This is a genomic window from Paractinoplanes aksuensis (assembly GCF_024137025.1).
GTDB classification, from domain to species: Bacteria; Actinomycetota; Actinomycetes; order Mycobacteriales; family Micromonosporaceae; genus Actinoplanes; species Actinoplanes aksuensis.
The window spans coordinates 1-54,526 of sequence record NZ_JAMYJR010000046.1 but is presented as its reverse complement, the minus strand read 5'-3'; the positions used below and the strand labels follow the sequence as shown (position 1 = coordinate 54,526).

Below are 54,526 nucleotides of genomic sequence, written 5' to 3'. Positions count from 1 at the left end.
AACCCGGTGACGAGCAGCCGCGGCAGGTTTAGGGCGAGCAGCAGGTGCCCCAAACCCGCGCCGAGCAGCAACCGGTCATGGATGAGCAGCTGGTGCCTCCAACCCGAAGCGAGCAGCAGCCGATCACGCACGAGCAGCCTTCGCCTCTGGTCACGCACGAGCAGCCTTCCGCGGCCCCGCAGCCTTCCGCGGCCCCGCAGCTGCCCGCGGCTTCGGAGCCCGGCGCCGAAGAATCAGTCGTGGTTCAGCCGCCGACGTCTTTGCCCTCCCGCCCGCCTTCTCAGGGCCAGCTCCCATCCTCGGATCAGACCTGAGGGGTAAGCCGGCGGTCATCCTGAGGTGGCACAAGCGGTCGCCCCATTGCGTTCGTAGTCGAACGGGCAGTTGTCCTAGATCCACTCGGCAATCACTACTGGTGGCCGAGGGGGATAGGGCGGGGCGACCAAGGACGAGGAACTCTCGATCCTCTCGGCAATAGCTATCGACGGCCGAGGGGGCTGGGTGGGGCGATCTTCGCGAGCCACTCTCGATCCGCTCGTCGCTACCGGCGGACGAAGGGGGCTGGGTGGGGAGATCCGCACGAGCCACTCTCGATCCGCTCGGCGGCCGCTACCGGCGGTCGAGGGGTATCCGCACGAGCACCCTCGCCTTATCCCGTCCGACTGAACCACTTCGCCCGCGGCCGGTTTTCAGCCCATCAGGGGTCGGCCTCAGAATCCGCGTGAGTCGTGAACTTGGTTCGCCCTAGACCTGGGCCCTCCCATCGTTGCCTGCGGCGCCCGGAGGCTCGTTCGCCTGCCGTTGTGGCATACGCCCGGGCCGCCGCCGACTTCATCCTCATTGGCCATCAGCGAATCTTTCCCCTGACCAGAGGGGCCCTCGGCGGCGCCGTTGTGTGGCCGGAGGGGGCCCTCGGCGGCGCCGTTGTGTGGCCGGAGGGGTGCCCTCAGCGGCGCCGTTGTGTGGCCGGAGGGGTGCCCTCAGCGGCCCCGTTCCGTGGCCAGAAGGAACCCTCAGCGGTCCCGTTCTGCGGCCGGAGGGAGGGACCTCACCGGCTCCGCTCGGGGCAGAGGTGCGTGGAGACCTCGTCCGCTAACAGAGATCGTTCGGGAACCGCATTGGGTAGCCGGCAGGTGCTCAACAACCGCGCCTGGTGCGAATGGCGCTCAGGAACCGTGCCTGTTAGTGAAAGGCGCTCAGAAACTGCGGCTGTCTGGTGGAGGGCGGTGAGGGCCCGCTTGGTCTTGGAGGGCGCTGAGGGCCCCGCTTGGTCGTGGAGGGCGTCGACGGCCCCGTTTGGTCGTCGAGGGCGCCGAAGGCCCAACTTGGTCGTGAAGAGCGCTGAGGGGCCCTGGGTCATGGAGGGCGCCCGGAAACCTCAGCCGGGAAGGGGCTCGGGAACTCTCGTGTGCCGGGGGTGCGCGACCACATTCGCAGAACGAGGGCTCGCGGGCCGCACGGGGTTCTCGGGTGTGGATAACGGGCCAGTGTGGACAACGGTGGGTGGGGACCCGGATGCGGACGGCTGAACGTCGCGGCGGATGATGAGTTCCGGACAGGGCACCGTCGGGTTGTTACCGACCAGTTACCCCCTCATATTGATGGAGTGACCCCTCATATTGATGGGTATGGGTCACCCGAACGGGTAAGTTTGTCCTCCGGCTTCGTCCCTCAATCGGCTGTCCGGATAGCGCGCCACCGCCGGTCGGAGGGTGTTTTTCGCTGGATGGGTAAACGTCCCATGGCGCGATTCACAGGAGCTTCTCAGCCCCTCGACCGGGTGATCTGTCGGCCGCCCGGGCTGTGACCCGCGGCATAGGAGCTTTGAGCTGCATCGATGTTCCTGGCAACGGGCGAAAGGGACTGCCGGATCTGTAAGGTTTCTTTTTAGATCGACCCAATCGTGTGCGTCAATAGTTACGTTGCGCACTGCCAGGGCGAAAGGTTCCAGTTTCGTTCCAGCAAGTACGCTCGATGCATGCAAGCACGGCACGACCTGCGTAAATTCATCACTGAATTGCCCGTCGCGCAGCGTGGCGCCGTGCTTTCATCGGGTCGTGAACTTCCGGTACCGGGCCGCCCGGTCCGCGGGGTTCGCGCGGAGTGGCGAGATGACGTCGCCGGGGGCGGGTGCGGGCCTCGGGCGAAACGGATCAGCGCCATGAAGGGCATCACGAAGGGCAAATGGATCGACGAATTGACAATGTGGGGCGTCTCACTCCCGGGGCGGGGATCGAGACCTCCACACAGATGGGCAACGTCCTGATGGCGGCTGAGGCGTTGCAGGAGGCAGAGACCGAAGTCGGTACGGCGGTATGGGTTGCATCGGAGGGTCGGGTTGCCGGCCACTCCCGATCGACCGTCCCGGTGATCGACGTCGGCCTTACGGCCTGAAAGTTAGCCGGTTCGTTCCTGCGCACATGCAGGAGAATCGATGCAGTTGGTGGAAGGATGGAGATCGTGGGAACTGCGTTGGCGGAAATGACAATGCCTCAGATCTCGCCGCTTGCCGGCGAGCCTATTGAACGTGCCGACGCCGAGCGGCTTGCGGGAGTGCTGAAGGCACTTGCCGACCCGGCCCGGCTTCGGTTGCTCAGCCTCATTCAGTCCGCAACGGACGGTGAAGCCTGTGTCTGCGACCTGACCGCTCCGCTGGGTCTCTCGCAGCCGACGGTGAGTCACCACCTGCGGATCCTGACGGAGGCCGGTCTGCTCGAGCGCGAGAAGCGGGGAGTGTGGGCCTACTACCGTCTCGTGCCGACCGCCATCGCGACGATCGCCGACCTGTTGACCCCGCCGCGGAAGCGGGCCACCAAGAAGGCGCGCTGACCGCGTCGCAGGGAATCGCCTGGCGTCACCGGCATCACGCAGGGCGTGACGCCAGGCAGCAGACCTCTCCTCCTCCAGTCCACCCCCCAGGACCTTCAGGAGTAACGGGTGAACTACGTCCACGGCGATCTGCGTGACCAGCTCGCGTTCGTGGGTTTCGACGTGGTCCAGGCCGGCCTCGTCGCCGGGTCGGGTGGGAACCTCTCCGCCCGGATTCCCGACGAGGACGCCATCTGGGTCACCGGCAGCGGTTCGTGGCTGGGCCGGCTGAGCCGGACCACGTTCGCGGCCGTACGGGTCTCGGACGGCGCGCCCGCGATGGTGGGCAACGTGCCACCGCCCGCGATCGAGCCCACGAGCGAACTGGCGCTGCACCTGGCGCTGTATCGGGCCCGCCCCGACGTCAACGCCGTCATCCATTTGCATCCGCAGACCGCACTCCTGCTCGATGCGCTGGGTGAGCACATCCGGATCGTCACCACCGACCACGCGTACTACCTGCGTCGTGTCTCGACGGTGCCGTTCCGGCTTCCCGGCACGACCGAGCTCGCCGCCCTGACCGCCGCGATGGCCGCTGACGGCACCGATTGCCTGGTGCTCAGTCAGCACGGCTGCGTGGTGCTCGGCGACACGATCGAACTGGCGCACAAACGCGCCCACAACCTCGAGGAAGCAGCGGAACTCACTTACCGGGCGCTGTCCGCCGGACGCCTGGAAAACCTCCGCGACTGCCCCGAGGAGTTCCTGGACCGCTTGTACGGCTCCACTGCCGTCACGGTCTGACCGCACCACCGGTCGAACCGCCCGGCGCCCGCCCCCAACGGCGCAGAGCGGATCGGCACAGCCGGGACGTCGTCCCGTTCCGGCCCACCGAACCATCCCCACCGACTAGTGCAAAAGCAACGCCCGGCACGGCTCCCCGAGAGGTCCCGTGCCGGGCGTTGCTGTGTTCAAATGCCGGCGACGCAAGGGTTGGCCCCGGACGGTGTGCGGTCAGGGCCGGCGACGCGACGGACGGCGCCGGACGGTGTCAGGTCAGCGGCCTGCGGTGCGAAGGTAGGCGCCGGGCGGTGTGAGGGTCAGTGGCGGCGGTGCGAGCGCGGCTGCTGCGGGTCCTCGTCGTCCTCGTGACGGGCCGCCTCAACCAGGCCGGCGATGCTGGCCGCGGCCACGACGCCGATGGCGGCGGCCGGCTCGGGCGGGGCCGTGGGGCCGGCGTTCTTCTTGTGGCGGCGCTCGCGCAGGATCTCGATCAGGATGGGCAGGACCGAGATCAGGACGATCAGCGCCACGACCGGCAGGATGTAGCGGTCGATGTGGTCGCCGATGGCGTCGTAGATCTGCTGGGCCAGCGTGTGCCCGACGATGATGATGCCGTCGGTCCACAGGATCGCGCCGACGACGTTCCACAGCAGGAACTTGCGGGCGGGCATGCCCAGCGTGCCGGCCACGGGGTTGAGGAACGTGCGCACGATCGGGATGAAGCGGGCCAGCACCACGGCCTTGGCCGGGCCGAACTTCTCGAAGTAGTACTCGGCCTTCTCGACGTACTCCTTCTTGAAGAGTTTCGAGTCGGGCTTGTCGAACATGCGGGTGCCGTAGCGCGCGCCCAGGAAGTGGCCGAGCTGAGCGCCGATGATGGCACAGATCGGGGCACCGATCAGCAGCGCGACGTACGACAGCCGCGCCCCCTCGCCGAAGATCGAGTCGGCCACCGGGGAGGCGGCCACGCCGGCCAGGAAGAGCAGCGAGTCGCCGGGGAAGAAGAACCCGACCAGCAGACCGGTCTCGGCGAACATGATCGCCAAGACCCCGGGAACGCCGAAGCTGTGCAGCAGATCCTTCGGATCCAGGGGGTTGAGGGCGAGGGTTTCGCCGAGCGCGCGGATCGTCACGAGGAGCCAGGGTACGCCCAGATACCTATGTCTTTTGTTTCCGCTCGCTGTGCGGCACCTTTCCCGTCCGAGAAGGGATGGCGGCCCCGGCGGAAGGTCCGGGGCCATCCATCTATTCGTGTGTAGTACCAACCCGAACGGCTCTGGACGACGGGCCGCGTAGCAGGTCAGAGGCGGGGGTCGACAGGTTCCGATTCGATGGCGAGGATCGCGAAGACCAGCTCGTGACGGCGCCACAGCGGCGCTCCCTCGGCCAGCCGGTCGAGGGCGGCCAGCCCCAACCCGTGCTCGCGCAGCGCCATGTTGCGCTTGCGCCCGAGGTTGCGCCGGCGCAGGCGGGCGAGCTGTTCCGGCCGGGTGTATTCGGGGCCGTAGATGATCCGCAGGTATTCGCGGCCACGACACTTCACCCCGGGCTGGATCAGCCGGCCCTTCTTGTCGACGGCCTTCAGGCCGGCCCACGGCTTGACCACCATGCCCTCGCCGCCGGACGCGGTCAGCTCGAGCCACCACTGCGTGGCCGCCGCCTCGGCCGCCGGGTCGGCGAGGTCGACGATCATGCGGCGGGTCGGGGTGAACAGGGCCGGGTCGGCAGCCACCAGCTTGTCGACCAGGGCGAGGTGCCAGCCGTGGTCGCGGTCGGCGTACGAGACGCCGGCCCCGGCCAGCACGGCGAACGGCGCCAGCGTGACCCCGTCGAGCCCGTCGGTCGGCTGCACGTACGCCCGGTACGCCGCCGAGTAGCCGTCGATCTCGTCCGAGCGCAGCGCCAACTGCTCCCGCAGCCCGCCCACGTCGAGCCCCCGCGCGGCCGCCCGGTCGACCACGTCGAGCGCGGCGGGCAGCGCCGCCCGCCCGGCCGCACCGACCCCGGCGTACCGCTCGCGGATCAGCCCCGCCGCCTTGGCCGACCACGGCAGCAGTTCGGCGTCGAGCAGCAGCCAGTCGCTCGCCAGCTCGTCGAAGAGCCCACCGGCGGCCGCGCGCACGCGGGTCAGCAGCTGCTCGTCGAGCTCGGAGCCGAAGAACGGCCGGCCCGTCCGCGTCCAGATGGCGTCGCCCGCACCGGAGCGCGAGACCCGCACGATGGCCCGCGAGCCCATGTGCTTCTCCTCACACACGACCCGCTCGGCGCCGGCCTGGCGCAGGTCGTCGAGCGCGGTGGCCGGGTGTTCGAGATAGCCGTCGAGGGTCGACGTCGAGCACGGCGCCATGGTCGGCGGCAACCAAGACAGAGTGGCCGGGTCGAGCGCGAACCGGCTCATCACCTCGAGCGCGGCCGCCGCGTTCTCGGCGGCCACGGTTACCCGGCCGTACCCGTAGTCGAGGTGCCGACGGCCGGTGACGTCGGCGATGTCGAGGCCGTCGTCGGGTCGCTCGGCCGGCGCCAGCGGGCGTACGGGCTCGTAGTACTCCCGCGCTGCCGACACCGACACCAGCTCGCGTGAGGGCCAGCGCAGCGCGGTCAGCGCCCCGCCGAAAACGCAGCCGGTGTCGAGGCAGATCGTGTTGTTGATCCACTCCGGCTTCGGGGTCGGGGTGTGGCCGTAGACGACCGCGGCCGAGCCCCGGTAGTCGCGGGCCCACGGGTAGCGCACCGGCAGCCCGTATTCGTCGGTCTCGCCGGTGGTCTCGCCGTAGAGCGCGAAGCTGCGCACCCGGCCCGAGGCCCGCCCCTGGTAGGCCTCCTTGAGACCCGCGTGGGCGACCACCAGCTTGCCTTCGTCGAGCACATAGTGGCTGACCAGGCCCTCGATGAACGAGCGGGCCGAGGCCACGAACGAATCCGGCTCGGCCGCCAGCTGCTCCAGCGTCTCGGGCAGGCCGTGGGTGAGCTGCACGTTGCGGCCGTTGAGCTTGCGCGCCAGCTTCTGCTCGTGGTTGCCCGGCACACACAGCGCGTGCCCGGCGGCGACCATGCCCATCACCAGGCGCAGCACGCCCGGCGAGTCGGGGCCGCGGTCGACCAGGTCGCCGACGAAGACCGCCGTGTGCCCGGCGGGCGGCATGGCGTCGACCGGACGTCCGGACTCGTCGCGGACCAGGGCGTAGCCGAGCCGTTCGAGCAGCGTCTCGAGCTCGGCCCGGCAGCCGTGGACGTCGCCGATGATGTCGAACGGCCCGGTGAGCTCGCGCTTGTCGTTGAACAGCTTCTCGTAGCGGATCGTGGTGGCCGCGATCTCGTCGGGCCCGCGCAGCACGTGCACCTTGCGGAAGCCCTCGCGGGCCAGTGCGCCCAGAGATCGGCGCAGGTCGCGGTGCATGCGGGTGAGAACCGGGCGGCCGAAGTCGCGGTCGGCCCGGGCCTCGGTGCGCTCCCAGGCCAGCGCCTCGGGCACGTCGAGGACGATGGCCACCGGCAGCACGTCGTGCTCGCGGGCCAGGCGGACCAGCGCGGCCCGGCCGTGCGGCTGCAGGTTGGTCGCGTCGACCACGGTCAGCCGGCCGGCGGTGAGCCGCTTGCCCGCGACGTAGTGCAGCGCGTCGAACGCCTCGGCCGAGGCCGACTGGTCGTTCTCGTCGTCGGCGACCAGGCCGCGGAAGTAGTCGGAGGACAGCACCTGGGTCGGCTTGAAGTGGGTGCGGGCGAAGGTCGACTTGCCCGAGCCGGAGATGCCGACCAGCGCCACGAGCGCGAGTTCCGGAATGTCGATCATGCGGGCACCTCCGTCGGGGAAGCCGTGAACAGGGCGAGCTGGGTGGGGGAGCCGGTGGCCTCGTCGGCCTCGCCGACCCCACGCAGCGAGACCGAGTAGCCGTGAGCGGCGGCGACAGCATGCGCCCAGGCCGCGAACTCGGCCCGGGTCCATTCGAAGCGATGGTCGGAATGCCGCAGGCCGGTCAGCCCCGGGTAGTTGACGTTGTATTCGACGTTGGGGGTCGTGACGATCACCGCGGTCGGACGAGCGTGGCCGAAGACGCTCGCCTCGAGTGCGGGCAGCCGCGGCGGGTCGAGGTGCTCGATGACCTCCATGAGCACGGCGGCGTCGTAGCCGCGCAGCCGGTCGTCGCGGTAGGTGAGCGCGGACTGCCACAGCTTCAGCCGATCGCGCTGCCGCTCGGGCATCCGGTCGAGGCGCAGCTTGCGGGCCGCGATCTCGAGCGCCCGGGCCGACACGTCGGTGCCGACGACCTCGGTGTAGCGCCGGTCCTTGAGCAGGGCCGTGAGCAGCGCGCCGCCGCCGCAGCCCAGGTCGAGCACGCGGGACGCGCCGACCTCGGCCAGCGTGGCGAGCACGGCGTCGCGGCGCTGCCCGGCCAGCGACTGCCGCCGGGGCACGGGCAGTTCGGCGTCTTCCTCGGCCGGCGGCTCCTCGGCCTCCTCACCCTCGAGCAGCTGCAGGGCCGTGGTGGTCAGGGCGCGCTTGTGCACGAGGTAGCGCCGGGCGATCAGCACCTTGTCGGGGTGGCCGGCCAGCCAGCCCGCGCCCGACCGCAGCAGCTTGTCGATCTCGTCGGGGGCCACCCAGTAGTGCTTGGCGTCGTCGAGGACGGGCAGCAGAACGTACAGGTGGTTGAGGGCCTCGGTCAGCGTGAGCTCACCGCTCAGCTCGAGATCGACGTAGCGGCTGTCGCCGCCGAGGGCCGGCTCGAGCGGGATCGGGATGGCCGTGACCGACCAGCCGAGCGGCTCGAACAGCCGGGTCGCGAGCTCGGTGGTGCCGCGCAGCACCGGCACCCGGACCGTCAGCGGGATCGGGGTGGCGACCAGCTCGGGACGGTCTTTAGAGGCGCCGCGCAACGCGCTGCGGAAGACCTTGGCCAGGGCGCTGGCCAGCAGGCTGGAGGCCGCGTAGGGCCGGTCGTTGACGAACTGGCCCAGCGCGAACGCGTCGTGCTGGGCGCGTAGCCGCTGGGGATCGACGTCGAGCAGCAACGCCGCGGTGCACCGCTCGTCGGTGGCCTCGGGGTAGAGGACATAGGCCGTGCCGGTCGGCACATCGAACCGGTGGACCCGGTCGGGATGCTTGACCAACAGGTAACCGAGATCGGTGGCGGGCCGGTGGGTGGTCGTCAACGTGAGAAGCACGCCACCGATGATGGGCCGTCAGCGCGATCTTGGGCGAGCTATTTGTGGGCCTGTGGAAAACTCCGGTGCCGCCGGCGGACGAGGATCAGACCGGCCCCGATCAGCCCGACCGCGGCCAGGGCGGTCCACCCGGCGGCGGGTCCGGTGATCGGCAGCGCGACGGCGGTGCAGGTGGCCCCAGCGACGTTCACCAAGAGCGGGACGACCTTCTTGCCGCGGCCCACGATCCCGTCGCTGTCCGGCACGACCTGGACCTGGCCGGGCGGCCCGCACTCGTCGGTCACCAGGACGCGGAACGGGAAGCTGGCCCGCTGGGCCGGCCCGAGATCCTGGGTCAACCGGCAGCTCCACTCACCCCCGGTCGCGGGCTGGGAAGCGGGGCTCGACGGCTCCAAGGAATCCTCGTCGTCCTCCCGGCCGGAGCAGTCGGTGTCGCCGGCCGCGGCGACATTGCCCGGCAGCCGGACGGTCACGGCGAGGCCGTTGTTCGGGAAAAGTTCGGGACGCAGGGTCCCCGGCCCGAAGTTCATGACGCCCGTCGTCAGCACCCGGTGCTCGCCGGTTGCCGCGGTGACCCGGGACCCGACCGCGGCCAGGCTCGGCTTCCGCTGTCCGGTGACGGTGAACACGATCCGTCCCGCGTTGTTGTCCGGGTCCACGTCCACCTGCGGGTCGGCGTCCTGCGCGGTGGCCATCGGCTTGAGCCTGAGCGGAGCGCCCGTCCCCGGCGTGCCGTACTCCTCACCGTCCAGGCTGTCGGCCATCTCGGTCGGCGTCAGCCATGCGACGTAGACCGGCGCGACGCTGCCGGGCACGGTGTCGCCCGGCGATGTCAGGGCGAGCGGCGAGGCCAGCCCGTAGCGGTGGCCGGGTTCGAGCTCGGTGTCGAACGTGCAGAGCATGAAGACCGAATAGCGGCAGTTCTGATACGAGGTCGCCCCCAGCAGCCGAGGGTGGGCCACGACGATCAGGGCGACGCCGTCGATGACCGTCGCGCCGTTGTTGCCCACGGCCGGGGTGGTCCTGACCGTCCGGCCCGGTGCCGCCTTGACGGTCTGTTCCTCGTCGGTCACGAGGTCGACGGCCTCGCCGATCCGGATCACCGAGGTCGCGGTGGTGACGGCTCCGTCGCCGATCCGGGCGGTCATCGTCAGGTCGGCCCGGTCACCGACCTTGGCCGTCGGGCGGGGCGTGACGGAGAGCTCGGCCGGAAACTGGTTGATCTCGTCGGACCAGGGGGTGACGGTCCACGAGCACGTGATCTTCTCGTCGGCCCGGACGCAATGCGTGTCGTCGTCGACCTCGACCGTGGCGAACGTGGTCGCACCGCCCAGATCGATCGTCACTTCCAGGCGTACGGGAAGGCCTGGCTCGGCATTTTCCGACGTGACCCAGAGGGGGCTGAAAGCGGTGGGGCTCTGCGGGGCCATTGTGACCGGGGTGAGGTGGGGTTGCAGGGTGGCCGTCGTGGGTGCCGCGGCGGCGGGCTGCATCGGCAGCAGGAGCAACAGCAGCGACACCGCGAACGCCCGCGAGAACAATGGCATGGACGGAGCGTAAGTTGCCCCCTATGTCCGATGAGCCGGTTTCCGCTGGACAGTTACGGGGTCATTTCCCAACGCCGAAGCGGCTACGGAATACTTGGCCGCTGGAGGACAGTGCGGTCCTGCCCTCTGTCTGTCGTTATGCAAAGAGCTAGGAGCGCACCGATGCCCATCGCTTCTCCCGAGGTCTACGCCGAGATGCTGGACCGCGCCAAGGCCGGCGCGTTCGCCTACCCGGCGATCAACGTGACGTCCTCGCAGACTCTCAACGCGGCCCTGCAGGGCTTCGCCGAGGCCGGCAGCGACGGCATCGTCCAGATCTCGACCGGCGGCGCCGAGTACGCGTCCGGCCCGACGATCAAGAACATGATCACCGGCGCCGTCGCGCTCGCCGAGTACGCGACCGAGGTCGCCAAGAACTACCCGGTCAACATCGCGCTGCACACCGACCACTGCCCGAAGAACAAGCTCGACGCGTACGTGCGTCCGCTGCTCGCGATCAGCAAGGAGCGCGTCGACAACGGCCGCGCGCCGCTGTTCCAGTCGCACATGTGGGACGGCTCGGCCGTGCCGGTCGACGAGAACCTGCAGATCGCCGAGGAGCTGCTGGCCCTGTCCGCGGCCGCCCACATCATCCTCGAGATCGAGGTCGGCGTGGTCGGTGGCGAGGAGGACGGCGTCTCGGCCGCGATCGACGACAAGCTGTACTCGACCGTGGAAGACGGTCTGGCCACCGCGGCCGCCCTGGGCCTGGGCGAGAAGGGCCGCTACATGACGGCCCTGACCTTCGGCAACGTGCACGGCGTCTACAAGCCGGGCAACGTCAAGCTGCGCCCCGAGATCCTCAAGGAGATCCAGGAGGCGGTCGGCGCCAAGTACGGCAAGGAGAAGCCGTTCGACCTGGTGTTCCACGGTGGTTCGGGCTCGCTGCTGTCCGAGATCCACGGCGCCCTGGACTACGGCGTGGTCAAGATGAACATCGACACCGACACGCAGTACGCGTTCACCCGCCCGGTCGTCGACCACATCATGAAGAACTACGACGGCGTTCTGAAGATCGACGGCGAGGTCGGCAACAAGAAGGCGTACGACCCGCGGGCCTGGGGCAAACTGGCCGAGAACGGCCTCGCGAAGCGCGTCGTCGAGGCGTGCGAGCACCTGCGCTCCTCGGGCACCACCCTTTCGAAGTAGTCAATAAGTAGTCGAACGGTGACGGGCGGTCCCCCTCCTGGGGAACCGCCCGTCTCTCGTGTTGTCGAGTTACTGAGAGGTATGTATACGATCGATCCTCCCTTGAGAGGAGGACCAAGATCGTGCTCGGCATCGAGGGCTACGAACCTGAATGGCACTATGACGCCGAAGCTCTGGCCGCGGTCCACCGCACGAGGTTCGTACGGCTCATCGGGCGCAAGCTCCGGTCGAGCTGGCTGATGTGGGACATCGCCGAGCGCGGCTGGTTCGCCGACGGCCCGGTGATCCTGGACTTCGGCACCACGCACGTCGAAATCACCCACCGTAAGTTCGACGAGTGCGCAATCACCTGGGACCAGATCGACCTGAACGTGCCGATCGACTGGTACGAGCACTTCGACTGGCGTCCCGACCCGCACGCGGCCCTGCGCAGCGCCCGCGGCAGCGTCCTGCGCGCGGTCAACATCATCGAGCTTGTCACGGTGGCCGAGTGGCGGCCCCGCGTCCTGCACGCGGTCGAGTTCCTGTTCGACGGGGCGCGGCTGGCCGTGTTCAACGCGATGGACGAGAACGGCATCACCGACGTGCCCGAGACCGAGCTACCCGTGACCAACTGGCGGCGCGTGCATGTCGCCTGAAGCGGCGGCCAGCGCGGCCATCGCCTCGTCGATCGAGTCGGTGACCACCACCAGGTTCGACTGGTCCCCGTGCGGGCTGCGGGCCAGCAGGGGGCGCAGCAGCTCCTCGACCGGCAGCTGCCGCCAGTGGTCGACACCGAGGAAGACGAAGGCGCCGGACGGGCCGTCGGTCTGATAGAACGTCTTCGTCGCGGCCTGGAAGATCTCTTGCACCGTGCCGGCCCAGCCCGGTGCGAAGACGATGCCGCCGCGCGACAGGCGCAGGATCGAATCCTCGCGGACGGCATTGGAGAAGTACTTCCCGATCTGCCCGGCGAACAGGTTGGCCGGTTCGTGGCCGTAGAGCCAGGTCGGCAGGGCAAGCCCGCCGTGCCGCAGCCGCCCGACGACATCGGCCACGGCCGTCGCGGGGGCCGGGAACTTGGTGCGGACAGCCAGCGCCACCGCCGTGTACGGGTCATGGTCGGCGAAGTGCGGGGCCACCGACAGCATCTCGATCGCCGCCATCAGCTCGGAGGCGGGACGCGTCGCGAAGTACGCCCCGAGGTTGGCCGCCTCCATCACCCCCGGCCCGCCACCGGTCACCACCAGCCGCCCGACCGAGGCCAGCCGCCACGACAGGGTAGCCGCCATCCGGTACGCGGCCGAGCCGCGCGGCGCCGCGTGCCCGCCCATGATGCCGACCGCGCCGGCCCGGCCGCGCGCCTGCACCCAGGCCGCCAGCGCCTTGCCCAGCGCGTTGTCGATGCCCGCGTCGTGCAGCCGCTGGGCGATCGCCTCGCGGATGTCGGGCGCCGCGCCGCCGTGCGCCACGAAGTGGTCGTAGACCGTCGTGTCGTACATGCCGGCGAAGCCCTCAGCCGTGAACCCGAACGACAGGTCTTCCGGCGTGTAGAGGGTGGCCGGGTGGGTCGGGTAGGGCCGCGCGTCGAACGGCGGGATCACGTGCGCCCCGCGCCGGATCAGGTCGATCTCGACGTCGTCGTTCTCGAGCCGACAGCCCACGAAGAGTGCGCCCCGCACGTCCACGTCACCGAGGGCGGGCGGGTCGAGGTCGAGCCGCAGACCGAGGACGACCAGGTCGGCCAGCGACTTCGCGGCCAGATGGACGTCGAGCTCGGCCCGGGATTCGATCTCGTTGGCGGTGGCGTCGAAGGGGATGGTTCCGCCGAGTACGGGCTGTAACGGGTCGCCGGGCATGACCGTAGGGTAGCTACCGGGCGAAACGTTGAGCGTGTGCGCCCTCTTTCGGTGCCCCGGCGGAATGCGGGGTCGTGGGGCCGGTTGAATAAGGTCATGCAGAACCTGCTTCCCGAGCCTCCGGCTACCCTGCTCCCCGCCGACGCCGAGGCCGACAAGGCTCTCGCCGCGGCGACCACGACCGAGGCCCTCAAGACCGTGGCCGCGGACCACCCGACGTACAGTGCCGCCTGGGCCGCTCTCGCGGCCGGGGCCCTGACCGACGGTGACCCGGTGACCGCGTACGCCTTCGCCCGCACCGGCTACCACCGCGGCCTCGACGCGCTGCGCCGCAACGGCTGGAAGGGCCACGGCCCGATTCCGTGGTCGCACGCCCCCAACCAGGGCTTCCTGCGCTGCCTCTACTCGCTGTCGCAGGCCGCGGCCGAGATCGGTGAGGCCGACGAGGCCGCCCGCTGCGCCCAGTTCCTGCGCGACAGCGACCCGGCCGCGGCCGACGCTCTGAGCTGACCTACAGCCCTTCCGCTACGGCCGCTGCGATCTTCAGCCAGGCGTCCCGCGTGCTGCTGGAGAGGTGGCCGTAGCGGATCGGCTCACCCGAGTCGATCAACTTCTCGTACGGGGCCAGCAACACCGCCCGCGTACGCGCCGCGAAGTGCCGCTGGATGGCCGGCAGGTCGATGTCCTTGCGGGTGGGCGGCATCGACACCACGCTGACCGCCTGCCGCACGAGGCGCTGGCGTCCGCTCTGCTCGAGGTGGTCGAGCATCCGGGCTGCCGTCTCGGCCGAGTCGTTACGGGCCGACATCGTGATCACCAGCTGGTCGGTGGCGTCCATGGCCGCCTGCCAGTTCTGGGCCCGTACGTTGTTGCCGGTGTCCACGAAGATCAGCTTGTAGAACCGGCTGACGATCTCGCGGATCTCGCCGAACGCGCCCGCCGTCAGCATCTCGCCCGCGGTGGCCGACTCGTCCGAGGCGAGCACGTCGAACATGCCCTCGCCCTGGGCCCGCACGTATTGCGACAGGTCGCCCACGCGCCCGTGCGAGCCGCGGAACAGATGCAGGTCGCGCATCATGTCGCGCACCGTGCGGGCGTGGAAGTCCTGCTGGGCCCGCATGCCGAGGGTGCCTTGGGTCTCGTTGTTGTCCCAGGCCAGCACGTAGCCGCCGCGCTTCTGCCCGAACGTCATGGCCAGCAGCAGCACGGCCACGGTCTTGCCGGCGCCGCCCTTGGGGTTGACCACGGTGACCTGACGCAGGCCGCCGAAGTTGCGGCGGACCATCTCGACGTCCTGCTTGTACTCCTGCTCGCGCTTGCCGGGGGCCAGCTTGACCAGGCCCATCGTGCCCTTGCGGAGGATCGCCCGGGGGCCCTGGGTGGCGACCGGGTCGGCCGGCTTGGCCATGCGGCGGCGGGCGAACTCCTCGGCCGTCGGCGTGCCGTCGGAGACCCACGGCAAATCTTGGAAGGGGTCGGTCGACGGCTGCGCGGGCGCCTGCGGGTGCGGGGCCTGCGGGTGCGGCGGCATCGCGCGCGGGTCGATGGCGGGGGGATAAGGCCCTGGTGGCGGCGCTTGCGGGGGTACGGCGGCAGCGCCGTGCGCGGGCGCCGGCGGAGTGGCCGGGCGATAGATCGCTCCGTTGGCCGGCTCCGGATTCGGCGGGGGGCTCACTGGGGCCTGCTCGGGGGCCGCGGGAACCGACGCCGCAGCCCGCGGCGGTGCGGGGACCTGAGCCCCGGGGACCGGGGCGGGCCGCTGCGGCGGCTGTGACCAGGGTGAATCCGGCGAACTGAGCACACCGGACTCGTCACCGCCGGACACCGGAGCAGCCGGCCCCGACGACTCGGGAGCCGGCGTCGGCGGCTCGAGGTTGGGCCAGGCCTGAGTGGGCGGGGGAGCGGGCCGCGGAGCAGGCACCTGAACGTTCGCGGGCGGTGGCACCGGCAGCGCGACGGGCGGCGGCACCGGGATGCGCTCACCCGGCCGGTAGACGCCTGGAGTCCCCTGCGGAGGGTGCGACGGCGGCAACGGCACCGGCGGCGGGGCCTCGTGCGGCACGGGCCGCCCGTGCACCGGCGCTTCCAGCTCTTCCGCGGCCCAGAACGGTTCGACATCCCGGTCGGGTGGTGCGGGGTTGTTGGACGTGCCCGGGACGTAGACGCGGTCAGCGTCCTCGTCCTCCACCGATCCCACGGATGCAACCCTCCCCGGATGCCGTGCTTACTCCTCCAGTCACACAGTAGGTCAGCTCGCGTACACCGCCCAGGCCCCGGCCTCGGTCCACCACGAGCGCTTGCGGTTCATCGCGCCGCCGACCCCGTCGTCCAGGAACTGGATCTCGCCGTCGCGGGGCAGCACGGAGACCGCGCGGCCCTTGGCCCGGCGCACCTCGACCCGGATCTTCGTGCCGCGGAACCGTTGCTTGACGATCGTCGGGACGGCCACCGCCACCTCGACCTGACCGTCCACGGCGTCGCCGGTGGCCAGCAGCCGCAGGCCGGCGAACTCGGCGTAGCCGGCGCTGTTGCCGATCGCGCAGGCCAGGATCGGCTCCTCGCCGTCGGAGAGCACCGCGTCGTCGACCTCGACCCGGCCCCGCCACGGCACCGCGCGCCCGTCGTCGTCCATGCCGCCGACCAGCGCACCGTCCACGGTGACCGATCCGCCGTCGTTACGCAGCAGGTCCAGGCGCCGCACCGAGCCGGTCAGGACGGCCGCGGCCACCTGCTCGGGGGTGCGGGGCAGGCCCAGTTGCGCGGCCAGGTCGGTGGTGTCGCCCTGGTCGAGCGGCAGGATGGCCAGCGGCGGCAGGTCGGGCACGGTGCGACCGGTGGGCAGGTCGCCGGGTCGCTTGCTGGGCGCCGGCGCGTACCGCCGGACCAGCCGTCGCACGACGGCGCGCAGCTGGCCGTCGGTCGCCGAGGCCACCACGAGCCGGGTCTTGCTGTCGGGGTCGGGCCAGGTCAGACCGTCGGGCCGGGCCGGACCGTCGAACTTGGCCAGCACCTCGTCGATCTCTTGGTCGGAGGCGGCGGTGATCGTCTCGACCCGGGCCCCGGCCGCGGTCAGCGCGTCGGCACAGCGCAGCACCGGGACGCGTGGCGCGCACGCGGTCGCGGTGGCCGGCGCGCAGCCACCGCAGTCGGAGCCGCACGCGCCCCCGCCGGACCCCTGACCCTCGGCCAGGCTGAGCAGCACCACGTCGTACATGTCAGGCCTCGCTCAGGACCGAGTGCCGCTCGATGACCTGGTCGCGGGCCGGACCGACGCCGACGACCGAGATGCGGGCGCGAATGCGCTCCTCGACGAAGATCACAAAATCCTGCGCCTCTTTGGGCAGGTCGTCGAACGAACGGGCACCCATGATGCTCTGCTTCCAGCCCGGCATCGTCTCGAAGATCGGGACGGCGTGGTGGAAGTCGGACTGGCTGATCGGCATCTCGTCGTGACGGACGCCGTTCACCTCGTACGCGACACAGACCGGGATCTCGTCGAGATCGTCGTAATTGTCCAGTTTGGTCAGCACGAAGTCGGTGACCCCGTTGATCCGCTGGGCGTAGCGGGCCATGACCAGGTCGAGCCAGCCGATGCGGCGCGGACGACCGGTCGTCGTCCCGTACTCCTGGCCGACCTCGCGCAGGTGGTCGCCGAACTTGTCGTGCAGCTCGGTCGGGAACGGGCCCTCGCCGACGCGGGAGGTGAACGCCTTGAGCACCGCGACCACCCGGTCGATGCGGGTGGGCGGGATGCCGGAGCCGGTGCAGGCGCCCCCGGCGGTCGCGTTCGAGCTGGTCACGAACGGGTACGTGCCGTGGTCGACGTCGAGCAGGGTGGCCTGGCCGGCCTCGCACAGCACGACCTTGCCCTCGTCGAGCGCCTCGGACAGTTCCAGGGCGGTGTCACCGACGTACGGGCGCAGACGTTCCACGTACGACAGGAGTTCTTTCACCACGTCGTCGGCCTTGACCGCCTGGCGGTTGTAGATCTTCGCCAGGATCTGGTTCTTGAAGGAGAGGGCCGCCTCGACCTTCTGCCGCAGGATCGACTCGTCGAACAGGTCTTGTACGCGGACGCCGACGCGGTTCATCTTGTCGGCGTAGGTCGGGCCGATGCCGCGACCGGTGGTGCCGATCCGCCGGGCCCCCAGGTAGCGCTCGCTGACCTTGTCGAGCGAGCGGTTGTACGAGGGGATGACGTGCGCGTTCGCGCTGATGCGCAGCCGCGACGTGTCGATGCCCCGCGACTCGAGCCCGTCGATCTCTTGGAACAGCACGTTGAGGTCGATGACCACGCCGTTGCCGATCACCGGGACCACGCCCGGGGAGAGAATGCCGCTCGGCAGCAGGTGCAGGGCGTACTTCTCGCCCTCGATCACCACTGTGTGACCGGCGTTGTTGCCGCCGTTGAACTTCACCACGTAGTCGAGCCGGTCGCCCAGCAGGTCAGTGGCCTTGCCCTTGCCCTCGTCGCCCCATTGGGCGCCGACCAACACGATCACCGGCACGTGCTTGAGCCTTCCGTCGAACAGGTCGTACTCGGCAGAGGTCCGGGTACTGCCGAAGTTTACGCGACTGCCCTGCTGTGCGACGTGGGGAAGCGGCCCGCCGGTAGGATCGCCGGTCGTGCGCGTACTTCTGATCGGCTCCGGCGGGCGTGAGCATGCCCTCGCCGTCGGCCTCGCTGCCGACCCCTCCGTCGAGTTCCTCGCCGCCGCCCCCGGCAACCCGGGCATCGCCCAGGTCGCCGAGCTGCACGAGGTGAAGGCGACCGATCCGGCCGCGGTGGCCGCGCTGGCCGTCGAGCTGGCGGCCGACCTGGTCGTCGTCGGCCCCGAGGCGCCGCTGGTGGCCGGGGTGGCCGACGCGGTGCGGGCCAAGGGCATCGCCTGCTTCGGCCCGAGCGCGGCCGCGGCCCGGCTCGAGGGCTCGAAGGCGTTCGCCAACGAGGTGATGGCGGCGGCCGGCGTGCCGACCGCCCGGTCGTACGCCTGCACGTCGCCGGACGAGGTGGGCCGCGCCCTCGACGACTTCGGCCCTCCGTACGTGGTCAAGAACGACGGGCTCGCGGCGGGCAAGGGCGTCGTGGTGACCGACGACCGCGCGGCCGCCGAACGGCACGCGGCCGACTGCGGCCGGGTCGTGATCGAGGAGTTCCTGCCCGGCCCCGAGGTCTCGCTGTTCGTGGTGACCGACGGCACCGCGGCCGTCCCGCTGATGCCGGCCCAGGACTTCAAGCGGCTGGCCGACGGCGACGAGGGCCCCAACACGGGTGGCATGGGCGCGTACGCTCCGCTCGACTGGGCGCCGGCCGACCTGGTGGATCGTGTGCTGGCCGAGACCGTCGAGCCGACGCTGGCCGAGATGCGCCGCCGCGGCACCCCGTTCGCCGGGCTGCTCTATGTCGGGCTCGCCCTGACCCCCGACGGTCCCAAGGTCATCGAGTTCAACGCGCGCTTCGGCGACCCCGAGACCCAGGTCGTGCTGGCGCTGCTCGAGACGCCGCTGGCCGGCCTGCTCGGCGCGGCCGCCACCGGCGCGCTGGCCCAGCTGCCGCCGCTGCGCTGGCGCGAGGGCGCGGCGATCACGGTCGTGGTGGCCAGCCAGAACTACCCCGGAACCCCGCGTACGGGTGACGTGATCGAGGGTGCCGAGGTGCCCGGGGTCATCCACGCGGGCACGGCCCGGCGCGACGACGGCGCCCTGATCTCGGCCGGCGGCCGCGTGCTCAGCGTGACCGCCACCGGCCCCGACCTGGTCGCAGCCCGCGACGCGGCCTACACCCTGGTCGACAGCGTGCGCCTCGACGGGGCCCAGTTCCGCACGGACATCGCGCTGGGCGCCGTCGAGGGACGCATCAAGCTGTAACTACTCAGGCCTTCGGGATGTCGAAGAGCTTGGCCACGTTGGCCGCCAGGCCAAGGTCGCCCTTGGCCTTGATCTTGCCGGTCATGAACATCATCATCGGGTTGCCGTCGCCCGAGACGACCTTGAGGAAGGTCACCGGGTCCATGGTCATGGCCAGCTTGGGCTCGCGGACCGGCTGGTTGGTGACGGTGCAGGCGCCGTTCTCGATCACCGTCTCGTAGGTGTCGCTCGCGCCACCGGCGCCGCCGGTGATGATCCAGTGGATGACCGCGCTGGTGTTGCCGGCCTTCTCGGGGCGGAACAGGGTGGGCATGCGGTTGAAGACCTCGTCGAGGATCTTGGCGCGGGAGTCGCCGCCCATGACCTCGGCCAGTTTGGCGTCCGGCGTGGCCTTGACGAGCTGTGCGAACTCCTTCGGGCCGATGTCGGCGAGCGAGTCCGGGTTGAAATCAGTCATCGGTGAGGACCTTTCAGGCTGAGTCGACCTACTCGTCGGTAACTTTAGCGGCTGAGCCGCCGTCGCGTGCAGTGTGCCACTCCCAAACAACTATTGGACAGTTGGCTCGCCGCGCCCTAGACTCCCCAACATGTCTTTGGGAGATGAGAGTGGCGCGATGCGGGCGATGGCCCATCCGGTCCGCCTCCGCATCCTGGCCCTGCTGACCGGCAACGCGCTCACGGCGGCCGACGTGGCCCGTGAGCTGGGGCTCACCCATGCCAACGCCAGCTATCACCTGCGCAACCTGTTCGCCGCCAATCTGATCGCCCTGGCCGGTGAAGAGAAGATTCGGGGTGGCGTGGCCAAGCGCTACCGCTACTACCCATCCAGTGACAGCGCGCCGGAATCGGCCGCAGAAAAGGGCGCCCTCTTCGCCGCGGTCGGCCACGAGCTCGTCCGGCGCGCGGCGCAGGGCCGATGGTCGACCGCCGAGAGCAAGTCGGCGCCGGCCGTGCTGGGGGACGGCGAGTTCTGGATCGATCCCGTTAAATGGCGCGAGCTGCACGACACGATCGCCGTGGCGCTGCGCGAGCTGCACGAGGCGGCTCAGCCGCCGAACACTCCCGGCACCATTCGCACCAGCACCACCGTCGCGATGTTCGAGATGGAGTTCTGATGAACACGGCCCTCGCGCCGCTGCGCATACCGGCGTTCCGCCTGCTCCTCGGCGGTCGCACGATCAACGCGCTGGGCAACTCGTTCGCGCCGATCGCGCTCGCCTTCGCCGTGCTCGACCTGACCGGCTCGGCCACCGACCTGGGGCTCGTGGTCGGCGCCCGCACCCTGGTCAACGTCATCTTCCTGCTGTTCGGCGGGGTGCTGGCCGACCGGATGCCCAAACACCTGCTGATGGTCGGGGCCAGCCTGGCCGCCTTCGTGACGCAGGCGATCGTGGCCACGCTCGTGCTCACCGGCACGGCCAACATTCCGCTGCTCATCGTCATCTCGGCCGTCAACGGCATGGTCGGCGCGCTCGCCCTGCCCGCGACCTCGTCGATCCTGCCCCAGATCGTCCCGGCCGACATCCGGCAGCAGGCCAACGGGCTCAACCGGGTCGCGCTCAACACGGCCGCCGTGCTGGGGGCGCCGCTGGCCGGCATCGTGGTGGCCGCGACCAACCCGGGCTGGGGCATCGCCGTCGACTCGGTCACCTTCCTGGTCAGCGCCGTGCTCTTCGCATTCCTACGGGTGCCGCCGCCGGTCCAGGCCGAACCCGCGCCCGGTGTCATCGGCGACGAGCAGACCCCCGGTGAGGCCGCGGTCGAGCCGTCCCGGCCCAACATCTTCGCCGACCTGCGTACGGGGTGGACCGAGTTCCGTTCGCGCACGTGGCTCTGGGTCGTGGTCGCCGGGTTCTGCGTGCTCAACGCGGCCTGGAGCGGCTCGCTGTTCGTGCTGGGGCCGGTCGTGGCCGACGAAGCGATCGGGCGCCGCGCGTGGGGCCTGGTGCTGGCGGCCGAGACGCTCGGCATGATCGTCGGCGCGCTGCTGGCGATCCGGCTGCGGATGCGGCGGCTGCTGTTCTTCGGCGTGTTCAGCACCCTGTTCATGTCGCTGCCGGTCGTGATCCTCGGCGTCTATCCGCACCTCTGGCTGCTCATCGGGGGCGCACTGGTGGCGGGCCTGATGGTCGAGCAGTTCGGCATCGCGTGGGAGACGACGATGCAGGAGCACATCCCGGCCGACAAACTCGCGCGCGTGTACTCGTACGACATGGTCGGTTCTTTTGTCGCGATCCCGGTCGGCCAGATGGCCGTGGGTCCGATCGCGCAGGCTGTGGGGCTCGAGTCGACGCTGGTCGGCGCGGCCGTGCTGATGACGGCCGCGGTGATCTTCATGCTGCTGAGCCGGGACGTGCGCACCCTGCCGCACAAGCTGCCGGAGCCCGAGACCGGTGCCGTGAAACAATCGGTGGCGTGACCATCCCGAACGTGCTCGCCGCTCGCTACGCCTCGTCCGACCTGGTGGCCCTGTGGTCGCCGGAAGAAAAGATCCGCATGGAGCGCCGGCTCTGGCTGGCCGTCCTCAAGGCTCAGCGTGATCTCGGCGTGGCCGTGCCCGAGGGCGCCGTCGAGGCGTATGAGTCGGTGCTCGACCAGGTCGACCTGGGTTCGATCGCCGACCGTGAGCGGGTGACCCGCCACGACGTCAAGGCCCGCATCGAAGAGTTCAGCGCGCTGGCCGGCTTCGAGCAGATCCACAAGGGAATGACGTCGCGCGACCTGACCGAGAACGTCGAGCAGCTGCAGATCAAGGCCTCGCTCGAGCTGATCCGGGCCCGCGTGATCGCTGCCCTGGCCCGGCTCACCGAGCGCGCGGTCGAGTACTCCGACCTCGTGATGACCGGCCGCTCGCACAACGTCGCGGCCCAGGCGACCACGCTCGGCAAGCGGTTCGCCTCGGCCGCCGAAGAGCTGCTCATTGCGTACGAACGTCTCGACGACCTGATCGCCCGGTATCCCCTGCGCGGCATCAAGGGTCCGGTCGGCACGGCCGCCGACCAGCTCGACCTGCTCGACGGCGACTTCGACGCGCTCGGCGCCCTCGAGCGGCGCGTCGCCGGTCACCTGGGCTTCGAGCGGGTGCTCAGCAGCGTCGGCCAGGTCTACCCGCGCTCGCTCGACTTCGACGTGGTGTCGGCGCTGGCCCAGATCGTCGCCGGCCCGTCCTCGCTGGCCACGACGGTCCGGCTGATGGTCGGGCAGGAACTGGTGACCGAGGGCTTCAAGCCGGGCCAGGTCGGCTCGTCGGCGATGCCGCACAAGATGAACACGCGCTCGTCGGAGCGGGTCAACGGCCTGGCCGTGATCGTCCGCGGCTACCTGTCGATGGTCGGCGAGCTGGCCGGCGACCAGTGGAACGAGGGCGACGTCTCGTGCTCGGTGGTCCGCCGGGTCGCCCTGCCCGACGCGTTCTTCGCCACCGACGGTCTGTTCCAGACCTTCCTCACCGTGCTCGACGAGTTCGGCGCCTACCCGGCGGTGATCGCCCGCGAGCTCGACCGGTTCCTGCCGTTCCTCGCCACCACCAAGATCCTGGTGGCGGCGGTCCGCAAGGGGGTCGGCCGCGAGGTCGCGCACGAGGTGATCAAGGAGCACGCCGTCGCGGTTGCGCTGGCCATGCGCGAGAAGGGGGCCACCGTCAACGACCTGTTCGACCGGCTCGCCGCCGACGGCCGCCTCGGCCTGACCCGGGCCGAGATCGACACCCTGGTGGCCGACCGGGCCGCGTTCGTCGGGGCCGCGCCGTCACAGGTGCGGGCTGTGGCCGACCGGGTCGCCACGATCGTCGCGGCTCACCCGGACGCCGCGAAGTACGCGCCGGCGCCGATTCTCTGAGTCTGCCGCTGGGGCACGGCGGAGACGTGGGTCACGCCGCGCCCCGGCGGAATCCGTTGCCGGGCGGCAGTGGGGCGACCGCCGCCCGGTCTGATGGAGATCGATGAGCCGACCGTAGGGCCCGTGGCGCCGGCCGCCAAGAATCCAGTTCGCTCCTATCACCGTGTGATGACACCGACAGTGCTTGAAGTTTTGATCGAGCAGTGGTTGAGATCACCGGCGAGTTGGCTGCTCAGCGGCCCGGGGGTCGCGTGCGCGACACCGGCCGAGAAACCTGTGGCGTGGTTCGCAAGGTAGGCTCCACGTGCTTACACCTATCAGTCAGGAGTGCCCGTGGCTCGCGTCGTGGTCGACGTCATGCTCAAGCCGGAGATCCTCGATCCGCAGGGCCAGGCGGTCGCGAACGCGCTGCCCAGGCTCGGCGTCACCGATGTCTCGTCCGTCCGCATCGGCCGGCGGATCGAGATCGAGTTCGCCGGTGCGCCCGACCTCGATCGGGCCCGCGAGATCGCCGACAAGCTGCTCGCCAACCCGGTGATCGAAGACTTCACCATCCACGTCCACGAGGACGCGACGGCGGAGGTCGCCTGACCATGCGCATCGGTGTGGTCACCTTCCCGGGTTCGCTCGACGACGGGGACGCGGCCCGCGCCGCGCGCATCGCCGGCGCCGACGTCGTCCGCCTCTGGCACGGCGATGCCGACCTGCACGGCGTCGACGCCGTGGTCCTGCCCGGCGGTTTCTCCTACGGCGACGCCCTGCGGTGCGGCGCCATCGCCCGGTTCGCCCCGGCCATGGATTCGATCATCGACGCCGCCCGCGGCGGTCTGCCGGTGCTCGGCATCTGCAACGGCTTCCAGATCCTCTGCGAGGCGCACCTGCTGCCCGGCGCGCTGACCCGCAACCAGCATCTGCACTTCCGCAACCGCGACCAATACCTGCGCGTCGAGTCGACGAACACGGCCTGGACCAACTCCTTCACCGGCGGGCAAGAGATCCTGATCCCGGTGAAGAACGGCGAGGGTTGTTACGTCGCCGACGAGCGCACGCTCGACCAGCTCGAGGCCGAGGGCCGCGTGGTCGCGCGCTACATCCGCGGCAATCCGAACGGTTCGCAGCGCGACATCGCCGCGATCACCAACGAGGCCGGCAACGTCGTCGGCATCATGCCGCATCCGGAACACGCGGTGGAGGCGCTGACCGGCCCGTCCCTCGACGGCCTCGGCTTCTTCACCTCTGTCCTGCGGGCCCTGGCCGGGTCGTCCGCGGGCGTCAACGCAGGGGGACACCAGTAATGACGACGCAGCCGGACACGTCCGCCCCGCCGAAGCCGACGGGCTTCGCGGCGACCGACGTGCTGGTCAACGAGTTCGACGGCGGGCCGGACACCGTGCAGCGCGCCACCACCACGCCCGAGGAACTGCAGCCGCACACCGAGCTGGGTCTCAAGGACGACGAGTACGACCGGATCCGGCAGATCCTGGGCCGCCGGCCCACCGCCTCCGAACTCGCGATGTACTCGATCATGTGGAGCGAGCACTGCTCCTACAAGTCGAGCAAGGTGCACCTGCGCCAGTTCGGTGACAAGGCCCCGCGCGGCACCCGCATGCTGGCCGGCATCGGCGAGAACGCCGGTGTCGTGCAGATCTCCGACGACATCGCCGTCACGTTCAAGGTCGAGTCGCACAACCACCCCAGCTTCGTCGAGCCCTACCAGGGCGCGGCCACCGGCGTCGGCGGCATCGTGCGCGACATCCTGGCCATGGGCGCCCGCCCGATCGCGGTCATGGACCCGCTGCGCTTCGGTGCGGCCGACCACCCCGACACCGCCCGGGTGCTGCCCGGCGTGGTCGCCGGCATCGGTGGTTACGGCAACTGCCTGGGCCTGCCCAACATCGGCGGCGAGATCGTCTTCGACCCCACGTACCAGGGCAACCCGCTGGTCAACGCGCTCAGCATCGGCGTGCTGCCGGTCGAGCGGCTGCAGCACAAAGAGGCGGCCGGCGTCGGCAACGTCGTCGTGCTGCTCGGCGCCCGCACCGGCCGCGACGGCATCGGCGGCGTCTCCGTGCTGGCCTCGGCCACCTTCGACGAGGGGGCCGAGCAGCGCCGCCCGTCGGTGCAGGTCGGCGACCCGTTCATGGAGAAGCTGCTCATCGAGAGCTGCCTCGAGCTCTACGACGCCGGCCTCGTGGCCGGCATTCAAGACCTCGGCGGCGCCGGCCTGACCTGCGCGCTCACCGAGACCGCGGCCGCGGCCGGCACCGGCATGCGGGTGTGGCTCGAGCGGGTGCCGCTGCGGGAGGCGTCCATGTCGCCGACCGAGATCCTGGCCAGCGAGTCGCAGGAGCGCATGCTCCTCATCGTCACGCCGGAAAACCTCGCGGCCGTGCTCGGCGTGGCCGAGAAGTGGGGCGTCTGGGCCACCGCGATCGGCGAGGTCACCCCGGCCGGCGAGGACGGTTCGCCGGGCCGCCTGGTGATCAGCTGGAACGACCACGTCGTGGTGGACGTGCCCCCGGGCTCGCTCGCCGACGACGGCCCGGTCTACGCCCGCCCGATCCGCGAGCCGGCCGACCTCATACTGCTGCAGGCCGACAAGGCCGAGACGCTGCCCCGGCCCTCGACCGGTGACGAGCTGCGCGAGACGGTGCTGCGCATGATCGCCTCGCCCAACCTGTGCGACAAGACCTGGGTCACCGAGCAGTACGACCGGTACGTGCTCGGCAACACGGTCCTGGCCCAGCCGGAAGACTCCGGCGTGCTGCGCATCGACGAGCGCACCGGCCTCGGTGTCGCGCTCTCGGTCGACGGCAACGGCCGGTTCGCCCGCCTCGACCCGTACGAGGGCGCGCGGCTGGCCCTGGCCGAGGCCTACCGCAACGTCGGCGTCACCGGCGCCGAGCCGATCGCGGTCACCGACTGCCTCAACTTCGGCTCGCCGGAGGACCCGGCCGTCATGTGGCAGTTCGCCGAGGCCGTCCGCGGTCTGGCCGACGGCTGCCAGACGCTGGGCACCCCGGTCACCGGTGGCAACGTCAGCTTCTACAACCAGACCGGCGCCGCCGCGATCCACCCGACCCCGGTGGTCGGCGTGCTGGGCCTGTTCGACGACGTGGCCCGGCGCATCCCGATGGGCTTCAAGGCCCCGAGCGGCGACGGCGACCTGCTGTTCCTGCTCGGCGAGACGTCGACCGAGCTGTCCGGCTCGGAATGGGCGTGGGTCACCCACGGCCATCTCGGCGGCCGGCCGCCCAAGGTCGACCTCGAGCACGAGCGCCGGCTGGCCCAGCTGATGGCCCGGGCGTCGCAGACCGGCCTGGTCAGCGCGGCGCACGACCTCTCGGACGGCGGCCTGTCCCAGGCGCTGGTCGAGAGCTGCCTCCGCTACAACGTCGGGGCCCAGGTCACGCTGCCCGCCGACGCCTTCGTGCAGCTCTTCAGCGAGTCGGCCGGCCGGGTGCTGGTCGCAGTGCCGCGCGGGCACGACAAGGCGTTCGCGGGCCTGGCCGCCGAGTTCGGCATTCCCTGTACGCCGCTCGGTGTCACCACGGCCGAGCCCGTGCTCGACGTGCGCGACCAGTTCACGCTGCCGCTCGACGAGGCCCGTGAGGCGCACGAGGGCACGCTGCCGCGGCTGTTCGGCGGCACGGCCGAGCTGGCCAACCGGCACGGCGACCCGGAGCACGCGGCCGACCCGACCGCGCCCGCCGGCCCCGACCGGGGCGACGAGGTGCTGGTCACCGCCGCGGCCGGGGCGGCCATGGAGTCGGCGGCCCCGATCGAGGCGGACGGCATTCCGGCCGCCGCCGTGGCCGAGGTCAAGGAGCCGTCGCCCAACGAGGACGCCTCCTAGCAGTCAGACACAAAAGAGCCGGCCAGCGAATCCGCTGGCCGGCTCTTTTGGTGCTTCAGACTCAGTAGTCGTGGTTGCCGCGCCGTGGGTTCGGCGCGTCCTGGCGGCCACCGCGCTGGTTGCCGTGCTGCTGCTGGTCGTCGTAGCCGGCGCGGTCGTCGTAACCGCCCTGCTGGTAACCCTGGTCGTAGCCGCCCTGCTGACCGGCCTGGTAGCCCTGGTCGTAGCCGCCGTACTGCTGGCCGTCCTGGCCGCCGCCGTACTGCTGGGTGCCGCCGCCGTACTGGCCGCCCTGACCGCCGTACTGCTGGCCGCCGACCTGCTGCGGGCCGTAGCCGTTGTTGTTGTCGAGGCCGTCGCCCGCGGCCCCCCACGATCCGTAGCCGCCCTGATCGGCCGGCTCTTGTCCGTAACCGCCGGCCTGGTAGCCGCCACCGGCCTCGGCGCCGTACTGGCCGCCGTCGTACTGCTGGGTGCCCTGGCCGTACTGCTGGTCGCCGTAGCCACCGTCGGCGTCGGCCTCGGGCCGGTACATACCGGTGGCCTCGCCGTACGCTCCGTAGTTGCCGCCCTGCTGAGCGCCGCCGCCGTAGCCGTCGTTCTCGGGCGGGCGGCCGTACGAGGTCGCCTCGCCGTACGGCTGCTGCTGAGCGCCGCCGTACTGCTGCGTGCCCCCGCCGCCGTACTGCTGGGTGCCGTTGCCGTACTGGTTTCCGCCCTGGTCCCAGCCGCCGGCCGCCGCACCGGCGAAGCCACCCGGCTGGGGCAGCGGAGCGCCGTAGGGGTCGGGGAACTCGTCCTCGGCCGCGGGCACCGGGCGGTGGATAACGGTCGGCGCGTCCGCCATGGCCGCCGACCGCGGGGCCGGAGCGATCATCGTGGCGTCGTTGCGCCCGCCGCCGACCGGCGCGCCGACGCGGGTCGCGTCGGTGAACCCGCCACGGCTCGGCGGCACCGCGCCGCCCGAACCGGACAGGCCGGTCGGGTCGTCGTCACCGTCGTCGTTGCCGCTGTTACGGCGGCGCAGCACGACCAGCACGATCGCGCCGATACCGGCCGCCACCAGCAGGACGCCGATGATGATGTAGAGCATCGAGCCGCCGCTGTCCTCGGTGGACGCGGCCTGGTCGGTCTCTTGCTGAGCCGGCGCGGTGTCTTCCGGCGCCGCCTCTTCGCTCACCTCTTCGGTGGGCGTGGCGCTGGTCGGCGACGCGCTCGGCGTCGGGGTCGGCGACTTGGTCGGGACCGCTGTCGACTTCAGCGTCAGTGAGATGGTCAGGTTCTGGCCGGCCTGGGCCTCACGCTGGACCGTGGCCTCTTCGAAGCCGTCCTTGCCGGCGCCGACGGAGATGCGCCCGGGCGCGATCGGGTTACTGTCGCTCGAGGTGAACGAGAACTGCCCCGAGCCGTCGGAGCTGCCCCGGAAGACCTTGCCGACGCTGTCCTCCATGCCGACGATGGCACCCGCGATCGCCTTGCCGTCCTGGTCCTTGATGCGACCGGAGACCTGGCGCACGGACTGTGGACGGTCCGGCCCCTTGATGGTGATCTGCTGGGAAGCCTGGCCCGGCCGCTCGCCCTGGACCTCGGCCCGGATCTCGACCGTTACCTGACGCGTCTCACCGGCGTTGACATTGGGTGCGGTGAGTTGCACGGAGAACTGGCGTCCGTTGCCGTCGACCGTGGTACGCCGGCTGCAGTCGCCGCCCCGGCAGTCCATGCCGCCGCCGTTGACGTTGATCTGCGCCGGGACCGGGATCTGGCTGCCGTTGCCCTCGGCGACCGAGAACTGCATGGTCAGCCGGCCGCCCGAGAGAACCTCGGTCTGCAGGTCGGTGATCTGCACGTTCGGCGGTTCGGCGAGCGCCACTGCGGGCGCGACGAAAACTCCGCCCAGCACCACCGCCAGTAACGCACCGGCCTGGGCCACCCGGGCTCGTAGGTGCGTCGTCACCATCCACCGCCTTCCGGTCGCACGGTCCTCCCGGCCGTTCAAGGGTGGCCGGTTACATCCCGCGACTAAAACACCGTCGGCCACTATGCCTTGTCACACGTCCATCGCGCGACCCAGGGCCGCGTACCAATCTCGCTGAAGCGAGTCGTATCGTCCCGACGTGTCCCCTGCGCACAATAAATCCGAGTCCGTGAAAGAAGCGTTGGACGCGCTCGACCGAGGCGTCGAACCCGAGAGATCAGTGCAGCGTGACGCTGTGCGAGCGCTGCTGGCCGAGTTGTCCCGGAAGGCGCCTGGCCGATCGGTGGAGGTCCGAATTCCGCCGTTCGGTGCGATTCAGTGTGTTCCTGGTCCCAGGCACACCCGCGGCACTCCGCCCAATGTGGTCGAAGCGGACCCGATCACCTGGCTGCTTGTGGCCACGCAGCGTATGACCTGGGCCGATGCGGTGCGTGACGGCCGGCTGCGCGCGAGCGGTATCCGAACGGATCTGACCGAATACCTTCCGCTAACCGGTCGCGAGGCCGATTAGCTGCGGAGTCAGTACCCGCCGGCTCGCGTACACTGGGCGGTCGGACGGCAGTTACGAGCACACCAGCATGAGGGAGCTACACGTGCCCCGAGGCGACGGCCGGTTGACCGACGATCTCGACCCCCAGGAGCGCGGCCCCCAGGATGCCTGTGGCGTCTTCGGCGTCTGGGCCCCCGAGGAAGAGGTCGCGAAACTCACCTACTTCGGGCTCTTTGCTCTTCAGCACCGTGGCCAGGAGGCGGCGGGCATCGCGGTGAGTGACGGCTCGGGCGTGGTGGTCTACAAGGATCTCGGCCTGGTGTCCCAGGTGTTCGACGAGCCCACCCTGGCCAGCCTGCGCGGCCACCTCGCGATCGGGCACACCCGCTACTCGACCACCGGCGGCTCGAACTGGGAGAACGCCCAGCCGACGATCCGGGCCACCACAGCCGGCACGACGATCGCGCTGGCCCACAACGGCAACCTGGTCAACACGGCCGAAATGGCCCGCGAGGTCGCCGAGCGCGGCCTCGAAGCCGACAGTGCCACCTCCGACACCGCCCTGGTCACCACGCTGCTGGCCAGCCGCCCCGACCTGTCCGTCGAGGCCGCCGCGCTCGAGGTGCTGCCGACCCTGCGCGGCGCGTTCAGCTTCGTCTTCATGGATGAGAACACGCTGTATGCCGCCCGCGACCCCCAGGGCGTACGCCCGCTGGTGCTGGGCCGCATGGAGCGGGGCTGGGTCGTGGCCAGCGAGACGGCCGCCCTCGACATCGTCGGCGCCAGCTTCGTGCGCGAGGTCGAGCCGGGCGAGATGCTCGCGGTCGACGAGCACGGCCTGCGCTCCACCCGGTTCGCCGCGCCCGAGCCCAAGGGCTGCCTTTTCGAGTACGTCTATCTGGCCCGCCCCGACACGACGATCGCCGGCCGCAACATGTACTCGGCCCGCGTCGAGATCGGCCGCGTGCTGGCCCGCGAACACCCCGTCGAGGCCGACCTGGTCATCCCGGTGCCCGAGTCGGGCACCCCGGCCGCGATCGGGTACGCCGAGGAATCCGGCATCACCTTCAGCGCCGGGCTGACCAAGAACGCGTACGTCGGCCGCACCTTCATCCAGCCGTCCCAGACGATTCGCCAGCTCGGCATCCGACTCAAGCTCAACCCGCTGCGCGAGGTCGTGCGGGGCAAGCGCCTGGTCGTGGTCGACGACTCGATCGTCCGCGGCAACACCCAGCGGGCACTGGTCCGCATGCTGCGCGAGGCCGGGGCGCTCGAGGTGCACGTGCGCATCTCGTCGCCGCCGGTGAAGTGGCCGTGCTTCTACGGCATCGATTTCGCCACCCGGGCCGAGCTGCTGGCCAACGGGCTCGACAACGAGGGCATCCGCCGCTCGATCGGCGCCGACTCCCTGGGTTATGTTTCCCTGGACGGGTTGGTGCAGGCGACCGAGCAGCCCAAGACGCGCCTGTGCATGGCCTGCTTCGACGGGCACTATCCGATCGAGCTGCCGGCAGGCAACCTGATCGGCAAGCACCTGCTCGAAGGGGTCGGCAAGCGGGCCTCGATGCCGTCGGCCACCGACGAGGCCGCGACCGCGGCCGTCGCCGGGCTCGAGACCGAGTACGACGTGCGTGAGCTGGCCGGTCAGGGCGGCGGCGCGTGACTTTGACGAACGAAAGACCGCTAAGGGGAGAACCGTGACGCACGTGTCCGAGCGCAACAGTGCCGGGTCCAACGGCGCTGAGGGCGGCGACCGCCGGCCCTGGACGGCCGGGGGCGGCCGCGGGGTGCGCAAGCGCACGGCCACGTACGCCGACGCGGGTGTCTCGATCGAGGCCGGTGACCGGGCCGTCGAGCTCCTGAAGTCGAAGGTCAAGAAGACCACCCGGCCCGAGGTCATGGGCGATCTGGGCGGCTTCTCGGGCCTGTTCCGGCTGAACACGGCGAAATACAAGAGCCCGATCCTGGCCTCGTCGACCGACGGCGTCGGCACCAAGCTCGTGATCGCCCAGCAGCTCGACATCCACGACACGATCGGCATCGACCTGGTCGCCATGGTCGTCGACGACCTGGTCGCCTGCGGGGCCGAGCCGCTCTTCCTGCTCGACTACATCGCCTGCGGCGAGGTCGTGCCGGACAAGGTGGCCGAGATCGGCGCCGGCATCGCCGACGGCTGCCGCTACGCCGGCTGCGCGCTGCTCGGCGGCGAGACGGCCGAGCACCCGGGCGTCCTGCGCCCCGACGAGTACGACGTCTCGGCCACCGGCGTCGGCGTGGTCGAAGAGAGCGAGATCCTCGGCCGCGAGCGGGTCGAGGTGGGCGACGCGGTGATCGCGATGCGGTCCTCCGGCCTGCACTCCAACGGCTACTCGCTGGTGCGTCACGTGCTGCTCGGCGCGGGCCGCATGCGGCTCGACTCGGTGGTCGACGACTTCGGCTCGCAGCGCACGCTGGGCGAAGAGCTGCTGACCCCCACCAAGATCTACGCCAAGGACTGCCTGGGCCTGATCGAGGAGACCGACGTCCGCGCGTTCTCGCACGTGACCGGCGGCGGCATCCCCGGCAACCTCAACCGTGTGCTGCCCGGTAACGCCGACGCGGTGGTCGACCGCTCGACCTGGCGCCCGCAGCCCATCTTCGACCTCATCCAGGCCAAGGGCCGGATCGAGGACAACGAGATGGAGGCCACGTTCAACATGGGCGTCGGCATGTTCGCGATCGTCTCGTCCGACGACGCCGACCGTGCCATGGCCTACCTGACCGGCCGCGGCGTCGAGGCGTGGCAGGTCGGCGAGGTCATCGACGGCACCGGCGAGGTGCAGATGATGGGGCAGTACACCCGGGGCTGAGGCCCGGCGCGGTGACGATCCGCGTGTGTCGATATCCGGCACATGCGGATCTTTTTCGTTTACTGGCTGGACCCGGGGGCCTAGCCTCTGACGTGAGTTGCTCACACGTTGGACGGGGGTGTGGCGGTGGCGCGAGCCTGGAGCGGGATGCGGGGCATCTCGTCCGTGCCGACGTACGTCGTCATGCAGCCCACCACTCTCTGCAACCTCGACTGCGCCTACTGCTACCTGCCGTTCCGGGCGGCCGACAAGCGCATGCCGGTCGAGGTCGCGCGGGCCGTCGCCACCTCGATCGACGGCTGGGCCCGCGACGGCCGCTTCTCGGTGGTCTGGCACGGCGGGGAACCGCTGGCGGCCGGCCGCGAGCACCTGGCCGCGCTGCTCGATCCGTTCGGCCCCGGGGTCGAACACCACGTGCAGACCAACGCCACGCTGATCGACGACGCCTGGTGCGATTTCTTCCAGACCCATGACGTACGGGTCAGTGTCAGCGTCGACGGCCCACCCGAGCGCAACGGCGAACGGGTCACCCGAGGCGGCAAACCGGCGTACGACCGGATACTGCGCGGCATCGAGACCCTGCGCCGCCGGGACATCCCGTTCTCGGCGCTGTGCGTGGTCAGTGATCCCCGGCCCGGCGCGGCCACCGAGCTCTACGACTACTTCCTCGGGCTGGGCTGCGACGTGCTCGGCATCAACGTCGAGGAGCAGGAGGGCGTGAACACCCGGGCCAACGGTCACGCCGCGGCCGACGTCACCGCGTTCTGGGCCGAGCTGGTCACCGCCTGGCGGGCCGACCCGCGCATCCACCTGCGCGAGGTGGAGTGGTCGCTGCGGTACGTGGGCGCGGTGCTCGACGGCACGGCCGACGACCTGCTGCCCCGGCAGCTCGACCCGATCCCCACCGTGGCCCACGACGGCTCGGTGGTGCTGCTCTCGCCCGAACTGGCCGGCTTCTCCGACCCCCGGTACGGCGACTTCACGAGCGGTAACGTGCTGACCACGCCGCTGGGCGAAATCCTGGCCGGCGCCGCCTCTACGCCATGGATCGCCGAGTTTCTGCGGGGCGTCGAGGCGTGCCGCGCGGCGTGCCCGTATTTCGGTTTCTGCGGTGGCGCCCACGCGGCCAACCGTTACTTCGAGCAGGGCCGGTTCGACACCACCGAGACGGACCACTGCCGGAACAGCAAGATTCGCCTACTGGAGGGAGTGCTGGACCATGCCCGAGACCACGAGCCCTCGGCTGTCCGATGAGCCGGGGATCGATCCGGTGAGCGCACGGGTGAACGACACCCGGGCCGGGCTGGCCGCGCTCCTCGCCGAGGCGGAACAGGCACGGCAGGCACGCGCGGAGAGCACGGCGGAAGACGGTTCGGCGGTATGCGCCTGGAACCACTTCGAAAACATCCCGACGTTCTACAACTGGAACAACAGGCCGCGCTGATGGCGCTGTTACATGGCTCCGCTTCGCTCCGCGGGCGATCGCCCCAAGGGGCGATCGCGGGCAGTTCACGATTTTCGAGTCCACCAGGGGCAGGTCGGTGAGGACCGGGTTGCCCTGACCAGCTGGGTCGCCGGTGCAGTGGTTCGAAGCCCACGCGTGCGTTAGCGCGCGTGGGCTTCGGTTTTGAACCGTAGGTTGAAATCACCACAAGCAACTGACCACGGCGCACGGGAGCACGCGGTCTGCCGCGTGCTCTGTGCGATACGGGTCAGCGCCTTGTCGGCGACCAGGAATCCTGGTCGTCGTCAGCGTCGTCCTCGTCATCGTCGACGAACTCATCTTTGTCGTCGTTGAAATGACGGTCGGACTGACCGGCACCCGCCAGTTCGCGCTGCAAGGCGGTGAGGTCGGTGTTCGGGGAGTGATACTTCAACTCCCGGGCCACCTTCGTCTGCTTGGCCTTAGCACGGCCGCGCCCCATGGCTCGACCCCCTCGCACAGAATTCGGGGCAGCCCGAAGGCGGGCCCCGATGACGTTAGGCATCTCTCGTGGGTCTTACGGTACATGGACGATGCCGTCTTCGGCACCTCGGGTTGCGTGTGACACTGCCGCGCGTCGCGGTTTTCCGTCCGGGAACGCGCGGCAGGCACCAAACCGCTCTCTTTTCCTACCCCGCAGCCCACCTTTCGGCGGGTAGAGGTGGCCGTTCAGCCGAGATAGATGGAGCGCAGCCGGCCGACCTCGGCCATGCGCTGCTCGGCCAGCCGGTCGGCGGCGACGGCCGGGGCCACGCCCTCGGCGTCGGCCATCCGCAGGATGCGGCGGGTGGTCTCGAAGATGCCGGTGGCCCGCAGCTTGGCCCGCTCGAAGTTGAAGCCCTCGATCTCGTCGGCCACCTGGATCACGCCGCCCGCGTTGACCAGGTAGTCGGGCGTGTAGAGGATGCCCCGCTCGGCCAGCGTCTTCTCGATGCCGGGGTGGGCCAGCTGGTTGTTGGCGCCGCCGGTGACGACCTTGGCCCGCAGCACGGGGACGGTGTCGTCGTCGAGCGCGCCGCCCAGGGCGCACGGGGCGTAGACGTCCAGGTCCGAGGTGATCAGGGCCTGGGTGTCGGCGACCAGCTCGATCTGCGGGTAGGTGGTGCGGGCCCAGCTCAACGCGGCCTCGTTGACGTCGGTCGCGATGACCGCGGCGCCGTCCTCGATCAGGTGGCCGGCCAGATATTTGCCGACCTTGCCGAGACCGGCGATGCCGACCGTGCGGCCGGCCAGGGTGGGACGGCCCCAGGTGTGCTCGGCGGCAGCGCGCATGCCCTGGAAGACGCCCCAGGCGGTGAGGATCGAGGAGTCGCCGGCGCCGCCGTGCTCGGGGCTGCGACCAGTGGCGTATCGGGTCTCGCGGGCGATGACATCCATGTCGGGGACGTAGGTGCCGACGTCGCAGGCGGTGTAGTAGCGCCCGTGCAGCGACTCGACGAAGCGGCCGTACGCCCGCAGCAGGCCCTCGGACTTGGCCCGGGCCGGGTCGCCCCAGATGACGGCCTTGCCGCCGCCGAGGTCGAGCCCGGCGAGTGCGTTCTTGTAGGCCATGCCGCGGGAGAGCTTCAACACGTCGGCCAGCGCCGCGTCCTCACTCTCGTACGGATAGAAACGGGTGCCGCCGAGAGCCGGCCCGAGGGCCGTGGAGTAGATCCCGATGATCGCCTTGAGGCCGGTCTGCCTGTCCTGGCAGAAGACGACCTGTTCGTGACCGCTGGCGTCGGTGCCGTCGGTGTCGAACACGCCCATGGCAGTTCTCCTGATCTGGTGTCTGGCCCTTGTGGGGCGGGGGCGCCGGCCGGGGTGAGCCGGACATTGCGAGCCTAGTCGGGTGCCTCCCCGGCGGGATTCCGTCCGCGCGGGAAGTTCCACCCGGCCGATTTCGTGAAAGGATCGCGCCGTGCCGTCACTGTTCGCGTCGTACCTGAGGGTTTACGAGCCGCTGACCGCCTTCGACCGCGACCGTCAGGTTTTCTGGCGCAAGTACGCGCGTGAGGGTCGTGCCCTGGGCCCGGTCGACGGCCCGGTGCGCCAGCGTTCGGCCGTGCTCGAGGCGCTCGGCGCCGGCTGGACCCGGCTGCCCGATCTGCCCGACGAGGCGTACGTGTTGCAGTGGGGTGACTCGTTGCTGGTCTGCCCGTGGAATCTGCGCCTGCGGGTCGCCGAGGCCGCCCTGAACGCGCGCGACGGGGTGCCCAGCGTGCTGGCCGACGCGTTCGTGCCGCCCGTGCTGGCCGGCCAGGCCAAGGCCGTGGTCGAGGATTGGCGCAGCGGGGCCAAGGTGCTCGAGCACGGTGTGCCCCGGGTCCACGAGCAGATCGCCACCTGGGGTGTGCCGCTGCGCTGGTTCGTCTTCGTCGATCTGGAAGAGCGGGTCATCGACCTCTCGGCCCAGCCGCGCACCCTGCGTTACCGCACCGAGATCTCGAAGGCCCGCCGGCGGGCTCACCGTGCGGTGGCCGTGCTGCGAAAGTCGCTGGGCGACGCTCCCATCACCGAGGCCGTCGAAGAGGGCACCCGGTGGCTCGAGGAGTTCCATCCGCGCTCGATCGTCGAGCTTGACTACGGCGGCCTCGTCAACCTTCTCCCGGATGACGTTCTCGCTGGTGACGATTCACCCGGAGTGGTGGCGGCGGGTCTGTCGGCTCTCTCCCGCGGCGACGCCGACGACGCCTCGGCCGCGTACGAGAAACTGGTCGAGCGCTGGCGGGCCGTCCAGCTGCTCGAGCGTTGCAACTGACCTGCGCAAATGCGGTGAGAAGGGGCCTTTGGGAGCGCTCCCGAGATGAACACTCTTCGTAATCGCCGTTCGCCGAAGCGTGATAATCGGACTAAACGCGACACTATCTGGCGTAGAAAACACGCAAAAATCGGGCATGCTTCATCCGTCTATCTGGGGACCTTCGTCCGTTCGGCCCATGTCGGACATCGGGGACTAGCCGGACCATGAGAGACGCACCGGCCGGCGGGACCCCGGCCGTTGTCTATAGGTACCTGTGGAGGAGTGACCGATGGCATCGCGTACGCACGATCCTGAGCCGCTACTAACGCCGGCCGAGGTGGCGTCGATGTTCCGTGTCGACCCGAAGACCGTCACTCGGTGGGCGAAGGCCGGCAAGCTGAGTGCGATCCGCACTCTGGGCGGCCACCGTCGTTACCGGGAGTCGGAAGTTCGTGCTCTGCTGCAAGGGCAGATTCCCACGCAGCGTCAGGGCGATTGACACGGACCTCAATCGAGGTGAAGACCGTTGCAAGGGGCGAGCGTCGGGGAAGACGATCGCCCCTTCTTCGTAGCTATGAAGTGACCGGCTTGATCGCGATGACCGTGATGCGGTCGCGGTGGCCCAGGATCCGGTAGCGCAGTGAGCCGAGGATGCCGGTCACCCAGTACTTGCGGCCCAGCACCTTGGCGAAGTGGTCGCACTCGGCGTCGCTGACGATGCGGGCCGTGCCCTCGACTGCCTCGCCCCGCACGTTGCCCCGGATGTCGCAGGCCGCGACGGTGACGCGAGGATCCTTACGGACCCGCTTCACCTTGTACGACCGGGTCTCCGTCCAGATGGCCACGCCGGCCCCGTCGGGCAGCACCCAGACCGGTGTCGCCACGGGTGAACCGTCCTTGCGGAAAGTGGTCAGAAGGACGTACTTCTCGGAACCGAGTTGCTCCAGAGTGGGCATGCCCCAAGGGTAGTGACCATGGGAGAGCCACCGATCGGCGACGTGTTCGGCGAGATGATCCGCGACGCCTACGCGGTGCGCACCGGGGTCGGTCCCCGGCCGCTGGCCGGCGGGCGGGTGCCCCGGCCGGTCATCGAGGTGATCGAACGCGACGACGGCCTGATCAACGGGGCGCCGGTCGACCACTACCTGGACGAGCCCGGCGACTGGCAGCCGCACGACCATCGGGCGCTGCGGCTCTGCCGGGGACACGTGCTCGACATCGGCGTCGGCGCCGGGCGCACCGCCGTCGAGCTGCAGCGCCGCGGCATGGCGGTGACCGGGCTCGACACCTCGGCCGGGGCGATCGCCGTCGCCCGCGAGCGGGGACTGCGCGACACCGTTCTCAACACCGTCGACGCGTACGCCTCGGCCAGCGCCCGCTACGACACGTTCCTGCTGCTCGGCAACAACCTGGGGCTGCTCGAGAGCGCCGAGCGCGCGCCCGTCCTGCTGGACGCGCTGGCCCGGCTGGCCAACCCGGGCGCCCGAATCATCGCGCAGGGCACCGACCCGTACGGCACCACCGACCCCGTCCACGTCGCCTATCACCGGCGGAACCGGGAGAAGGGCCGGCTCGGCGGGCAGTTGCGGCTGAGGTTGCGCTACCGCCTGCTGGCCACGCCCTGGTTCGACTATCTGAACTGCTCGGCGGCCGAACTTGAAGCGCTGCTCGAGGGCACCCGGTGGAGCCTGAAAGCGGTCGACGACACCGACCGGCCGTACTACCTTGCCGTCATGGAGCTGCGGGAGTGACCACGCTGAGCCGCGACCAGGTGCGCACCAGCCGGCGGATCGCCCTGGTGCTGCGGCACCGGCCCGAGTCGGCCGGCCTCACCCTGGACGCGAACGGCTGGGTGCCGGTGGCCGACCTGCTGGCCGCGTTGGGGATCACCCGGGCCGAGCTCGACGTGGTGGTCGAACACAACGACAAGTCGCGGTTCGCGGTGACCCGGCGGGCCGACGGCACCGACTGGATCCGGGCCAGCCAGGGGCACTCGCGTCGGGTGTCGGTCGACCTCGGGCTGCCGCCGGCCGATCCGCCGGCCGCGCTGTTCCACGGCACACCCCGTACCAACCTCGAATCGATCATGAATGAGGGCCTGCAGCCGCGCAGCCGGGATCACGTGCACCTCTCGACCGGGGTGCCGACGGCGCTGCTCGTCGGGGGCCGCCGCTCGGCCGACGTGGTGGTGCTGCGGGTGGCCACCGGCGAGATGGCGGCGGCCGGGCACGTGTTCCACCTCAGCGCGAACGGCGTGTGGCTCACGTCCGAGGTGCCGCCGCGCTATCTCACGTTGGATACGTGACACCGGCTGCCTCCTCCTCGGATGCGCCGGAGGAGGAGGCGGCCGGGCCTAGACCTTCGGCGGGATCCCGCCGTCCCCGTCGACGATCATGTCGGGGTTCCCGTCCTCGTCGAGGTCGACCATCGTGATGTCGACCTTGCCGTCCCCGTCGGTGTCGAACTGGAACAGGTCGGGCTTGCCGTCCCCGTCGGTGTCGGACACCCACACGTCGGTCTTGCCATCGCCGTTGGCGTCCTGGGCGATGAGGTCGACGCGCTCGCTCCCACGCGTCTCGACGATCTCCTGCGGCTCGGTCATGAGGCCTCCCGGCATATCGCGTACACGGTCGCAGGGAAGAGTAAGACCCAAGTCACAGCGCCGCGAGCCGAGCGTCGCCGGTAACGTTCATCGAATGGACATAGCGGCCGACAGTGTGCAGGAGCTCTTCACCGACGGCGGCGGATCGCTCGGCGCGCGGATGGGCATTCAGCTCAGCGAGGCGTCGGCCGAACGGGTCGTCGGCACCATGCCGGTCGAAGGCAACACCCAGCCGTACGGGCTTCTGCACGGCGGTGCTTCCTGCGTGCTGGCCGAGACGCTGGGGTCGGTGGGGGCGGTCATGCACGGGCAGACGGTCGACCGGCCGTTCGCCGTGGGCGTCGACATCAACGCCACCCATCACAAGTCGGCCCGGTCCGGGGTCGTCACCGGGGTGGCCACTCCGGTGCACCGGGGGCGCACGATGGCGACGTACGAAATCGTCATCACCGACGACAGCGGCGAACGGGTCTGCACCGCGCGCATCACCTGCCTGCTGCGCGGGGCGTGAATTCCGGGGTCTCAGCGCGCAGACCTTGACCGTTCCACGTACCTTCTTTCTCGTGACCGAGGTACCACAGCACGCTATCGACGACGCGGCACTCGTGCTCCAGAGTGCGCTGAGCGGCGACAGTGACGCGGTGGTCGGCACGTTCGACTCGGTCGTCGACCGATCCGGCATCGTCGGGGCCTACGACGTCGCCTGGTGCCTGGCCGCGACCATGGTCGGCCAGGTGCCCGCGGGCGGCGCGTGGACGCTCGACTTCCCCGGCATCGACGACGCGCGCTACGACAAGCGGTGGGTGGCCCGCTTCATCAGCGCCTACGCCAACGGCGACATCCCGACGGCCGAGGCCCTCTTCGGCGCCGCGATCGCCGACGGCCAACTGCCCGACTGCCTGCTCGCCCTGGCCGGCTCGACGGTGGCGACGTTGCGCCACCGAGCGGCTTAGCCCTTGCCGTTCTTGAGGTAGAGGGCCTTGGCGTACTGGGCGGTCGCGGCCTCGTTGTACATTGACGCCAGCGACATGTAGAACTCGTGGTCGGCCAGGGCGGCCTGCGCCTGGGCGGTGCTCTTCCACCGGATGGCCGCGTCGACCTCGGACAGGCCGCGCGCCTTGAACTGCCGGCGCATCGCCATCCGCCCGGCCCGGAACATCTCTTGCGCCTCTTCGGCGCTCTTCATCGCGGCGAAGGCTTTCTCGCAGAGCGCCTCGGCCATGCCCCAGGCCGCCTGCTCCGCCGCGTTCGTGAATGTCAACACGCCGTCCTCCTCAACCCACCCGACCGAACAAGATCGACGAACGTTGCTGCTCAGTCCACTCTTATCGACGACACACCAGGCTTCAACCCTGGTCCCGTGCCCGCTTCCCGCCCGGCCCCAAGTCGATCTCGGCAAAGGCCGGCCAGCCGATCACATCGAAGCCGCGAGAGGAAGATCGATTGATGCTGTTGCTACTTGATCTGGACAACACGCTGATCGATCGGGCGGGGGCGTATGCGGCCTGGGCTCTCGGGCGGTTCGGGGCAAGCGAAGTGCCATGGCTGGTCGAGCAGGATCGGGACGGGTACCGGACCCGGGACGAGCTGGCCGGCGTGATCGCCGAGCGGTATTCGCTGGATGCCGCGGAGATGCTGGTGGAGCTGCGGGCCGGAATGGTCGAGCAGCTCGCGCCCGACCCCCGGGTCGACGCCGCCCTGAGGGAAGTGACGGCGGCGGGGTTCGTGCCGGTGGTGGTCACCAATGGCACGGTCGCCCAGCAGGAAGCCAAGCTGCGCCGTACCGGGCTGGATCAACTGGTGGCGGGGTGGACCATCTCGGAGGGGGCCGGGGTACGCAAGCCGGATCGGCGGATCTTCGAGATCGCGGCGGCCTCGGTCGGCGCGGACCTGGCCGAGGGCGGCTGGATGGTGGGCGATCACCCCGCGTACGACATCGGGGGTGGGTTGGCCGCCGGCCTGCGCACCGCCTGGGTGTCGGCCGGGCGCGCCTGGCCGGCCGACGTCGCCTATCGGCCAACCGTAACCGGGGTGGACTGCGTCAGCGCGTTGCGGGCACTGGCTGTGGCGTGACTGCGGCGGGAGCGACCCGCCACAACGTTCCCTGGCGGACGCCGCGCAGGGTGCGGGTGGCGACGACCGTCCAGGCCGTGAGCAGCACGATGAAGAGGATCACGGCCAGGACGGTGAGCAAGGGAGAACCAGTGCGGGTGGCCAGGCCGCCGGTTGCGGTAACCACCGTTCCGACCGGGAACGTGAAGCTCCACCAGGTCAGCGAGAACGGCAGGCCGCTGCGCGCGGTCCGGATGGTGATCGACGCGGCCAGCGCCGCCCAGAACAGGGCGAACCCCAGAACCGGCACGCCGTAGAGCACGGCCAGCATCTGGGCACCCTCCGCGTACGGGCCGGGCAGCACGCCCGAGGCCGAGCGCCCCAGCAGGTGGAACGCGGTGACCGACTGGCCGAGCGGGCCGAGCACGATCCACAGTGTCGGCACCATGCGGGCCGCGCCGATCTGGTGGTTGACCAGGCGGGTCCAGATCTGCGTGATCACCACCAGGGACGCCATGAGGCTGATCCCAGCCAGGGCATAGCAGGCCAGCAGCAGGTCGCGGCCGTCGGGGACGTGCGGTACGAGCAGGGCGCCGGTCGCGGCCGAGACCATCGGCGGTACGACCGGCATCAGCCAGCCGCCGAAGGCCGCGTCGGGCGTGGTGCCGGGGCGGGTCATCATCCGGTACGGGACGGCGACCGCGACGATCAGGCCGAGCACCGTGCCGGCGGCCCACAGCACGAACGACGCCGTGATGGCGAAGCGGCCGGGGCCGAGCAGCAGCGTGCCCGCGCCGACGGTCATCAGGGCCATCGGCGGCGCACCCCAGAACTGCACCAGCACCGGGTCGTCGGCGTGGGTGGTGCCGCGGCGGGCGGTCGCGGCGAGGACGGCGACCAGGATCAACGCGGCCAGCAGCCACATCACGGTGGCGAAGGCGCGCTGGCCGGGCACCTGGACGGGCAGCGTGGCGGCCGCGGTGGCGACGATCCCGGTGCCCATGACGGAGGCGAACCAGTTGGGTCCGAACATGGGTTCAACCCTGAGGCCTTCTTGACCATCCCGGTAGACAACGATTCCGCCTGAGGTCATAACCTGCAGTTATGCCTCTGCCGTCGTTCGCCGCCGACCTGACCGGGTTCGACCTGCTGCTCAGCGTGGCCCGGCTGGGCAGTGTGGGGCGGGCCGCGGCCGAGCATCGCATCTCGCAGCCGGCAGCCAGCGCCCGCCTGCGCGAGCTCGAGCGCCGGGTGGGGCTGACGCTGCTGCACCGTACGCCGCGGGGTTCGACTTTGACCGAGACCGGCGCGCTGGTCGCCGACTGGGCCCGCTCGGCCATCGACGCGGCCGAGGCGCTGGCGGCGGGACTGGCCGCGCTGCGGGCCACCCATGAGAGCCGGCTCACGGTGGCGGCCAGCCAGACTGTGGCCGAATATCTGCTGCCGGCCTGGCTGGTCGCGTTGCGGGCGGCCCATCCGGGGCTGGCCGTCACGTTGCAGGCAGCCAACTCGGCCGATGTGGCGGCCGCGGTGCTCACCGGTCAGGTCGAGCTCGGTTTTGTCGAGGGGCCCGACCTGCCGTCGGGTCTGCAGGCCGAGGTGGTGGCGACCGACCGGCTGACCGTGGTGGTGGCGCCGGCCCATCCGTGGGCCCGTCGCCGCCGGGCGGTCACCGCGGCCGAGCTGGCCGAGGCCCCGATGGTGTCGCGGGAGGCCGGGTCGGGCACCCGGCGCGCGTTCGAGCAGGCGCTCGGTGACCTGGTCGCGGTGGCTCCGCTGCTGGAACTGTCGTCGACCACGGCCATCAAGCACGCCGTGGCCGCCGGGTCGGGCGCGGCGGTGCTCAGCTCATTGGCGGTGACGGCCGAGCTGACGGCCGGCACGCTCGTGGCGGTGCCGGCCGCAGTCCCGCTGCAACGCCGCTTGCAGGCCGTGTGGCGGGCCGCCGACCAGCTCATCGGCCCGGCCCGTGATCTCTACGCGATCGCCCGGCGGGCCTGAGTCAGGGCTCGAGGTCGATGGCGGCGGCGAACGAGCCGTCCATCTGGAACGGGACCGACTCGTGCTCGTGCACGACCAGCCAGCGTCCGTCGACGCGGCGCAGACCGAGTGTCACCCGGTACCAGAGGGTGAACGCGTCGGTGGTGCCCTTGGGGGTCGCGCTCATCGAGTCGATGCTGGTCGCGAAGGCCACGTCGCCGTCGACGGCGATCTCGAGCCGGGTCACCTCGCGCCGCGGCGGCGCCTCGAACGTGGCCAGCCACTGCTCGGTCGGGGTCGGGTCGGTGTTGCCGACGCGCTCGCTGAGCGGCGGGGCCAGGCTGTACAGGAGCATCTCGGGGGCGGCGTAGGACAGGAAGCCCCGGACGTCGCCCTCGCTCAGCCGGGCCGCCCGTCCCTCGATAACTTCGCGGATCTCTCGCATGTCGTGCTCCTTCGTTGTCAGCAAACTTCGCCCGGGACGTCGAAGCCGGACCGGCTGCTTCGACATGCTGAGTGAGGAAAAGGAGCTGACCCGTGAAATATCTGATTCTCATCCAGTCCAACCCGCGGAGCCTGGCGATCTGGGACAAGATGTCGGACGCCGAGCGGACCGCCTTCGGGCGCGGCCACCTCGAGCTGAACGAGGAAATGGCCGAGGCCGGCGTGCACGTCGCGAGCGAAGGGCTGGCCGATCCGTCGCTGGCCCGGTTCGTATCGGTGCGCGACGGAGAGACGAAGGTGCGTGACGGCGAGACGATCATCTCGGACGGCCCGTACGCCGAGGTCAAGGAGCATCTGGCCGGCTTCTACCTGATCGATGTGCCCAGCCTCGACGAGGCCGTGGCGTGGGCGGCCAAAGTGCCCGACGCGGCCAACACCGAGGTCGAGGTGCGCCCGGTCCTGGACATGAGCGGGTGGGAGTTCTGACCCCTCTGGAAGAGGTGTTGCGGACCGCCGCGCCGCAGGTGCTGGGCGCGGTGGTGCGACGCTACGGCGACTTCGACACCAGTGAGGACGCGGTGCAGGAGGCGTTGCTGGCCGCGGCCCGGCAATGGCCCAGTGAGGGGATGCCGGACGATCCGCGGGCCTGGCTGATCCGGGTCGCGTCGCGCCGCCGCATCGAGTTGCTGCGCTCCGACGAGGCCCGCCGCCGGCGCGAGGCGCTGCCGCCCGATCCGATTCCTTCGGTACGCGGTGACGACGAACTGACCCTGCTCGTGCTCTGCTGTCATCCCGCTTTGACGCCGCTCTCCCAGGTCGCGCTCACCCTGCGGGCGGTTGGCGGCCTGACCACGGCCGAGATCGGTCGCGCCCTGCTCGTGCCCGAGGCCACCGTCGGTCAGCGGATCAGCCGGGCCAAGCGCAAGATCCGTGAGGCCGGCGCCCGCTTCGTGCTGCCGGCCGACTTCGAGGAGCGGCTGCCCGGCGTACGCCAGGTCCTGTATCTGATCTTCAACGAGGGCCACACCGCCAGCTCGGGCGCGTCGTTGCACCGCGTCGAACTGAGCACCGAGGCGATCCGCCTGACCCGTCAGCTGCACGCCCGCCTGCCCCACGACGGTGAGGTAGCCGGTCTGCTGGCGCTGATGCTGCTCACGGATGCCCGTCGCCCGGCCCGCACCCGCCCCGACGGCAGCCTGGTGCCGCTGGCCGCGCAGGACCGCACACTGTGGGACCGCGCCCGGATCGACGAGGGCGTCGAGATCATCACCGCCGCCCTGCGCGACACCGAGGTGGGCCCGTTCCAGCTCCAGGCCGCGATCGCTGCCGTGCACGCCGAACCCGGCGCCACCGACTGGCCGCAGATCCTGGCCCTGTACCGCCTGCTGGAGGTGGTGGCCCCGGGCCCGATGGTCACGCTGAACCGTATCGTCGCCCAGGCCGAGGTCGACGGCCCGCAGGCCGGCCTGCGGGCGCTGGCGGAGGCCGCCCTGACCGGTCATCACCGGATCGCCGCCGTCCGCGCGCACCTGCTCGAGCGCTCCGGTGACACCACCGCCGCCCGCGACGAGTACCTGCTGGCCGCGCGGCTGACACTGAGCATGCCCGAGCGCCTCTATCTCGAGTCGAGGGCGTCTGATCTTCGTTGAAACCGGGCAGCACAAAAAGGGCGCGGGGCCCGTCAGCCACGACGTTATGACGGACGCAACGGACCGGCGGGCCCCGCTGAGACCCGCCCGGGCGTACCGGGCGGGGTCACGGCCGCAGCCACACCGCTTCGTCCCGGTGTGACTCGAGCGGCCCCGGGTAGTCGAGGTCGCGGCGGACCTTCTCCGGCAGGCGCCAGGGTTGGTGCACGGCGACGCCCTCGACTCCCTTGAGTTCGGGTACGTAGCGCCGAACGTACACGCCTTCCGGGTCGAAACGCTGGGCCTGACGGATCGGATTGAATTTGCGGTAGGGCCGGGTGTCGTTGCCGGTGCCCGCCACCCACTGCCAGTTGCCCGAGTTGTTCGGCACGTCGCCGTCGAGCAGCCAGCGGAAGAACCACTGCACGCCGGGCCGCCAGTCGACGCCCAGGTGTTTGGTCAGGAAGGCCGCGGTGATCAGGCGGGCGCGGTTGTGCATCCACCCCTCGGCCCGCAACTGGCGCATGCCCGCGTCGACCACCGGCACCCCGGTCGTTCCGTCCTGCCAGTGCTGCAGCGCGTCCTTGTCGTCACGCCACTCGATGTCGCCGTTCGGTCGCAGAGGCTTGGTCGACAACTGCGGGAAGGCCAGCGTGACCTGGTAATAGAAGTCCCGCCAGCAGAGTTGCCGCACGTACTCCTCGGCCTCCTGCTTGATCGCGGCCTGGGCCAATTCCAACGGCGAAAGACAACCGAACCGCAGGTACGGGCTGAGCCGGCTGGTGCCGTCGGCCGGCATGTCGTTGTGCAGCTCGGGATACGGGCCGATGTGCTTCAACCAGGTCGTGAGCCGCCGCCGGGCCTCGGTCTCGCCACCCCGGGCAGCGTCCGGCGACTCGCCTTTGGGGATCGCCGGCAGCCGCCCCGCCGCCACCCCGGGCGGCAGCTTGATCTTCGTGGGGGTGGCGGCCTCGTCGCGCCACTGGGCCGCCCGCCAGACGCGGTGGTAGGGCGAGAACACCCGGTACGACGCACCGCCCCCGCCCGGCCGCAGCTCGCCCGGGTTGACCACGGTCACGCCGGGAAACAGCCGCAACGCGATCCGGTGCCGCTCGCACTCCTGGCGCATCCGTTCCTCGCGGCGCCGGGCGTACCGGCTGACGTCGGCCGCCATCCCGATGCCCTCGGCGCCGGTCGTGCGGGCCAGCTCGATCGCCTCGGCCACCGGGTCGCCCGTCCGGATGACCAGGTCGCCGCCCTTCTCGCGCAACGCGGCCCGCAGGTCGGCCAGCGACTCGTGCAGGAACCGGGTGCGGTTGGGCGAGAGTTTCCCCAGGTCCGGGTCGAGCACGAACAGCGGCACGACCTGCTCGGCGTTGGCGCAGGCGGCGGCGAGGGCGGGGTTGTCACGGATCCGCAGGTCGCGGGTGAACAGCACGACGGCGGTCTTCATGCCGACGCCGCCAGCTCGACGGGGGTGCCGGCCCGGGTGAGCAGGCTGCGCGCGGCGACCGCGGCCCGGCGCCGGTTGGGCACGGTGGCCCGGCGCGCGAAGACGTCGTAGTCGTTGGCCTCGATCTCGTTGAGGATGCCGCCGTAGAGCGCGAACGCCGTCCGCATGCAGGCCTGCGAGGCCGGCTCGAGCATCACGATGCCGGGCGCGGCCGCCGTGTAGTGCTCGCGGGCCACCCCGATCTCGTACCGGATGAGCTCTTTGATCTCGGGGGTGGGCAGCTTGCGGGCGAGGTCGTCGCGGGTGACGCCGAACCGGCCCAGGTGCGATTCGGGCAGGTAGACGCGACCGCGGTCGAGGTCCTCGGCCACGTCCCGGATGAAGTTGGTGAGCTGGAACGCGAAGCCGAGCTGGCGGGCGGGTTCGCGGGCGGCGGCCGGATCGTCCGACCCCAGGATCGGCAGCATCATCGTGCCGATCACGGCGGCCGAGCCCTCCATGTAGTCGAGCAGGTCATCGTACGTTCGGTACGAAGTTTCAGTGAGATCCATCGCCATGCAGCGCAGGAAGATCGCGAAGTCGTCGACCTCCAGGTCGAAGACTGCGATGGTGTGCAGCACCGCGGGCAGCAGCGGGTCGTCCACGGGCTCGCCGCGCAGCCCGGCCACGAACGCGTCGGACCACTCGGTCAGCCGCGCCGCCCGCTCGATCGCAGGAAGTTCCCAGGTTTGATCGACGATCTCGTCGGCATACCGGGTGAATCCGTAGAGGGCGTGCACGTGCCGCCGTTTCCACGCCGGAAGGAGCCGCGTGGCCAGGTAATACGTGCGCCCGTGCCGCTTGTGCAGCTCGCGGCAGCGCTCGTAGGCAGCGGCCAGATCGATGTCCACGGGGGCCTCCGAAGAAAAAACGACGCACGAATCGACGCAACTTCAAAGCAAGGGTACGGTACTCAACGTGGCCAATGACACGCTCGAGGGAAACCGGCATCGGGGCATCCCCCGCCAGGGCGCCTCGCCGCACACGCTGATCGATGCGATCCAGGGCACGCTGGCCGATTTCCTGGCCGCCCAGATCCTGTCGCTCGACACGATCGACCCGGCCCTCGGCCGGTTCGCCCGCACCGCCCGCGACCTGGTGCACGCCGGCGGCAAGCGCCTGCGCCCGGTCTTCGCGTACTGGGGGTGGCGCGGTTCGGCCGGGCCCGACGCGCCGGTCGAGCCGGTGCTGCCGGCCTTCGCCGCGCTCGAGCTCATGCACACCTTCGCGCTGATCCACGACGACGTGATGGACGAGTCCGACACCCGTCGCGGCCGGCCCACCGCGCACCGCATCTTCGCCGGTCAGCACGAGAGCGACGGCAGCATCGGCGACCCGGCGCGCTTCGGCTCGGCCGCCGCCGTGCTCATCGGTGACCTCTGCCTCGTCTGGGCCGACCAGCTGCTGGCCCGGGCCGAGGCGCCGCCGTCGGTCCGTGCCTGCTACGACCGCATGCGCGTCGAAGCCATCGCCGGGCAGTACCTCGACGTGCTCGGCGAGAGCCAGCCCGGCGCCTGGTCGGTCGACCGCGCCCTGCTGGTGGCCCGGCACAAGACCGCCAGCTACACCATCCAGCGCCCGCTGCAGCTCGGGCTCGCGCTGACCGGCGTGACCCAACCCGAGACCGAGCAGGCGTACGGGTCCTACGGGCTCGCCGTCGGCGAGGCGTTCCAGCTCCGCGACGACCTGCTCGGTGTGTACGGCGACCCGGCCGTCACCGGCAAGCCCGCGGGCGACGACCTGCGTACCGGAAAGCCCACAGCCCTGCTGATGCTCGCCCGCAAGCTGGCCACCCCCGGCCAGCGGGCCGAGCTGCCCCTCGACCCCGCCGGAGCCGTCAACCCCGCCGACGGCTCCGGCGGCCTTACCGACGCCCAGGTGGAGCGGCGCGCTCAGATCATCACCGAGACCGGCGCCCCGGCCCGGCTCGAAGGGATGATCCAGGAGCGGGTCGCCGACGGCATCGCCGCCCTGGCCCAGGCCCCCATCCACGAGGAAGCGCGCGCCGCCCTCATCGAACTCGCGGTCCGTGTGACGCACCGCCCGGCATGATGTCCACCCGGAGGTGCACAGAATGAAAACGGTGACAGGGCCGACCGACCATGTGGTCGTGGTCGGCGCGGGACTGGGCGGGCTCGCCTGCGCCCTGCATCTGGCTGCGGCCGGACGGCAGGTGACGGTGGTCGAGCGCGAGTCCGTGCCCGGTGGGCGGGCCGGGCGGCTCAGCCTTCAGGGCTACGAGTTCGACACCGGCCCGACCGTGCTGACCATGCCCGAGCTGATCGCCGAGCCGCTGAACGCGGTCGGCGAGGAGCTGTCGGACTGGCTCGAGCTGACGCCGCTCGACCCGGCCTACCGGGCCTACTACCCGGACGGGTCCACGTTGGACGTCCGCACCGACACGGTGCGGATGGCGGCCGAGATCTCCCGGGTCTGCGGGCCGCGGGAGGCCGACGGTTACCTGCGGTTCGTCGATTTCGCGCGCAAGCTGTGGCAGCTCGAACGGCACGACTTCATCGACCGCAACCTCGACACCCCGATCGACCTGGTCAACCTCAACCTGCTCAAGCTGATCGGCCTGGGCGGGATGCGGCGGCTGCAGCCGAAGATCAACCAGTACTTCAAGGACCCGCGGACCCAGCGGATCTTCTCGTTCCAGGCCATGTACGCCGGTCTGGCCCCGCACGACGCGCTGGCCATCTACGCCGTGATCGCGTACCTCGACTCGGTGGCCGGGGTCTACTTCCCCAAGGGCGGCATGCACGCCGTGCCCAAGGCGCTGGCCGGTGCGGCCGAGAAGCACGGGGTGACATTCCGCTACGAGACCACGGTGACCGAGGTCGAGACGGTCAACGGCCGGGCCACCGCCGTCATCACCGAGGACGGCTCGCGGATCCCGGCCGACGTCGTCGTACTGAACCCTGATCTGCCTGTCGCGAAGCGCGACCTGCTACCGCAGAGGCGGCAGCGCAACCTGAAGTACTCGCCGTCCTGTGTCGTTCTGCACATCGGCTCGCGCCAGAAGTACAGCAAGATCGCGCACCACAACATCCACTTCGGATCGCAGTGGCGCGGCACGTTCCACGAGGTCATCGACAAGGGCCTGCTGATGAGCGACCCCTCGCTGCTGGTGACCAACCCGACCCACACCGACCCGTCGGCCGCGCCGGCCGGGCGGCAGAGTTACTACGTGCTCGCCCCTACCCCCAACCTGGTCGCCGGCCCGATGGACTGGCGGGGCGGCCTGGCCGAGCGGTACGCGTCGTCGCTGGTCCGCACGCTGGAGCAGCGCGGCTACGTCGGCTTCGGCGACGGCATCGAGGTGCAGCAGATCATCAGCCCGGCCGACTGGGAGGACCAGGGCATGGCCGCCGGCACCCCGTTCGCGGCCGCGCACACGTTCGCCCAGACCGGCCCGTTCCGGCCCAGCAACCTGCACCCCGGCCTGGACAACGTCGTCTTCACCGGCTCCGGCACCCAGCCCGGCGTCGGCGTGCCGATGGTGCTGATCAGCGGCAAGCTGGCCGCGGCCCGCGTCACCCAGGCGGCGTCGTGACCGCGCGCGAGGCCCACCTGGTCGAACTGGTCGACGCCGAGGGCCGGGCGCTCGGCACAGCCACGGTTGCCGAATCGCACCAGGCGCCGGGCCGGCTGCACCGGGCGTTCTCGGTCTTCCTGCGCGACGAGTTCGGGCAGGTGCTGCTTCAACAGCGGGCGGCCGTGAAGACCAGGTTCCCGCTGCGCTGGGCCAATTCGTGCTGCGGTCATCCGCTGCCGGGCGAACCGTTGCCGGTCGCCGCGTCCCGGCGGCTGATCGAGGAACTCGGTGTCGAGGGGGTGGAGCTGACCGAGGTCGGCGTCTACGCCTACTACGCGGAGGACCCGGCCACCGGGCGCGTCGAATACGAGTACGACCACGTGCTCGTCGGGGACCTGCCGGCCGGCGTGCACCCCACGCCCGACCCGGACGAGGTCGCCGACCTGCGGTGGGTCTCGGTGCCGATGCTGCTGGCCGAGATCGAGAGCGATTCCCGGTCGTACGCGCCGTGGCTGCTCGGCGTGACCCAGCGCTTGGCGCTCGAAGCCCGGCCGGCCCAGCTCGATGGCCGGTGACGGACTCACCGCGGGGGCCGTGGCCCGTCGCCTCGGGGTGGCGGTCACCACATTGCGTACGTGGCACCAGCGGTACGGCCTGGGGCCGAGCGAACACGTGTCGGGTCACCACCGGCGCTACACCGAGCAGGACCTAGACCGACTGCAGGTGATGCGGCGGCTCACCGCGCAGGGCGTCGCGCCCGCCGAAGCCGCCGCCTGGGCGCAACGAGCACCGCTCGGCCCCGACGAGGTCGTCGTGCCGCACACGCGTGACGGCGGCGGTCACGCCATCGCGCTCGGCTCGGTCACGCCGGCCGCCCGGGGCCTGGCCCGAGCGGCCATGCGCCTGGACGGGCCGGCCATGCGCGACATCCTCGAGATGGTGGTGAACCAGCACGGCGTGATCCGGGCCTGGGAAGAGGTGGCCATGCCGGTGCTCATCGGGATCGGCGAGCGCTACGAGGCCACCCGCCGCTTCATCGAGGTCGAACACATGATTTCCCGTACGGTCACCGAGGTCCTCGGGGCCGTCCGGCGCCCCGACAGTTCGGCCTCGCCCCGGGTGCTGCTGGCCGCGGCCGACGAGGAGCAACACACGTTGCCACTTGAAGCGCTGGCCGCCGCCCTGGCCGAAGCGGGGGTGCCGAGCCGCCTGCTCGGCGCCCGGGTGCCTCCGGCCGCCCTGGCCGACGCCATCGACCGCACGGGCCCCACGGTGGTGGTGCTGTGGTCGCAGACGCCGGTCTCGTCCGACCCGGCCCAGCTGGCCCAGGTCGCCGCGGCCCCCCATCCACCGCTGCTGACCGCCGCCGCCGGCCCCGGCTGGCCCGCCGAACTACCCGACGGCGTGGTCCAGCTCACCGGCCTCACTGACGCCGTGGAAACGATCGCCGCCGCCGCGCGCTGACGTTCGTCCTGGTCAGCGCCTCGCCGCCCGGAAGGGAATACCGGTTTGGAGCCGGGGCGGTGGATCACGTATGCTTTCCAAGCCTCAAGCGGGGGCCCGGTTGGGGTCAAAGCCGAATAGCATTGCAGACGTGCAATACTGACGGCGTTGCCCTCATCGTCTAGTGGCCCAGGACGCCGCCCTTTCAAGGCGGTAGCACGGGTTCGAATCCCGTTGGGGGTACTGGTAAGTTAGCGGCCAGCACGGTTCGCTAGACTGACCGAGCAAGGCATGAAGCAGTAAAGCAAGATGTAAGAGCAGCAAGTGGCAAGAGCGCAGCAAGTGGCAAGAGCAAGGTCCTGTGGAGCAGTTGGAGTGCTCGCCGCCCTGTCAAGGCGGAGGTCGCGGGTTCAAGTCCCGTCAGGACCGCAAAGCATCAGCAAGGCCAGGTAGCTCAGTTGGTACGAGCGTCCGACTGAAAATCGGAAGGTCGGCGGTTCGACCCCGCCCCTGGCCACCAGGCTCTTCGCCGGGCACTGAGTGATCGTCCACCTGCGGAAACGCACGGTGGACGTTTTGCTTTCCGGCTCTTTCATGACGGTGCCCGCGACGCCGGGTCTTCGGCGACGTCGTGGGCACCGGCACGTGCGCAGAATCGGTCGGGCCGGGCGCCGGTTGAGAACTTTCAGCGCGGCAGTGCGGCTTCGACGCGATCGAGCACGGCGAAGTCGGACAGGCGGCGGCTCACGTACGCGATGGCCAGGCCGCGGGCGGGGTCGGCATAGCCGGCCGAACCGCCCAGGCCGCCGTGGCCCCAGGTGCCGTCAGGCTCGATCTGCACGCCCAGGCCCCACGTGGTCTCCTCCCCGATGAACAGGTCCGGGCCCGTGTACTGCGGAATCGCCAGGGGTGGCAGCTCGCCGGCGAGCAGGGCGGCGTAGAAGCGGGCGATGCCGGTGGCGCTGGCGTGCAGGTTGACCGCGGGCACCGAGGCCCGGCGCCAGGCGGTGCTGTTGATGACGTCCAGCTCCCGGGCACCGGGTGGGTTGGTGATCGCGCGGTTCTTGGCCGAGCCGGGGGTGCCCGCGTTGCGCTCCGGCCAGTCGGGGGTGTCGAACTCGAGGTCGGCGCAGCGGGCGATGTCCTGATCGGACAGAGCGAAACCGAAGTCGTACGGGAGCTCCTCGGCGACGAACCGGGCCGGCGACCGGCCGTCGGTGCGGCGGACCAGCTCGCCCAGCAGATGGCCGTACGTCAGGGCGTGCTCGGCGGCGATGCTGCCGGGCTCGAACTCGGGGGCGGCCGCAGCCAGGTCGGCGCAGAGCAGATCCCAGTCGCTGTAGGCCGAAGTGGGGCGAGGCACCGGGAAGGACGGGAGGCCGGCTGTGTGCGAGAGGACCTGGCGTACCGAAGCGGGGGTCTGGAAAGACGGCCAGTAGCGGGACATGGGCGCGTCGAGATCGATCACGCCCCGCTCGGCCAGCAGCACTACCGCCAGGGCGATTACCGGCTTACCGGTCGAATAGACGTTGACCAGGGTGTCCGTGCGCCATGGATCGGTGCCGGCCGCGTCCCGCCAGCCCTCGACCAGCTCGACGACCGGTTCGCCGTCGCGCAGGATCGTCAGCGCCGAACCTCCGCGCGGGTCAGTGGCGAAAGCCTCGCCGACAGCCTCGAAACCAGGTGTGATCACGCCATTCATGACCGGCACGCTATGCGTTCGGAGCGTTTCGTGGGCACCTCAGTGGGAACCCGACCTGTCATGCAGCTTTTCAACCGGCTCGAGACGACCCGCTCGTTCGACGGTGTGATCGACAAGGCGCAGGCGGCGATCATCGCGACGCCCGAACGCCTACGGGACACGCTGCACGGGGTGTGGCTCGGTCATGCCCTGCACCCGGTGCTGGTGCAGGTGCCGGTGGGCGCTTTCATCTCGGCCGGCATTCTCGACCTTCTGCCTGGTCAGCGTCGTGCGGCGACGCTCCTTATCGCGGCCGGCACAGTCGGTGTGGCCCCCGCGGCCGCCGCCGGCTGGACCGACTGGTCCCAGATGACCAAGGACAAACAACGGGTCGGCCTGGTTCATGCGACGGCGAACGTGGTGGCGGTCGGCCTTTACGCGGCCTCGCTGGTCGCGCGGTTGCGCGGGCGTCCGGGCCGGGCGCTCAGCTTTGCCGGCCTGTCGGTGGCTGGGCTGGGTGCTTATCTGGGCGGCCATATTTCGTACGCACGAGGGGGCGGGACCAATCAGGCGGCGCCCGACCTCAACCGCGTGCCGGCCGAGTGGACGTCCGTGGGTTCGCTCGCGTCGCTGCCCGAGGGCAAGCCGGCCGTACGAACGGTGGGCGACGTTCCGGTGCTGCTGTGGCGCCGGGGCAACACCGTGACCGCGATGCTCGAGCGCTGCTCGCACGAGACCGGGCCGTTGGGCGAGGGCGAGCTGGTCGGAACCGGGGACGACGCGTGTGTGGTGTGCCCGTGGCACGGCAGCACTTTCCGGCTGCGCGACGGGGTCGTGGTGCACGGGCCGGCAGCCAATGACCAGCCGCTGCTGCGCGTGCGGGTCGAGGCGGGCCAGGTCGAGGTGGCCCAACCTTGACCATTTCCCTGCGCTGACCTGCTCTTACGCGCAACACTGGTACCCGATTTGGAGCCCAGGGAACGCGCGTGTAATGTTTTGCGAGCCGGCAGGGAAACGGACGCGGCAGCGGAGAGATCCGCAAGCGGACGTCCTGCCAAATCCTTCGAACTGCGGATCGCAGCTATGCTGCGCGCTTCAGGACGCGGGGTTACTGGGACGAAGTGGCACCAACCGGGAGAAACCGGTTGACAACGCCAGGAAGACCTAGTAAAGTTAAGCGAGTGCCCCGGAGCGGTTAGCCGGGTAGCGGTTGTTCTTTGAGAACTCAACAGGGTGCTTGATAAGCCAGTGCCAATTAA

At 70.4% G+C, this 54,526-nt stretch carries 52 protein-coding genes and 3 tRNA genes; 35 read left to right on the top strand and 20 right to left on the bottom strand.

Annotated features, from left to right (window positions below):
• Positions 1-2,451: 2,451 nt before the first annotated feature.
• Both M1L60_RS38370 and M1L60_RS38365 read left to right on the top strand, forming a co-directional pair.
• Positions 2,452-2,829 carry an ArsR/SmtB family transcription factor gene (locus tag M1L60_RS38370; protein WP_014440216.1) on the top strand — a complete coding sequence of 126 codons (378 nt, stop codon included), beginning with the start codon at positions 2,452-2,454 and terminating at the stop codon, positions 2,827-2,829.
• 108 nt (positions 2,830-2,937) lie between these two features.
• Positions 2,938-3,612 (top strand): class II aldolase/adducin family protein, encoded by a 675-nt coding sequence (locus tag M1L60_RS38365; RefSeq protein ID WP_253242486.1) that lies wholly within the window; start codon positions 2,938-2,940, stop codon positions 3,610-3,612.
• A gap of 296 nt (positions 3,613-3,908) precedes the next feature.
• Here M1L60_RS38365 and M1L60_RS38360 read toward each other — a convergent pair whose 3' ends face one another.
• The 4 genes from M1L60_RS38360 to M1L60_RS38345 form a co-directional block, all read right to left on the bottom strand.
• Positions 3,909-4,724, bottom strand: coding sequence for a DedA family protein (locus M1L60_RS38360; protein ID WP_253242485.1), 816 nt, complete (start codon positions 4,722-4,724; stop codon positions 3,909-3,911).
• Positions 4,725-4,891: 167 nt separating this feature from the next.
• Entirely contained in the window at positions 4,892-7,381 is a 2,490-nt protein-coding gene (locus tag M1L60_RS38355; RefSeq protein ID WP_253242484.1) for a polynucleotide kinase-phosphatase, read from the bottom strand.
• Entirely contained in the window at positions 7,378-8,754 is a 1,377-nt protein-coding gene (locus M1L60_RS38350) for a 3' terminal RNA ribose 2'-O-methyltransferase Hen1 (RefSeq protein ID WP_253242483.1), read from the bottom strand. The genes M1L60_RS38355 and M1L60_RS38350 overlap by 4 nt, the downstream gene beginning before the upstream one ends.
• Positions 8,755-8,792: 38 nt before the next feature.
• Positions 8,793-10,301, bottom strand: a complete 1,509-nt coding sequence (locus M1L60_RS38345; protein WP_253242482.1) for a hypothetical protein — start codon at positions 10,299-10,301, stop codon at positions 8,793-8,795.
• Positions 10,302-10,463: 162 nt separating this feature from the next.
• On the opposite strand from M1L60_RS38345, the gene fbaA reads away from it, so the two are divergent.
• On the top strand, positions 10,464-11,489 hold the full coding sequence (gene fbaA / locus M1L60_RS38340) for a class II fructose-bisphosphate aldolase (RefSeq protein ID WP_253242481.1): 1,026 nt from the start codon (positions 10,464-10,466) through the stop codon (positions 11,487-11,489).
• Between the two features lie 122 nt (positions 11,490-11,611).
• The gene (locus M1L60_RS38335; RefSeq protein ID WP_253242480.1) at positions 11,612-12,127 is read left to right on the top strand and encodes a hypothetical protein; all 516 of its coding nucleotides are present in this window, start codon (positions 11,612-11,614) and stop codon (positions 12,125-12,127) included.
• Here M1L60_RS38335 and M1L60_RS38330 read toward each other — a convergent pair.
• On the bottom strand, positions 12,089-13,327 hold the full coding sequence (locus M1L60_RS38330) for an LOG family protein (RefSeq protein ID WP_253242479.1): 1,239 nt from the start codon (positions 13,325-13,327) through the stop codon (positions 12,089-12,091). The two genes, M1L60_RS38335 and M1L60_RS38330, sit on opposite strands and share 39 nt — an antisense overlap.
• Before the next feature lie 96 nt (positions 13,328-13,423).
• On the opposite strand from M1L60_RS38330, the gene M1L60_RS38325 reads away from it, so the two are divergent.
• Positions 13,424-13,837 (top strand): DUF3151 domain-containing protein, encoded by a 414-nt coding sequence (locus M1L60_RS38325; RefSeq protein ID WP_253242478.1) that lies wholly within the window; start codon positions 13,424-13,426, stop codon positions 13,835-13,837.
• A gap of 1 nt (position 13,838) precedes the next feature.
• Here M1L60_RS38325 and M1L60_RS38320 read toward each other — a convergent pair whose 3' ends face one another.
• Genes M1L60_RS38320 through M1L60_RS38310 form a run of 3 tightly spaced genes read right to left on the bottom strand, consistent with a single transcriptional unit; the run spans position 13,839 to position 17,835 of the window.
• Complete coding sequence (locus M1L60_RS38320; protein ID WP_253242489.1) at positions 13,839-15,515, bottom strand: MinD/ParA family ATP-binding protein; 1,677 nt, start codon at positions 15,513-15,515, stop codon at positions 13,839-13,841.
• A 60-nt stretch (positions 15,516-15,575) separates the two neighbouring features.
• Positions 15,576-16,541: a diacylglycerol kinase family protein gene (locus tag M1L60_RS38315; RefSeq protein ID WP_253242477.1), complete on the bottom strand. Its 966-nt coding sequence runs from the start codon at positions 16,539-16,541 to the stop codon at positions 15,576-15,578.
• A gap of 1 nt (position 16,542) precedes the next feature.
• The gene (locus M1L60_RS38310; RefSeq protein WP_253242476.1) at positions 16,543-17,835 is read right to left on the bottom strand and encodes an adenylosuccinate synthase; all 1,293 of its coding nucleotides are present in this window, start codon (positions 17,833-17,835) and stop codon (positions 16,543-16,545) included.
• Between the two features lie 118 nt (positions 17,836-17,953).
• On the opposite strand from M1L60_RS38310, the gene purD reads away from it, so the two are divergent.
• Entirely contained in the window at positions 17,954-19,195 is a 1,242-nt protein-coding gene (purD, locus tag M1L60_RS38305; protein WP_253242475.1) for a phosphoribosylamine--glycine ligase, read from the top strand.
• 4 nt (positions 19,196-19,199) lie between these two features.
• Here purD and M1L60_RS38300 read toward each other — a convergent pair whose 3' ends face one another.
• Positions 19,200-19,652 carry an SCP2 sterol-binding domain-containing protein gene (locus tag M1L60_RS38300; RefSeq protein ID WP_253242474.1) on the bottom strand — a complete coding sequence of 151 codons (453 nt, stop codon included), beginning with the start codon at positions 19,650-19,652 and terminating at the stop codon, positions 19,200-19,202.
• 130 nt (positions 19,653-19,782) lie between these two features.
• On the opposite strand from M1L60_RS38300, the gene M1L60_RS38295 reads away from it, so the two are divergent.
• From M1L60_RS38295 to purL, 6 genes are all read left to right on the top strand, one after another.
• On the top strand, positions 19,783-20,310 hold the full coding sequence (locus M1L60_RS38295; protein WP_253242473.1) for an ArsR/SmtB family transcription factor: 528 nt from the start codon (positions 19,783-19,785) through the stop codon (positions 20,308-20,310).
• Positions 20,310-21,614, top strand: a complete 1,305-nt coding sequence (locus M1L60_RS38290) for an MFS transporter (RefSeq protein ID WP_253242472.1) — start codon at positions 20,310-20,312, stop codon at positions 21,612-21,614. The genes M1L60_RS38295 and M1L60_RS38290 overlap by 1 nt, the downstream gene beginning before the upstream one ends.
• Positions 21,611-23,032 carry an adenylosuccinate lyase gene (purB, locus tag M1L60_RS38285; RefSeq protein ID WP_253242471.1) on the top strand — a complete coding sequence of 474 codons (1,422 nt, stop codon included), beginning with the start codon at positions 21,611-21,613 and terminating at the stop codon, positions 23,030-23,032. Before M1L60_RS38290 ends, purB begins: the two co-directional genes overlap by 4 nt.
• A 333-nt stretch (positions 23,033-23,365) precedes the next feature.
• Positions 23,366-23,623, top strand: a complete 258-nt coding sequence (gene purS / locus M1L60_RS38280) for a phosphoribosylformylglycinamidine synthase subunit PurS (protein WP_221380825.1) — start codon at positions 23,366-23,368, stop codon at positions 23,621-23,623.
• Positions 23,620-24,327 carry a phosphoribosylformylglycinamidine synthase subunit PurQ gene (gene purQ, locus M1L60_RS38275; RefSeq protein WP_253242488.1) on the top strand — a complete coding sequence of 236 codons (708 nt, stop codon included), beginning with the start codon at positions 23,620-23,622 and terminating at the stop codon, positions 24,325-24,327. Before purS ends, purQ begins: the two co-directional genes overlap by 4 nt.
• Positions 24,327-26,888: a phosphoribosylformylglycinamidine synthase subunit PurL gene (gene purL, locus M1L60_RS38270; protein WP_253242470.1), complete on the top strand. Its 2,562-nt coding sequence runs from the start codon at positions 24,327-24,329 to the stop codon at positions 26,886-26,888. Before purQ ends, purL begins: the two co-directional genes overlap by 1 nt.
• Before the next feature lie 61 nt (positions 26,889-26,949).
• On the opposite strand, the gene M1L60_RS38265 is transcribed toward purL, so the two are convergent.
• Positions 26,950-28,845, bottom strand: a complete 1,896-nt coding sequence (locus M1L60_RS38265; RefSeq protein ID WP_253242469.1) for a carboxypeptidase-like regulatory domain-containing protein — start codon at positions 28,843-28,845, stop codon at positions 26,950-26,952.
• Positions 28,846-29,002: 157 nt separating this feature from the next.
• Here M1L60_RS38265 and M1L60_RS38260 point away from each other — a divergent pair, with 157 nt between their 5' ends.
• The 5 genes from M1L60_RS38260 (at position 29,003) to amcA (ending at position 33,646) form a co-directional block, all read left to right on the top strand.
• The gene (locus tag M1L60_RS38260) at positions 29,003-29,374 is read left to right on the top strand and encodes a sterol carrier family protein (RefSeq protein WP_253242468.1); all 372 of its coding nucleotides are present in this window, start codon (positions 29,003-29,005) and stop codon (positions 29,372-29,374) included.
• A gap of 82 nt (positions 29,375-29,456) precedes the next feature.
• Positions 29,457-31,016, top strand: a complete 1,560-nt coding sequence (gene purF / locus M1L60_RS38255; protein ID WP_253242467.1) for an amidophosphoribosyltransferase — start codon at positions 29,457-29,459, stop codon at positions 31,014-31,016.
• Between the two features lie 34 nt (positions 31,017-31,050).
• Positions 31,051-32,202 (top strand): phosphoribosylformylglycinamidine cyclo-ligase, encoded by a 1,152-nt coding sequence (purM, locus tag M1L60_RS38250; protein ID WP_253242466.1) that lies wholly within the window; start codon positions 31,051-31,053, stop codon positions 32,200-32,202.
• A 147-nt stretch (positions 32,203-32,349) separates the two neighbouring features.
• Entirely contained in the window at positions 32,350-33,456 is a 1,107-nt protein-coding gene (gene amcB / locus M1L60_RS38245; RefSeq protein WP_253242487.1) for a cyclophane-forming radical SAM peptide maturase AmcB, read from the top strand.
• Positions 33,422-33,646, top strand: a complete 225-nt coding sequence (gene amcA, locus M1L60_RS38240; protein ID WP_253242465.1) for a multiple cyclophane-containing RiPP AmcA — start codon at positions 33,422-33,424, stop codon at positions 33,644-33,646. Before amcB ends, amcA begins: the two co-directional genes overlap by 35 nt.
• Before the next feature lie 268 nt (positions 33,647-33,914).
• On the opposite strand, the gene M1L60_RS38235 is transcribed toward amcA, so the two are convergent.
• Positions 33,915-34,127 (bottom strand): DUF3073 domain-containing protein, encoded by a 213-nt coding sequence (locus tag M1L60_RS38235; RefSeq protein WP_253242464.1) that lies wholly within the window; start codon positions 34,125-34,127, stop codon positions 33,915-33,917.
• 227 nt (positions 34,128-34,354) lie between these two features.
• Entirely contained in the window at positions 34,355-35,434 is a 1,080-nt protein-coding gene (locus M1L60_RS38230) for a Glu/Leu/Phe/Val family dehydrogenase (RefSeq protein ID WP_253242463.1), read from the bottom strand.
• A gap of 151 nt (positions 35,435-35,585) precedes the next feature.
• Here M1L60_RS38230 and M1L60_RS38225 point away from each other — a divergent pair, with 151 nt between their 5' ends.
• Together M1L60_RS38225 and M1L60_RS38220 are read left to right on the top strand one after the other, a co-directional pair.
• A complete protein-coding gene (locus M1L60_RS38225) occupies positions 35,586-36,425 on the top strand; it encodes a DUF8083 family protein (RefSeq protein ID WP_253242462.1) in 840 nt (279 codons plus the stop codon).
• Positions 36,426-36,696: 271 nt separating this feature from the next.
• Complete coding sequence (locus M1L60_RS38220; RefSeq protein WP_014687221.1) at positions 36,697-36,906, top strand: BldC family transcriptional regulator; 210 nt, start codon at positions 36,697-36,699, stop codon at positions 36,904-36,906.
• A 73-nt stretch (positions 36,907-36,979) separates the two neighbouring features.
• On the opposite strand, the gene M1L60_RS38215 is transcribed toward M1L60_RS38220, so the two are convergent.
• The gene (locus M1L60_RS38215) at positions 36,980-37,363 is read right to left on the bottom strand and encodes a PPOX class F420-dependent oxidoreductase (RefSeq protein ID WP_253242461.1); all 384 of its coding nucleotides are present in this window, start codon (positions 37,361-37,363) and stop codon (positions 36,980-36,982) included.
• A gap of 18 nt (positions 37,364-37,381) precedes the next feature.
• Here M1L60_RS38215 and M1L60_RS38210 point away from each other — a divergent pair, with 18 nt between their 5' ends.
• Both M1L60_RS38210 and M1L60_RS38205 read left to right on the top strand, forming a co-directional pair.
• Positions 37,382-38,158 (top strand): class I SAM-dependent methyltransferase, encoded by a 777-nt coding sequence (locus tag M1L60_RS38210; protein WP_253242460.1) that lies wholly within the window; start codon positions 37,382-37,384, stop codon positions 38,156-38,158.
• Positions 38,155-38,712 carry an RNA 2'-phosphotransferase gene (locus M1L60_RS38205; RefSeq protein ID WP_253242459.1) on the top strand — a complete coding sequence of 186 codons (558 nt, stop codon included), beginning with the start codon at positions 38,155-38,157 and terminating at the stop codon, positions 38,710-38,712. The genes M1L60_RS38210 and M1L60_RS38205 overlap by 4 nt, the downstream gene beginning before the upstream one ends.
• Before the next feature lie 48 nt (positions 38,713-38,760).
• On the opposite strand, the gene M1L60_RS38200 is transcribed toward M1L60_RS38205, so the two are convergent.
• Positions 38,761-39,009, bottom strand: a complete 249-nt coding sequence (locus tag M1L60_RS38200; protein ID WP_253242458.1) for a hypothetical protein — start codon at positions 39,007-39,009, stop codon at positions 38,761-38,763.
• 94 nt (positions 39,010-39,103) lie between these two features.
• Between M1L60_RS38200 and M1L60_RS38195 the strand changes: the two genes are divergently transcribed.
• Positions 39,104-39,520: a PaaI family thioesterase gene (locus tag M1L60_RS38195; RefSeq protein WP_221380810.1), complete on the top strand. Its 417-nt coding sequence runs from the start codon at positions 39,104-39,106 to the stop codon at positions 39,518-39,520.
• 52 nt (positions 39,521-39,572) lie between these two features.
• Positions 39,573-39,962: a hypothetical protein gene (locus tag M1L60_RS38190; RefSeq protein WP_253242457.1), complete on the top strand. Its 390-nt coding sequence runs from the start codon at positions 39,573-39,575 to the stop codon at positions 39,960-39,962.
• Here the strand turns inward: M1L60_RS38190 and M1L60_RS38185 are convergent.
• Complete coding sequence (locus M1L60_RS38185) at positions 39,959-40,273, bottom strand: hypothetical protein (RefSeq protein ID WP_253242456.1); 315 nt, start codon at positions 40,271-40,273, stop codon at positions 39,959-39,961. The genes M1L60_RS38190 and M1L60_RS38185 overlap by 4 nt on opposite strands.
• Positions 40,274-40,455: 182 nt before the next feature.
• On the opposite strand from M1L60_RS38185, the gene M1L60_RS38180 reads away from it, so the two are divergent.
• Positions 40,456-41,082, top strand: coding sequence for an HAD family hydrolase (locus M1L60_RS38180; protein WP_253242455.1), 627 nt, complete (start codon positions 40,456-40,458; stop codon positions 41,080-41,082).
• Here the strand turns inward: M1L60_RS38180 and M1L60_RS38175 are convergent.
• A complete protein-coding gene (locus M1L60_RS38175) occupies positions 41,051-42,094 on the bottom strand; it encodes a TDT family transporter (RefSeq protein WP_253242454.1) in 1,044 nt (347 codons plus the stop codon). The two genes, M1L60_RS38180 and M1L60_RS38175, sit on opposite strands and share 32 nt — an antisense overlap.
• 71 nt (positions 42,095-42,165) lie before the next feature.
• Here M1L60_RS38175 and M1L60_RS38170 point away from each other — a divergent pair, with 71 nt between their 5' ends.
• Positions 42,166-43,062 (top strand): LysR family transcriptional regulator, encoded by an 897-nt coding sequence (locus M1L60_RS38170; protein WP_253242453.1) that lies wholly within the window; start codon positions 42,166-42,168, stop codon positions 43,060-43,062.
• A 1-nt stretch (position 43,063) separates the two neighbouring features.
• Here the strand turns inward: M1L60_RS38170 and M1L60_RS38165 are convergent, their stop codons facing one another.
• Entirely contained in the window at positions 43,064-43,486 is a 423-nt protein-coding gene (locus tag M1L60_RS38165; RefSeq protein WP_253242452.1) for a YybH family protein, read from the bottom strand.
• Between the two features lie 92 nt (positions 43,487-43,578).
• Between M1L60_RS38165 and M1L60_RS38160 the strand changes: the two genes are divergently transcribed.
• Together M1L60_RS38160 and M1L60_RS38155 are read left to right on the top strand one after the other, a co-directional pair.
• Entirely contained in the window at positions 43,579-43,971 is a 393-nt protein-coding gene (locus M1L60_RS38160) for a YciI family protein (RefSeq protein ID WP_253242451.1), read from the top strand.
• Positions 43,959-45,134 carry an RNA polymerase sigma factor gene (locus M1L60_RS38155; RefSeq protein WP_253242450.1) on the top strand — a complete coding sequence of 392 codons (1,176 nt, stop codon included), beginning with the start codon at positions 43,959-43,961 and terminating at the stop codon, positions 45,132-45,134. Before M1L60_RS38160 ends, M1L60_RS38155 begins: the two co-directional genes overlap by 13 nt.
• A gap of 106 nt (positions 45,135-45,240) precedes the next feature.
• Here M1L60_RS38155 and M1L60_RS38150 read toward each other — a convergent pair whose 3' ends face one another.
• Both M1L60_RS38150 and M1L60_RS38145 read right to left on the bottom strand, forming a co-directional pair.
• Positions 45,241-46,566, bottom strand: coding sequence for a cryptochrome/photolyase family protein (locus M1L60_RS38150; protein ID WP_253242449.1), 1,326 nt, complete (start codon positions 46,564-46,566; stop codon positions 45,241-45,243).
• Complete coding sequence (locus M1L60_RS38145; protein WP_253242448.1) at positions 46,563-47,456, bottom strand: phytoene/squalene synthase family protein; 894 nt, start codon at positions 47,454-47,456, stop codon at positions 46,563-46,565. Before M1L60_RS38145 ends, M1L60_RS38150 begins: the two co-directional genes overlap by 4 nt.
• 67 nt (positions 47,457-47,523) lie before the next feature.
• Between M1L60_RS38145 and M1L60_RS38140 the strand changes: the two genes are divergently transcribed.
• The 7 genes from M1L60_RS38140 (at position 47,524) to M1L60_RS38110 (ending at position 52,106) form a co-directional block, all read left to right on the top strand.
• The gene (locus M1L60_RS38140) at positions 47,524-48,657 is read left to right on the top strand and encodes a polyprenyl synthetase family protein (RefSeq protein WP_253242447.1); all 1,134 of its coding nucleotides are present in this window, start codon (positions 47,524-47,526) and stop codon (positions 48,655-48,657) included.
• A 22-nt stretch (positions 48,658-48,679) separates the two neighbouring features.
• Positions 48,680-50,161 carry a phytoene desaturase family protein gene (gene crtI / locus M1L60_RS38135; protein ID WP_253242446.1) on the top strand — a complete coding sequence of 494 codons (1,482 nt, stop codon included), beginning with the start codon at positions 48,680-48,682 and terminating at the stop codon, positions 50,159-50,161.
• Entirely contained in the window at positions 50,158-50,718 is a 561-nt protein-coding gene (gene idi, locus M1L60_RS38130; RefSeq protein ID WP_253242445.1) for an isopentenyl-diphosphate Delta-isomerase, read from the top strand. Before crtI ends, idi begins: the two co-directional genes overlap by 4 nt.
• Complete coding sequence (locus M1L60_RS38125) at positions 50,708-51,607, top strand: MerR family transcriptional regulator (protein WP_253242444.1); 900 nt, start codon at positions 50,708-50,710, stop codon at positions 51,605-51,607. The genes idi and M1L60_RS38125 overlap by 11 nt, the downstream gene beginning before the upstream one ends.
• Positions 51,608-51,756: 149 nt before the next feature.
• Positions 51,757-51,829: transfer RNA gene (locus M1L60_RS38120), tRNA-Glu, on the top strand.
• 112 nt (positions 51,830-51,941) lie between these two features.
• A tRNA-Asp gene (locus M1L60_RS38115) sits at positions 51,942-52,015 on the top strand.
• 14 nt (positions 52,016-52,029) lie between these two features.
• Positions 52,030-52,106 (top strand) — tRNA-Phe (locus M1L60_RS38110).
• 165 nt (positions 52,107-52,271) lie between these two features.
• Here the strand turns inward: M1L60_RS38110 and M1L60_RS38105 are convergent.
• Entirely contained in the window at positions 52,272-53,288 is a 1,017-nt protein-coding gene (locus tag M1L60_RS38105; RefSeq protein WP_253242443.1) for a serine hydrolase domain-containing protein, read from the bottom strand.
• Positions 53,289-53,348: 60 nt separating this feature from the next.
• Between M1L60_RS38105 and M1L60_RS38100 the strand changes: the two genes are divergently transcribed.
• Positions 53,349-54,185, top strand: coding sequence for a Rieske (2Fe-2S) protein (locus tag M1L60_RS38100; protein WP_253242442.1), 837 nt, complete (start codon positions 53,349-53,351; stop codon positions 54,183-54,185).
• The last annotated feature ends 341 nt before the right edge of the window (positions 54,186-54,526 follow it).

What these genes read in the sequence shown, in the direction of transcription:
- M1L60_RS38370 (WP_014440216.1), top strand. Translation starts at nt 2,452, where the DNA reads ATGGAGATCGTGGGAACTGCGTTGGCGGAAATGACAATGCCTCAGATC.
- M1L60_RS38355 (WP_253242484.1), bottom strand. Translation starts at nt 7,381, where the DNA reads ATGATCGACATTCCGGAACTCGCGCTCGTGGCGCTGGTCGGCATCTCC.
- M1L60_RS38345 (WP_253242482.1), bottom strand. Translation starts at nt 10,301, where the DNA reads ATGCCATTGTTCTCGCGGGCGTTCGCGGTGTCGCTGCTGTTGCTCCTG.
- fbaA (WP_253242481.1), top strand. Translation starts at nt 10,464, where the DNA reads ATGCCCATCGCTTCTCCCGAGGTCTACGCCGAGATGCTGGACCGCGCC.
- M1L60_RS38330 (WP_253242479.1), bottom strand. Translation starts at nt 13,327, where the DNA reads ATGCCCGGCGACCCGTTACAGCCCGTACTCGGCGGAACCATCCCCTTC.
- M1L60_RS38325 (WP_253242478.1), top strand. Translation starts at nt 13,424, where the DNA reads ATGCAGAACCTGCTTCCCGAGCCTCCGGCTACCCTGCTCCCCGCCGAC.
- M1L60_RS38315 (WP_253242477.1), bottom strand. Translation starts at nt 16,541, where the DNA reads ATGTACGACGTGGTGCTGCTCAGCCTGGCCGAGGGTCAGGGGTCCGGC.
- M1L60_RS38300 (WP_253242474.1), bottom strand. Translation starts at nt 19,652, where the DNA reads ATGACTGATTTCAACCCGGACTCGCTCGCCGACATCGGCCCGAAGGAG.
- M1L60_RS38295 (WP_253242473.1), top strand. Translation starts at nt 19,783, where the DNA reads ATGTCTTTGGGAGATGAGAGTGGCGCGATGCGGGCGATGGCCCATCCG.
- M1L60_RS38290 (WP_253242472.1), top strand. Translation starts at nt 20,310, where the DNA reads ATGAACACGGCCCTCGCGCCGCTGCGCATACCGGCGTTCCGCCTGCTC.
- purL (WP_253242470.1), top strand. Translation starts at nt 24,327, where the DNA reads ATGACGACGCAGCCGGACACGTCCGCCCCGCCGAAGCCGACGGGCTTC.
- M1L60_RS38265 (WP_253242469.1), bottom strand. Translation starts at nt 28,845, where the DNA reads ATGGTGACGACGCACCTACGAGCCCGGGTGGCCCAGGCCGGTGCGTTA.
- amcB (WP_253242487.1), top strand. Translation starts at nt 32,350, where the DNA reads ATGCGGGGCATCTCGTCCGTGCCGACGTACGTCGTCATGCAGCCCACC.
- amcA (WP_253242465.1), top strand. Translation starts at nt 33,422, where the DNA reads ATGCCCGAGACCACGAGCCCTCGGCTGTCCGATGAGCCGGGGATCGAT.
- M1L60_RS38235 (WP_253242464.1), bottom strand. Translation starts at nt 34,127, where the DNA reads ATGGGGCGCGGCCGTGCTAAGGCCAAGCAGACGAAGGTGGCCCGGGAG.
- M1L60_RS38230 (WP_253242463.1), bottom strand. Translation starts at nt 35,434, where the DNA reads ATGGGCGTGTTCGACACCGACGGCACCGACGCCAGCGGTCACGAACAG.
- M1L60_RS38220 (WP_014687221.1), top strand. Translation starts at nt 36,697, where the DNA reads ATGGCATCGCGTACGCACGATCCTGAGCCGCTACTAACGCCGGCCGAG.
- M1L60_RS38215 (WP_253242461.1), bottom strand. Translation starts at nt 37,363, where the DNA reads ATGCCCACTCTGGAGCAACTCGGTTCCGAGAAGTACGTCCTTCTGACC.
- M1L60_RS38210 (WP_253242460.1), top strand. Translation starts at nt 37,382, where the DNA reads ATGGGAGAGCCACCGATCGGCGACGTGTTCGGCGAGATGATCCGCGAC.
- M1L60_RS38200 (WP_253242458.1), bottom strand. Translation starts at nt 39,009, where the DNA reads ATGACCGAGCCGCAGGAGATCGTCGAGACGCGTGGGAGCGAGCGCGTC.
- M1L60_RS38195 (WP_221380810.1), top strand. Translation starts at nt 39,104, where the DNA reads ATGGACATAGCGGCCGACAGTGTGCAGGAGCTCTTCACCGACGGCGGC.
- M1L60_RS38180 (WP_253242455.1), top strand. Translation starts at nt 40,456, where the DNA reads ATGCTGTTGCTACTTGATCTGGACAACACGCTGATCGATCGGGCGGGG.
- M1L60_RS38175 (WP_253242454.1), bottom strand. Translation starts at nt 42,094, where the DNA reads ATGTTCGGACCCAACTGGTTCGCCTCCGTCATGGGCACCGGGATCGTC.
- M1L60_RS38170 (WP_253242453.1), top strand. Translation starts at nt 42,166, where the DNA reads ATGCCTCTGCCGTCGTTCGCCGCCGACCTGACCGGGTTCGACCTGCTG.
- M1L60_RS38165 (WP_253242452.1), bottom strand. Translation starts at nt 43,486, where the DNA reads ATGCGAGAGATCCGCGAAGTTATCGAGGGACGGGCGGCCCGGCTGAGC.
- M1L60_RS38150 (WP_253242449.1), bottom strand. Translation starts at nt 46,566, where the DNA reads ATGAAGACCGCCGTCGTGCTGTTCACCCGCGACCTGCGGATCCGTGAC.
- crtI (WP_253242446.1), top strand. Translation starts at nt 48,680, where the DNA reads ATGAAAACGGTGACAGGGCCGACCGACCATGTGGTCGTGGTCGGCGCG.
- M1L60_RS38125 (WP_253242444.1), top strand. Translation starts at nt 50,708, where the DNA reads ATGGCCGGTGACGGACTCACCGCGGGGGCCGTGGCCCGTCGCCTCGGG.
- M1L60_RS38105 (WP_253242443.1), bottom strand. Translation starts at nt 53,288, where the DNA reads ATGAATGGCGTGATCACACCTGGTTTCGAGGCTGTCGGCGAGGCTTTC.
- M1L60_RS38100 (WP_253242442.1), top strand. Translation starts at nt 53,349, where the DNA reads ATGCAGCTTTTCAACCGGCTCGAGACGACCCGCTCGTTCGACGGTGTG.